Below are 57,671 nucleotides of genomic sequence, written 5' to 3'. Positions count from 1 at the left end.
GACGGCTTCCCGTCGCCGGCCTTCCCCTCGGCCGCCGGCCCGTCGCCCGCCTGCCCGTCCGCCGTCTCCTCGGCCGGCGGCGCGGCCGGCTTCGGCGGCACCGGGCCGGTCGCCACCCGCCCGCCGATGGCCTTGGTGGCGCTGCTGCCGACCACCGGGGTCCGCAGCACGGTCGTGGACTGCCCCTGGGCGGGCGCCTCGGCCCCGGCCGCCGGAGCCGCGGAGGCCAGGGCCTTGCGCAGGTTCGCCACCGGGATCTCCCCGGTGTCCGCCTCCGGGTCCACCGGCGCGGCGTCGTCCACCGGTACGGCGTCGACGACGGCGTCCGCGACCGCGTCCCGCGGGGCCGGGGGCACAGTGGCCACGGCCGCCCCGGCGGAGTCCTGGGAGGCCTGGGCCGCCGCGGCGGCCGCGGCCGCCGCCTCGGGCTCGATCTGGCCGACCGCCGACCCGGTGAGCGAGGCCAGCGTGGCCTTGATGTGGTCCAGGTGCTGCTGCACCGTCTCCAGCCGGGCGTCGAACTCGCGCTGCTCGCGCTCACTCGCCGCGTTGATCTCCTCGGCCTCCCGGCGGGCCCGCTCGATCAGCTGGTCGGCCTTGGCCTGGGCGTCCGTCTCCAGCTGCTTGATCCGGTTCAGCACGGTCTCCCGCTGCTGCTCCGCCTCCTTGACCCGGCGCTCGGCGGTCGCCGACACCTCGGCGTCCTCGGCGTCGGCCTTGGCCTGGGCGGCGGCGAAGGTCTCGTCGGCCTTGCGGCGCCGGGCGGCCAGCTCGGCCTCGGACTGCTCGCCGGCCTCGGCGGCGGCCACCCGCACCTTGGCGGCGTAGGCGGTGGCGGCGTCCCGGACGGCGCGGCTCTCCCGGTCGGCCTCGGACCGGATGCCCTCGGCCTCGGCCCGGGTCCGCTCCTCGGTGCGGCGGGCGGCCGCGTCGGCGTCGGCACGGGTCGTGGCGGCGTACTCCTCGGCGGCACGGGCGGCCGCCTGCCCGGCCTCGTAGACCTCGTCCCGCAGGTCCTCGGCGAAGCGCTCGGCCTTCTCCCGGACGGCGCGCGCCTCGTTCTCGGCCATCGTGGCCAGTCCGGCGGCCTGCTCGCTGAGCACCTGGTAGTCGGGTTCCGGGGCCTCCTCGGCGGTCCGGCGGATGTCGGCCAGCCGGGCCTCCATCTGCCGGATGCCGGCGCCCAGGACGCTCAGCCGCTCCCACGCCTCGTCACGCTGCGAGGTGAGAGCGGCAAGGGCTCGTTCGACCTGCTCGGGCGCGTAGCCACGGCGGGCCTGGGTGAAGCCGTACTGGGGGACGGCGTCGCTCATGGGCTCTTCCCCTCGTTTCGCGGGCTGCGGAGCCCATGATCGGACGGAACGGACGGATCCGGAACCGGTTCGGAGCCCGGGGCCGGATTCCGTCGCCGTACGGACCGGAATGTGTCGAGGACCGGACGAATAGACCCATCCTCTTGACCTATTTTGCGCAGATCCGGGCGAAACCCCAACGAGGCACAGCTGCGGCGGCACGCTGAAGGGGTCGTTCCGGACACCGGAACGACCCCTCCCACCTGCGAGGATCAGCGACGGTCCGCTACAGCAGGCCGTCCCAGAACTGCTCCAGCAGCACGGCCCACCACGTGTCCGCGTTCTGCAGGGCCGCCGGGTCGATCGCGGCGAGCTGGGCCTGGAAGTCGGTCGTCCAGCGACCGGCCTGGTCCGGCGTCAGCCCGTACCGCAGCCGCCACATCCGGCCCAGCAGGGCCAGCGAGCGGACGAACTCCGGTACACCGGTGTTGACGAACCGGGGCGGCTGGCCGGTTCCATCGATGTCCACGGCCACCACGTGCGCGGTGCCGTACTGGACGCACAGCTGGCGGCCGTAGTCGTTGCCCAGCACCAGGTAGCCGCCGAAGTCCGGGCCCGCGCCGAGACCGCGCTCGGCGGCCAGCTCGGCGAGCGTCGGGATCGGACGGCCCTCCTGCGCCTGCGCCCAGAAGAACGGCCCGAAGTCGCGCGGCAGCCCGGCCCACATCAGGGACTGGGACACCGGCTCGGGCACGCCCTGGCGGGAGACGGCGCGCTGCTCGTAGCGGAACAGGTTCTGCCCGAAGGCGGCGCCCGCCTCCTGGGCCAGCTGCTGCGGCGGGAGCGGCGGCAGCGCCTGGACCGTCCCGGGCGCGGGCAGCGGCACCCGGAGCGGGCGGACCCGCTGGGCACCGGAGGCCAGCTGGTGCAGCTCGTCCAGGTGGTCCAGCAGCTCGGCCATCCCGGCCTGCCGGGAGGCGTGGTCACGGCCGTACGGGGCGGTGTGGGTGAGCCGGACGTTCGGCCAGGACGCGGCGATCATGCGGTTGCAGTAGCCGCCCGGCAGGTCGCACGACTCCAGCTCGGTGTAGAGCTCCAGCACCTGCTCCGGCGGCACGTTGAGCCGGCGCAGGTCCTGGAGGATCTTCCACTCCGGGTGCGGGGTGCCGGGCTCGCTGCGGTGCAGCAGCTTCTGCTCCGAGCCGTCCGGGCCCCGGTAGCTGAGCGCGGCGAAGTACCCCGGGCCGACCGCGGGCACGCCCGGGGGCACCTGCGCGGACGGCGACGAGCCGGGCACCGCCGCCGGCGGGACGACCCCGGCGGCGCCGCCCGCGTTCGGGTAGCCGTAGCCGGCCGCGGGCGCGGCCGGGGCCGCCGGGCCGCCGGGCGGCGGCGGGACGGCGGGGCCGCCGGACGGCGGGGTGCCCGGGTCCACCGGGCCGCTCAGCAGCGCCGGGTCGATCGCGCCCGCCAGCTGGGTCGCCTCGTACGCCACCCCGGAAGAAGACGGACCGGAAGCGGACGGACCGGCGGACGGACCGCCCTGCGGGGTCGCCGGGGCCTCGCCGCCGCGCAGGCCGGCCGGGGGCGGAGGCGGCGGGGTGGAGGCGGCGCCACGGCCGCCGGGGGCGGCGGCGGGCGTGCCGGAGCCCGGGGTGTGCTTCAGCCCGGCGGGCGGGGGCGGCGGCGGCACCGAAGCCGCGTTGCGCCCCAGCCCGGCGGGGGCGGCGCCCGCGCCGGGGGCACCGGCGGCACCACCGCGCAGCGCGGCCGGCGGGGGCGGCGGTGGGACCGAGGCCGCGCCTCGGCCGAGCCCGCCCTGCGCGCCGGGGACCTCCGGGCCACCGGGGACAGGGGTGCCGGGAGCCGGAGTGCCGGGGCCCGGAGCACCGGGCAGACCCGCCAGGCCGGGCAGACCACCGGGCGGGGCCAGCATCGTCGGCGCGTGCTCGACCTGCGGGCCGGCGGCGGGCGGGGCGGCCGGGGCACCCGGCAGACCACCGGGGCCGGGCACACCGCCGGGCGGGGCCAGCATCGTCGGCGCCTGCTCCACCGGCGCACCGCCGGCGGGCGAGACGGCCGGGGCGCCCGGCAGGCCCATCAGCCCGGGCATGGCGTCCGGCGAGGCGAGCACGGTGGGCGCCGGCTCGGCGGCCGCGGCGGGCACCGGGGCCGGCGGGGCGGCGGGCGGCTCGGCGGCGGGCGGCGGGACCGGGGGCATGCCGTAGCCGCCGCCCGTCGGCGGCATCAGCATGGTCGCGGCCTCGGCACCGGCCGGCGCGGTGGGCTCGGGCAGGTCCGAGCCGGTGATCCGCAGCCCCTCGGGCATCAGGACGGTCGCGGCCTCGTCCCCGGCCGACGGCCGGCCCGGGCCGGCGGGCGTCCCAGACGCGACGGGCGCGGGTGCGACGGGTGCGACCGGCGCCGCGGGCGGCGCCACCGGCTCGTCGTACAGGGGCGGCGGCGCGAGCATGGTCGGCGCGTCCCCGGCGGGCCGGCCGGAGACCGGCGGCTCGGTCAGCACGGCCGGCGCAGGCGCGGGAGCCGGAGCCGGAGCGGGAGCCGGAGCCGGAGCCGCAACGGGAGCAGGAACGGACGCCGGAGCGGGCGCGGGCGGCTCCTCGACCGGCGCGGCGGCAGCGGCGCCGGCCGGAGCCTCGGCGCCCTCCCCCTGCGGGCCGGCCGGAGCCGTCCCCAGCCGCTCCGCCTCCGCCGCGATCGCCGCGGCCCCCGCCTCCTGGAGCCACTGCGGCGGGCTGAGCAGGAAGGAGGTCGCCTCCACCGGCCCGGGCGCGGGCTTCGCCGCCCCGGCCGGGTTGGCCGCCACCGGCCGCCCGTAGACCTCCTCGTACTGCCGGACCACCTCGTTGACGGGCAGCGCGGGCCAGAGCGTGCTGGCGCCCGAGTCCCGGGCGATCACCAGCCGCGCCTCCCCCGAGCCGCCGCCCGTCCCGCCCGTCCCACTCGCACCGCCCGAGCCGTCGGCCGCGCCCGCGGGCGCCACCGCCCAGCAGACGAAGCCCAGGTCGAACTCCCGGACCCGCACCTCGCGCTGCTGCGAGCGCGGCACCCCGCCGTTGATCCACTCCTCGGCGAGCTCCTGCGCCTGCGCGTACGTCACCACGCCCGGTTCACCCCTGTCCGCATCCTCTTCGTCCCCCGTTCCACCGACACCACCGCGACCACCGAGACCACGCGCCTCAGCCCACCGGGACGGCCCGGGCGAACCCGCCGTCCACCATCAGCTCCGCGACCGTCTCCAGCTCCGGCGGGCTGCCCGCCAACCGCAGCAGGAAGGCGTCGAAGTCGTCGCCGCAGGGCAGCAGCAGCCGGGCGCAGCGGTCCTCCGGGGCCTCCGGGGCGCCGTTGTCGCGGGCGTCGTCGTACAGGTGGAACCAGACCGAACCGGCCCGCTCGCCGCGCACCTTGAGCGCCACCAGGCCGCCCTGCGCGTAGGCGATGCCGAGGTAGTCCTTGGTGAGGTGGTCGCGCAGGCACTTGTTGGCGTACACGAGGTCCTCGGTGCCGTACTCCTCGGTGAGGGTCAGGAACGGCTGGTCCAGCAGCAGTCCGAGCTCGGTGTCCAGCGCCACGCCGACCGGGGCGCGGCCGCCGCCCAGCTTGAGGAAGGTCCGGTAGGCGTCGGGCAGCCGGTAGCCGAGGCGCTGCTCGGCGCGCTGCACCAGGTCCTCGGGGACGCCGATCGGGTCGCCGCCGTCCATGGCCAGCGCGAAGTGCACCGGCCGGCGCTCCTGGAGCGGGCGGGTGCCGCGGCGGGTGTGGTCGGCGGCCGAGGTGGCCAGGCCGGCGTGGTGCCGCAGCAGCGCCTTGACCTCGACCGGGACGAGCTCCATCCGCCGCCAGCCGGGGGCGGCGCGGCCGACCGCGTGGTGCCAGGTCCAGCCGGGCGGGGTGGCGACGGCGGTCGGCAGGTCGGCCCAGAGCGGGTGGCCCTGGGTGTAGAGCGCGGCGTTCGCCGAGACGTAGTCGGTCAGCCGCAGCTCGTCCACGCCGAAGCCCTCCGGCGGGTCGGCGACCTCGGCCGCCGCGGCGGCGTACGGGCCGAAGTCCGGGAAGCCGTTCTCGTCCACCCTGACCCCGGCGGGGTGCCGCTCCGCGCGGACCGGATCCGGGAACTGCACCACCTGACCTGCGTACGCCGCGTTCGGTGCGGCGGCGACGCCGGGCCGACCTGTCGTCATCTGGGAGCCCCCACTGGCTGCTGCAAATACGGTGCTTGCTGGGCACCAGCCTAGGGCCTGCCCTCAACCCCCCGTCTGCCAGGCGGGCCACCGGGCGGTGTCGGTGGATCGGCGGACAAGTCGTGACGGACGCACGCGCGTTCGGTCGGCACCGGGCGACCGCCCGGCCGGTCCGTCACGGCACCGGCCGCCGCCGCACCCCGGTTGTGCGGTTGTCGGTGCCGTTTGACAGGCTTGCCCAGGACCGGCCCGGTCGCTCCGGCCGACGCCGGACTACGAGGAGGAGGACGACGGATGACCACCGGTGAGCCGGCGGGCCCGCCCGTGCTGCGCCACCACCGCGACAGCCTGCTGCCCGCCGTCGCCGCCGCGCTGTCGCTCAAGGGCGGCGAGGTGCACACCCTGGCGGGCGACAAGGACCCGCGCCGCCCGGTGCTGCACCACCTGGTCGCCGACTTCCTGGACACCCTGCCGTCGGAGGCCCGCGAGCGGTTCACCGGCCGCTGCCCGGAGGCCGTCCTGCTCTCCCAGTACCTGACCGGGGTCGACGGCCGGCGCTCCAAGCGGGCCGCCCGCAAGCCGATGACCCTGCACGAGGCCCGCAAGGCGCTCAAGGGCTCCCGGATGACGACCGTTCGCATCCGCGAGGAGGGCGACCCGGCGCACGGCAGCCACGCCCCGCCGTGCCGTTCCTGCGACCCGATGCTGGAGCACTTCACCGTGCGCAGCGTCGCCGTCGGGCCGCCCGCGCACTGACCGGCCGCGCGTCGGCCCGTCCCCCCGTCCCCCAGCCCTGGAGCCCGCCCTGAACCCGCCCGTCCCGCCCGCACCGGCCACCCTCGCCCCCGCCGGCACCCGGACCCGCCCCCGCTTCCCCGCCGACGTCGCCGCCGAGCTCAAGGCGGCCGGCTGGCACCCCGGCCGCTGGGAGATCCGGCAGGCCGAGGAGTGGGCCGACACTCTGGTCGGGTACGGCGCTCCCGGCGGTGCGGAGCACGTGGTGTTCCCGGCGGCGGTGGAGGCCTGGGCCGAGTTCGGCGGCCTCGCCTTCGACCTCTCCGGTCCGGGCCGCCAACTGGCCCGCACGCCGTTCCTGATCGACCCGCTGTGCGGCCTGCACCAGCCGCGCACCCTGCTCGACCTGGGCCGGGCGCTGGGCACCCGGCTGGCTCCGCTCGGCGAGGAGGCGTACGGGCAGGCGCTGCTGGCCGTCGACGAGGAGGGCCGGGTCTACAGCCTGGACCACACCGGCGAGTGGTTCCTCGGCCAGGGCATCGACCAGGCGATCTCCACCCTGGTGCTGGGCACCGTCCCGGAACGGCTGCGCACCGCCGACGAGTGACGCGGGGCCCGGAAGGACGCTGAGGGCGGCTCAGCCCAGCCGCTCGGCCCGCACCGCCAACCGGGACGGCAGCACCGCCTCGATCCGGAAGCCCCCGTCCGCCTCCGGCCCGGAGGAGAAGGTGCCGCCCAGCGCGATCACCCGCTCCCGCATCCCGACCAGCCCGTTGCCCCCGCTGGGTAGCTTCGCCGCGCCCTCCTCCCCGCCCGGGCAGGCGTTCACCACGGCCACCCGCACTCCGTTGGGCGCGTACGAGAGCAGGACGGACACCTGGGCGCCGCCGGCGTGCTTGTGCGCGTTGGTCAGACCCTCCTGGACGACCCGGTAGGCGGTCTGCTCGGCCTCGCCGGTGAACTCCTGCCGGCTGCCGCTGACGGTCAGGGTCACCGCCATCCCGGCCGCCCTGGACTGGTCCACCAGCCGGGGCAGCCCGGCCAGCGAGTCCGGCTCCGGCTGCCGCTCGTCGTCCATCCGCAGCACCCCGAGGATCTCGCGCAGTTCGTTCAGCGCCTGCCGGCCCACCTCGCCCATCAGCTTGGCGCTCTGCGCCGCCCGGTCCGGGTCCTTGCCCGCTATCCGCTCCAGCGCCCCGGCGTGCACCACCATCAGCGACACCCGGTGCGCCACCACGTCGTGCATCTCCCGGGCGATCCGGGTGCGCTCCTCCAGCCGGGCCCGGCGGGCGCGCTCCTGCGCCTGCTCGGCCAGCAGGTCCAGCTCGGTCTCCAGGCCGTGGGCGCGGTCCTTGAGCGAGTCGATCAGCCGTCGCCGCGCGCCGACGTACAGTCCGGTCACCACCGGGGCGACGGTCAGCCCGACCGACACCAGCAGTGACAGCAGGATCTGACCCCACAGCGGCGGCGGGTCCACCGGCGAGTCCTCGGGCGTCATCAGCGACACCGCCATCACGGCGGCCGCCTCGGCGAAGGCCAGCGCGGACAGCGCCACCACCCGGCGGCGGCGCGAGGGCCACTCCCAGGTCGAGGCCAGCGTGTACAGCGCCACCACCAGCAGCACCACGCCCAGCATTCCGGGCATCACCAGCAGCGTCACCAGCACCGGGACGGCCGGCCAGCGCCGGCGCACCATCAGCGAGCCGCCGGCCAGCGTGCCGAGCACGGCTATGCCGACCGCTCCCGCGGTGGTGACGTGGATCCGGGCGGAGAGGAAGGCGATCGTGCTGGTCGCGCACTCCACCGCGGCGAGCAGGGCCAGCCCGATGTCCAGGAAAGCGCTGCGCGGCCGCTTCCACCACCAGAACGACCGGACCGGCACGCGCTCCCCAGGCGACTTGCTCATGCCCCACAGCGTAAGCGGCAACCTGCTCCCCTCCCCACCGGGATTGCCCGGTACACCCCCCGAAGCCGCCAAGTGGTCCAGACCACAGGTGGTTTTCGGCAGCGTTGTCCGCCATCCGGCCACCTCGCGGACACCGCCCGCCCCGACACCTATGCTGGTCGCGTCGGACAGCGCGGTCCGCACGCGTCACACCCGCCACACGCGTGTGGACCTGTGACGATGAGCCGTTGCCGAACCCCACCACCACAGGGAGCCAGCCGTGACCGCTCCGGTCCCCACCCCGGCGGACAACCCCACGCCCGGTGCCACAGCCGGCGCAATCGCCGACAACTCAGCCCTGCGCGCGGACATCCGCCGTCTCGGCGACCTGCTCGGCGAGACGCTGGTCCGCCAGGAGGGCCCCCAGCTGCTGGGCCTGGTCGAACAGGTCCGCCTGCTGAGCCGCACCGACGGCGAGGCCACCGCCGAACTCCTCTCCGACATCGACCTGGACACCGCCGCCAAGCTGGTCCGGGCGTTCTCCACCTACTTCCACCTCGCCAACGTCACCGAGCAGGTGCACCGCGGCCGGGAGTTCGCCACCCGCCGCGCCCGGGAGGGCTCGCTGCTCGCGCAGACCGCCGACCAGCTCGCCGAGGCCGACCCCAAGCACCTCCAGGACACCCTGGCCCACCTCGCGGTCCGTCCGGTCTTCACCGCGCACCCCACCGAGGCCGCCCGCCGCAGCGTCCTCAACAAGCTGCGCCGGATCGGCGAACTCCTCGACCGCATCCACCGCGACGAGGTCACCTCCGGCCTGGCCGCCGCCGACCAGGCCCGTACGAGCAGCGCCAAGCGCTCCGCCGACCGCCGCCTGGCCGAGGTCATCGACCTGCTCTGGCAGACCGACGAGCTGCGCATCGCCCGCCCCGAGCCCACCGACGAGGCCCGCAACGCCGTCTACTACCTGGACGAGCTCTACCGCGAGGCCGTCCCCGAGGTCCTGGAGGAGCTGCACGAGGAGCTCGCCCGGGTCGGCCTGAACCTGCCCGACGGCGTACGGCCGCTCACCTTCGGCACCTGGATCGGCGGCGACCGCGACGGCAACCCCAACGTCACCCCGCAGGTCACCTGGGACGTCCTCAACCTCCAGCACGAGTACGGCATCAAGGACGCGCTCGCCGCGATCGACGACCTGCGCAACACGCTCTCCACCTCCGAGCGGCTGGCCGGCGCCTCGGTCGAGCTGCTCGCCTCGCTCAACACCGACCTGCACCTGCTCCCCGAACTCAGCCCGCGCTACAAGCGGATGAACGCCGAGGAGCCCTACCGCCTCAAGGCCACCTGCATCCGGCTCAAGCTGGAGAACACCCGCGAGCGGCTGGCCGGCGGCACCCCGCACGTCGAGGGCCGCGACTACCTCGGCACCCGCGAGCTGATCGCCGACCTGCGGCTGATCCAGGACTCGCTGCGCGCCCACCGCGGCGAGCTGATCGCCGACGGCCGCCTCGCCCGCGCCATCCGCACCGTCGAGGCCTTCGGGCTGCAACTCGCCACCATGGACGTGCGCGAGCACGCCGAGGCCCACCACCACGCCCTCGGCCAGCTCTTCGACCGGCTCGGCGAGGAGGCCTGGCGCTACGCCGACATGCCCCGCGAGTACCGGCAGAAGCTGCTCGCCAAGGAACTCCGCTCGCGCCGCCCGCTCGCCCCCACCCCGGCCCCGCTGGACGAGGCCGGCACCAAGACCCTCGGCGTGTTCAACACCATCCGCGGGGGCTTCGAGCGGTTCGGCGACGAGATCGTCGAGAGCTACATCATCTCCATGTGCCAGGGCGCCGACGACGTCTTCGCCGCCACCGTGCTGGCCCGCGAGGCCGGCCTGATCGACCTGCACGCCGGCATCGCCAAGATCGGCATCGTGCCGCTGCTGGAGACCACCGACGAGCTCCAGCAGGCCGACCGCATCCTCGACGAGATGCTCTCCGACCCGTCCTACCGCCTGCTCGTCTCGCTGCGCGGCGACGTCCAGGAGGTCATGCTCGGCTACTCCGACTCCTCCAAGTTCGGCGGCATCACCACCTCCCAGTGGGAGATCCACCGCGCCCAGCGCCGGCTGCGCGACGTCGCCCACCGCTACGGCATCCGGCTGCGCCTGTTCCACGGCCGCGGCGGCACCGTCGGCCGCGGCGGCGGCCCCTCGCACGAGGCCATCCTGGCCCAGCCCTGGGGCACCCTGGAGGGCGAGATCAAGGTCACCGAGCAGGGCGAGGTCATCTCCGACAAGTACCTGCTCCCCTCGCTGGCCCGGGAGAACCTGGAGCTGACCCTCTCCGCCACGCTCTCCGCCTCCGCGCTGCACACCGCCCCGCGCCAGGCCCCCGAGTCGCTGGCCCGCTGGGACGCCGCGATGGACCAGGTGTCCGAGGCCGCCCACACCGCCTACCGCTCCCTGGTCGAGCAGGAGGACCTGCCGAAGTACTTCTTCGCCTCCACGCCGGTCGACCAGCTCGCCTCGCTGCACCTGGGCTCCCGTCCGTCCCGTCGTCCCGACTCCGGCGCCGGCCTGGACGGCCTGCGGGCCATCCCGTGGGTGTTCGGCTGGACCCAGTCCCGGCAGATCGTCCCCGGCTGGTACGGCGTCGGCTCCGGCCTCGCCGCCGCCCGCGCGGCGGGCCTGGGCGACGTGCTGGACGAGATGTACGGCGAGTGGCACTTCTTCCGCAACTTCCTGTCCAACGTCGCCATGACGCTGGCCAAGACCGACCTGCGGATCGCCGCCCACTACGTCGAGCAGCTGGTGCCCGGCGAGCTGCACCACGTCTTCGACCAGATCAAGGCCGAGCACGCGCTCACCCTGCGCGAGGTGCTCCGGCTCACCGGCGAGAGCGAACTGCTGGAGCACAACCCGGTGTTGAAGCAGACCTTCGCCGTCCGCGACGCCTACCTCGACCCGATCTCCTACCTCCAGGTCGCGCTGCTGCGCCGCCAGCGCGAGGAGCTCGCGGCCGGCCGCCAGGACGACCCGCTGCGCGCCCGCGCGCTGCTGCTGACCGTCAACGGCATCGCCGCCGGCCTGCGCAACACCGGCTGACGGCCGCCCCGGCCGGACCTCCGGCCGGGGCCCGAGAACGGCCGAGGGGCCGGTGTCCCGGGACACCGGCCCCTCGCCATGGCGGTTCCTACTCCGCGCCCTCGCCCGCGCGCCTGCGCTTCAGCCACAGCGCCGCACCGCCGGCCGCCACCACCAGGCCGCCGCCGACCGCCAGCAGCCCCGCGTCGGGGCCCATCGAATCGCCGAGCACCGGCCCGAACTGCGCCGCCGCCGGCTCCGGCGCGACCGCCGGGTCCGACTCGGCGACCGGCTCCGCGTGCGCCACCGCGCCGCTCGACAGCAGCACCCCGGCCGCCCCCAGCGCACCGGCCGTACCGACCCGCCGTCCGAGCCGCTTCAGCTCCACCACCCGGCTCCGCCGCACTCGGCGGACCGGACGCAATCCCCGCATCGAGAACTCCCCAGGACTCGTTCGCGTACCAGGCCGACGCTATCCGATCCGGCACGGGGCTCTCACGCCGATTCAGGTGTGGACGGGCAAGCGTTGTACGACCGTTGCGTACCCGCGCCCGCCCTGACGGGCGGTCAGCGGATCAGGAGTTGTACGTCCCCTGGGCCCGCTCCAGCCCCTCGGACAGCAGCGCCTCCACCGCGTCCGCCGAGCGGTCCACGAACCACTCCAGCTCCTTGCGCTCGGTGGAGGAGAAGTCCTTCAGCACGAAGTCCGCGACCTCCATCCGGCCCGGCGGACGGCCGATCCCGCAGCGCACCCGGTAGTAGTCCGGGCCCAGCGACTTGGTGATCGACTTCAGCCCGTTGTGGCCGTTGTCCCCGCCGCCCAGCTTCAGCCGCAGCGTCGCGTAGTCGATGTCCAGCTCGTCGTGGACCGCGACCAGCGCCGAGGTCGGCGCCTTGTAGAAGTCCCGCAGCGCCGTCACCGGCCCGCCGGAGAGGTTCATGAAGGACGTCGGCTTGGCCAGCACCACCCGCCTGCCCGCCAGCCGTCCCTCGGCCACCTGCGCCCGGCTCTTGTGCGCCTTGAACCTGGCGCCCATCCGCTGCGCCAGCAGGTCCACCACCATGAACCCGATGTTGTGCCGGTTCCGGGCGTACTGCTCGCCCGGGTTGCCCAGCCCCACCACCAGCCAGGGGCCCTCGTACTCGTCCGCCATGCCGCTTCCACTCCTCGTCTGTGCGCTCGTCGCCATCATCCCGGACACACCGCTGCCCCGGGCGCTCCAGTGGGAGCGACCGGGGCAGCGGTCTCAACTAGCGGTGCGAGGCTCAGGCCTCGGCGGCGGCCTCGGCGGCCTCGGCGTCGGCGTCGGCCTGCGAGGCCTGGGCGCCGATGACCTGCAGCACGACGGTGTCGGCCGTGACGGCCAGCGAGGTGCCCTTGGGCAGCTCGATGTCGCCGGCGGTGATCGAGGCACCGGCCTCCAGGCCCTCGACCGAGACGGTGACGGCCTCGGGCAGGTGGGTGGCCTCGGCCTCGACCGGCAGGGCCTGCAGGACGTGCTCCAGCAGGTTGCCGCCCGGGGCCAGCTCGCCCTCGGTGTGGACCGGGATCTCGACGGTGACGGTCTCGCCGCGCTTGACCAGCAGCAGGTCGACGTGCTCGATGGTGCGCTTGATGGCCTCGCGCTGGACGGCCTTCGGCAGGACGTACTCGTCCTTGCCCTCGATCGGGACGACCAGCAGGGCGTTCGGGGTCTTCAGGGCCATCATCAGGTCGTGGCCGGGCAGGTTCAGGTGAACCGGGGCGTGGCCGTGGCCGTAGACGACACCCGGGACGAAGCCGGCGCGGCGGGCGCGGCGGGCGGCACCCTTGCCGAACTCGGTACGGGTCTCAGCGGCGATACGGATCTCGGACACGACTGCACTCCTCGTGGAAATGGCGCGGGGGTGCAGGCAACGCGAAAAACCGCCGGGACCACACCCTCAGTACGTTCGGGGGTCACTCGGCGGCAACGGCCTGCCGGGCGGACGTTGATCCGGCACCGGCAGCGCGTCGATCACGGAGCGGGCACCCGGCGAGCGGGCACACGGCATCCCTCGCCGAGCAGTTTCACGAGTCTAACCGCACGGACGGCCTCCCGCGAAATCGGCGGCGGCCCCGGTCCGTCCGGACCGGGGCCGCCTGCACGGGCTTCGTCAGTGCACGCCCTCGAAGAGGCTGGTCACCGAGCCCTCCTCGAAGACCTCGCGGATCGCGGCGGCGATCGACGGGGCGATGGACAGCGTGGTGATCTTGTCCAGCTGGAGCGAGGCCGGGGTGGGCAGCGTGTTGGTGAACACGAACTCGCTCACCCGCGAGTTCTTCAGCCGGTCCGCGGCCGGGCCGGAGAGCACACCGTGGGTGGCCGCCACCAGGACGTCCGCGGCGCCGTTGTCGAACAGCGCGTCGGCTGCGGCGCAGATCGTGCCGGCGGTGTCGATCATGTCGTCGACCAGCACGCAGACCCGGTCCTTGACGTCACCGACCACGTCGGCCGACAGGATGGTGTTGGCCTGGGTGATGTCGCGGCGCTTGTGGATGATCGCCAGCGGGGCGTCCAGCCGGTCGCACCACTGGTCGGCGACCTTCACCCGGCCGGCGTCCGGCGAGACGACGGTCAGCTTGGAGCGGTCGACCTTCCCGCCGATGTAGTCGGCCAGCAGCGGCAGCGCGAACAGGTGGTCCACCGGGCCGTCGAAGAAGCCCTGGATCTGCGCGGTGTGCAGGTCCACGGCCATCAGGCGGTCGGCGCCGGCCTGGCGCAGCAGGTCGGCGATCAGGCGGGCCGAGATGGGCTCGCGGCCGAGGTGCTTCTTGTCCTGGCGGGCGTAGCCGTAGAACGGCAGGATCGCGGTGATGCTCTTGGCGGAGGCCCGCTTCAGAGCATCGATCATGATCAGCTGCTCCATGATCCACTGGTTGATGGGAGCCGTGTGGCTCTGCATCACGAAGCAGTCCGCACCGCGCGCGGACTCCAGGAAGCGGACGTAGATCTCGCCGTTGGCGAAGTCCAGGGCCTTGGTGGGGACCAGCTCGGTCCCGAGCGCCTCGGCCACCTCCTTCGCCAGCTCCGGGTGGGCACGGCCGGAGAAGAGCTTCAGCTTCTTCTCACCCGACGTCGTGATCCCGCTCACTGCACCGTCTCCTCGCGTTGCGGACGCTGAACCCTCGACCCGGTGCGGGCAGGCGAGGCCCACGCGCGGTACGGGGTCGGGGGAATGTCGGTACGCCTGGACACGGGCGGTAAGCCCAGTGGCGCACGTATGTCCCCCAGGTTACGCGCCCGCGCAGAAACCGTCCGCCTCGGGACCTGCCCTAGGGCTCCGGCCCGCCCGCTCAGGCCTGCTCGGCCCCGTCCACCGCCGCCTTCGCGGCCTGCGCGGACACCGTCCCGGGGCGCTTGCGCTCGACCCAGCCCTCGATGTTGCGCTGGGTGGCCCGGCTCACACCGAGGGCCCCGGCCGGGACGTCGCTGGTGACCACCGAGCCGGCGGCGGTGTAGGCGCCGTCACCGATGGTGACCGGGGCGATGAACATGTTGTCGGAGCCGGTACGGCAGTGCGCGCCGATGACCGTGCGGTGCTTGTTCACGCCGTCGTAGTTCACGGTGACCGAGGCCGCGCCGACGTTGGTGCCCTCGCCGATCGTGGCGTCGCCGATGTAGGACAGGTGCGGCACCTTGGCGCCCTCGCCCAGCTCGGAGTTCTTCACCTCGACGTAGGTGCCGACCTTCGCCTTGCGGGCCAGCTTGGCCCCCGGCCGCAGGTAGGCGTACGGCCCGGCGGTGGCCAGCTCGCCCACCTCGGCGCGGTCGGCGGTGGTGTTGCTCACCCGGGCGCCGGCGCCGACCAGGGTGTCCCTGAGGGTCGAGTTCGGGCCCACCTCGCAGCCCTCGCCCAGGTGCGTGGCGCCCTGGAGCTGGGTGTTCGGCAGCACCACGGCGTCCGGCTCGTAACTGACCTGCACGTCGAACCAGGTGGTCGCCGGGTCCACCACGGTGACGCCCTCGCGCATCGCCCGCTCCAGCAGGCGGTCGTTCAGCAGCCGGCGGGCCTGCGCCAGCTGGACCCGGTCGTTGATGCCCAGGATGTCCCGGTGGTCCTCGGCCACCACGGCGCCGACCCGGTGACCCGCCTTGCGCAGGATCTCCAGGGTGTCGGTCAGGTACTCCTCGCCCTGCGAGTTGTCCGTGGTGAGCTCGCCCAGCGCCGCGGTGAGCAGCTCGGCGTCGAAGGCGAAGACACCGGAGTTGATCTCGGTGATCGCGCGCTGGGCGGCGCTGGCGTCCCGCTCCTCGACGATCGCGGCGACGGTGCCGTCCTCGTCGCGCAGGATGCGGCCGTAGCCGAAGGGCTCGGGGACGACGGCGGTCAGCACGGTGACGCCGTTGCGCTGGGCGGTGTGCGCGTCGGCCAGCCGGCGCAGGGTCTCCCCGGTCAGCAGCGGCGAGTCGCCGGCGGTGACGATGACGGTGCCGTCCAGCACCACGCCGTCGGCGGTCAGCGACTCCAGCGCGGTGCGCACCGCGTGCCCGGTGCCGTTCTGCTGCTCCTGCACCGCGGTGCGGGTGGCCGGGTAGTGCTCCGCCAGGTGCCCCACGACCTGCTCGCGCTGGTGGCCGACCACCACGACCAGCTGGTCCGGGGTCAGTTCCCGGGCCGCCGAGACCGCGTGACCCACCAGCGAGCGCCCGCACACCTCGTGCAGCACCTTGGGCAGCTTGTTCGACTTCATCCGGGTCCCGCCACCGGCGGCGAGCACGACAACGGCGGCAAGCGAATTGGCACCCATGCGGGGAGGCTCCTCGGTAAGTTCACAGAGAGGGCAGAGCAGGCCCGGCCCGGACCCAGGCCGGTCGCCATTCGCACAGTCCGCCGAGCAGCACCGACAATACCGGCGCGGTGGAAAACGCCCGAACCCGAGGCGTGCAGAGGCTCCGCCGCTAGGATTCGAACCCAGACAAAGGCCTCCAAAGGGCCCTGTGCTGCCATTACACCACGGCGGACAGTCGTGTCAGACCCTACCCGAGTGGGCCCTGCCGTGGGTATCGACTTGCACCGATCCACGAACCCGATTCCGTTCCCGGCGACCGGACCCGGCGGCCCTCCGGTTCGTCCATCCAGCCGGGTGAATTCACTCGAGCGCCGCGTTGCGGAGTGTTCCCCTGGACACGGAGCGCAACCTACGATGCCGTAGGTTACGCCAACGTAGGTCCGCATCACTCCCGTTCCGGGACGCCGCATTAGGGACGCCCATGACCATCCAGGCAGGCGAGGCGCGCGCGGGGAACGCCGCGTCCCGCACTCCGTCTCCCCACTCCGACTCCGACTCCGCCGATTCCGACGTGACCGCCGGCCCCGCCGATCCCGACGTGACCCCTGAGACCGACGGGACCGTCGAGACCGACGCCGCGGCCGCGCAGCTGTCCGCCACCCGTGGCGGGGAGAAGCAGGGCCTGGCCGAACGGCTCGCGCTCTCGCTGTTCATCCTGGTGCCGTTCGCCGCCCTGGTGGCCGCCGTCCCGGTGGCCTGGGGGTGGGGGCTGGGCTGGACGGACCTCGCGATCACCGTCGCCATGTACTTCCTCACCTGCCACGGCATCACCGTCGGCTACCACCGCTACTTCACCCACGGCGCGTTCAAGGCGAACCGCCCGATGCGCCTGGCCCTGGCGATCGTCGGAAGCCTCGCGGTCGAGGGCCCGCTGGTGCGCTGGGTGGCCGACCACCGCAAGCACCACCGGTTCAGCGACAAGGACGGCGACCCCCACTCGCCGTGGCGCTACGGGGAGAGCGTCCCGGCGCTGATGAAGGGCCTGTGGTGGGCCCACATGGGCTGGATGTTCGACGAGGAGCAGACCTCGCAGGCCAAGTACGCCCCCGACCTGGTGCGTGACCCGGCCCTGAGGCGGATCTCCCGGCTGTTCTGGCTCTGGACCACCGTCTCGCTGCTGCTGCCCGCGCTGGTCGGCGGCCTGGTGAGCCTGTCCTGGGAGGGCGCGCTGTCCGCCTTCTTCTGGGGTTCGCTGGTCCGGGTGGCGCTGCTGCACCACGTCACCTGGTCGATCAACTCGATCTGCCACGCCGTCGGCCGGCGCCCGTTCCGCTCCCGGGACCGCTCCGGCAACGTCTGGTGGCTCGCCGTGCTCTCCTGCGGGGAGTCCTGGCACAACCTGCACCACGCCGACCCGACCGCGGCCCGGCACGGGGTGCTGCGCGGGCAGATCGACTCCTCGGCCCGGCTGATCCGCTGGTTCGAGCTGGCCGGCTGGGTGCGGGACGTCCGCTGGCCGGACGCGCAGCGGATCGCCGCCCGCCGCGCCGCATGAGGCGGCGCTTCCAGCATGATGTAGGGGTGAACGGGAGCAGCGCAGACAGCACAGGCGGTCACCACAGCACGCGGACGGACGCGGCGCCCGCCACGGCGCCCGCCCGTCCGCGGGCCGCTGCACCGGCGGCCGGCGCCGGCGACGGAGGTCCGGACCGGGGCACCGGCGGCGGCTCGCCCCCGACCCCGCGCCGCCGGGCCGCCCGGGTCCGGATGACCGGCAAGCAGCGGCGCGAGCAACTGCTGGAGATCGGCCGGACGGTCTTCGCGGAGCGCGGCTACGACGGCACCTCGGTGGAGGAGATCGCCGAGCGCGCCGGGGTGTCGAAGCCCGTGGTGTACGAGCACTTCGGCGGCAAGGAGGGGCTGTACGCGGTGGTCGTCGACCGCGAGATGCAGCTGCTGCTGGACATGGTGACCGGAGCACTGACCGGCGGGCACTCGCGCGAGCTGCTGGAGCAGGCCGCCTTCGCGCTGATGGACTACATCGACACCTCGACGGACGGCTTCCGGATCCTGGTCCGGGACTCGCCGGTGGCCCAGTCGACCGGCACCTTCGCGTCGCTGATCAGCGACATCGCCACGCAGGTCGAGGACATCCTGGGCCTGGAGTTCAAGTCCCGCGGTTTCGACGCCCGGCTGGCCCCGATGTACTCGCAGATGCTGGTCGGGATGGTCGCGCTGACCGGGCAGTGGTGGCTGGAGGTCCGCAAGCCGGACAAGGCGACGGTGGCGGCGCACCTGGTGAACCTCGCCTGGCACGGGCTGGAGGGCCTGGAGCGCCACCCGAAGCTGGTCGGCGACCGCCAGGGCTGACCGTCCCGACTCGGCCCGCTCCGCCCGCTCGGCCCGTCCGACTCAGCCCGACCGCCCGGCCCCGACCGACCGCCTGGTCCCCACCGCGAAGATCCGCCGGAACGGGAACACCGTCCCGTGCGGCCCGGCCGGGTAGGCCTCGCGCAGCAGCCGCCCGTACTCGGCGAGGAAGGCGGCCCGGTCGGCCGGGTCGGTGAGCCGGGTGAGGACCGGGCGCAGCGCGGTGCCCTTGACCCACTCCAGGACCGGGTCCGGCCCCGGCAGCAGGGTCAGGTAGGTGGTCTCCCAGACGTCCGGGACGCAGCCGGCGGCGGCCAGGGCGTCGAGGTAGCGCTCGGGCTGGTGGACGCCGGCCCGGACGCCCTCGCCGCCGAGCGCGTCCCGCCAGCGGGCGCTGCCGCGCAGGTCGGCGAGCAGGGTGTGGCTGGGGGCGTCGAAGTTGCCCGGCACCTGGAAGGCGATCACCCCGCCGGGTTCGAGGGCGTCCGCCCAGCGCGGCAGCAGCGCCAGGTGCCCGTCCACCCACTGGAGGGTGGCGTTGGAGACGATCAGGTCGGGCCGGGCCGGCGCCGGGTCGTAGTCGCGGGCGTCGGCGAGCAGGTACTCGGCGTCGGGCTCGCCCCGGGTACGGGCGGTGGCCAGCATCGGGGCGGAGTTGTCGACGCCGGTGAGGCGGGCCCGCGGCCAGCGCTCGCGCAGCACGGCGGTGGAGTTGCCGGGGCCGCAGCCGATGTCCAGGACCACCTCGGCACCGGGGTGCGGGAGGGCGGGGACGCGGGCGAGCAGGTCGCGCAGCGGGCGGGTGCGTTCGTCGGCGAAGCGCAGATACTGCGCCGGGTCCCAGACGGGGGTGGTCACGGTTCACCTCGCAGGTATCTCGACATCAAGATATCCCCCGGTAGCCTCGCTGGCACATTTCTCGATGTCAAGAGACTTCACATCGACACATCCACCGATACACTGATCGTCATGGAGGACGAGGTCGACAGGCTGGTCGCAGCGTGGCGCCGGGAGCGCCCCGACCTCGACGTGGAGCCGCTGGAGGTGCTCAGCCGGGTCAGCCGGCTCGCCCGGCACCTCGACCGCGCCCGCCGCACCGCCTTCGCCGAGCACGGCCTGGAGCCCTGGGAGTTCGACGTCCTGACCGCCCTTCGGCGGGCCGGCTCCCCGTACCAGCTCTCCCCCGGCCAGCTGCTCACCCAGACCCTGGTCACCTCCGGCACCATGACCAACCGGATCGACCGGCTCACCGGCAAGGGCCTGGTCAAGCGCCTGCCCGACCCGGACGACCGGCGCGGCGTGCTGGTCCGGCTCACCGACGACGGCCGCGACCGCGCCGACCAGGCGCTCGCCGGGCTGCTCGCGCACGAGCGCGAACTGCTCGCCCAGCTCACCTCCGGCCAGCAGACCGAACTCGCCGCGCTGCTGCGGCTGCTGGTCGCCCCGTTCGACAACATCCCGGGCTGACGACGGCCTCCAGACCCGGCGGCCCCGTCCTCAGGGCCGGTCGACGGTGCCGACCACCGAGGGCGGCGGGGGCACGGCCGGCTCGGCGGGGCTGACCCCGGCCCGGCGGGCGACCGCGACGGCCGCCAGCGTGGAGTGCACCCCGAGCTTGCCCAGCACGTTCTGCATGTGCGTCCGGACGGTGTGCGGCGACAGGTAGAGCCGCTCCGCGACGGCCTGCCGGCCGAGGCCCGCGACCATGCAGCGCAGGATCTGCTTCTCCCGCGGGGTCAGGGTGTCCACCAGCCGCTCGCTCTCGGTGCGGTCCCGCCGGGCGGTGGTGAGCTCCCGGATCACTCCGGTGAGCAGCGCGGGCGGCAGGTGCGTCTCGTCCCGCAGCACGCCCCGGACCACCGCGAGCAGCCGGGCCAGCGAACTCTCCTTGGCCACCCAGCCGGTGGCGCCCGCGTGCAGGGCGCGGGCGGCGCGGTGCGGATCGTCGGCGGTGGCCAGGACGACGGCCCGCAGCCCCGGGTGGGCGCGGCGGAGCCGGGCCAGCAGGGTGATGCCGTCGGGCGGCGGGGCGGCGGGTCTGAGCTGGTCGCCGCGCAGCGGGTCCACCGCGGACCGGCCGACGGGCGGCAGCCCGCCCGACGGCGGGACCGGCGCCCCCGCCGGTACGGCCGGCCGGCGCGGCTGCGGCACCGGCGGGGCGGAGCGGCCGCGCCGGGCCTCCTCGGGGTACTCCGCACCGGGCCGGCGGCGGGCGTGCGGCGCGGCCGCTCCGGACCCGCCGGGCGACCCGGCCATACCGGAGGTCCCGGTCGCTCCGATCGTTCCGGCCGTGCCGGGCACTCCGCCCGCGCCGGACGCCTCACCGCCGAGGTCGGCGTCGATCAGTGCCACGTCGTAGGACCGGCCCTCGCCGGCCGCCCGCTCCAGGGCCCGCTCGGCGGCGGCGGCACTCCCGGCCGCCCCCACGTCCACGTCCGGCTCGGCGGCCAGCGCCGCGGCCAGTGCCTCGGCGAAGATCCGGTGGTCGTCGACCACCAGGACGCGAATCCGCCCCATCGTCCCTCCCCCTGCTCACACCGCCCGAGCCCGGGGACGGGGACCGGCCCGGCATCCGCGTTCCGGACCCGCCGTTCCGCCCGCCCACCGGTGGCCGGTGAGGCCGAACGGGCGCCGGCCCCCACCGGTACCGCACTCAGCCTACGGGGCGGCAAACGCGCTCGTGGCGATTCGGTGAAGTTTCGCCAGGAGGCGTGCGGCTGACCGGACTTGAGCCGTCGAGCGGCCGCCGCGGGGCACCGCTTCCGGGCGTTCCCGGTGCGGTGCCCCCGCGGCGGCGGGAGCCGGCCCGCCCCCAACCGGCGTCCGCTCGGCGGCGGTTGCCCAGCGGGCCGTTACCCGCCGGCCGCTACTCAGCGGCCGTCGCTCAGCGGGCCGTCGCTCAGCGGTCGTTCTTCGCCAGCGTGAACTTCCAGGCGTCGGCGACGATCTCGTCCAGGTCGGGGCGGCGCGGGGTCCAGCCGAGCGCCTCGTGGGCGCGGGCGGCCGAGGCCACCAGCACCGCCGGGTCGCCGGCCCGGCGGCCCTCGACCCGCACCGGGATCTCCCGACCGGTGACGCGCTTGACCGCCTCGATCACCTCGCGCACCGAGAAGCCGCTGCCGTTGCCCAGGTTGCAGATCAGGTGCTCGCCCGGCTCGGCCGCGTCCAGCGCCAGCAGGTGCGCCTCGGCCAGGTCGGCGACGTGGATGTAGTCGCGGATGCAGGTGCCGTCCGGCGTCGGGTAGTCGTCGCCGTACACCGCGATGTGCGGGCGCTGCCCCAGCGCGGCCTGGAAGACCAGCGGGATCAGGTGCGACTCGGGGTCGTGCCGCTCGCCGTACGCACCGTACGCGCCCGCCACGTTGAAGTAGCGCAGCGAGACGGCGGCCAGGCCGTGCGCGACCGCCTCACCGGTGATCAGGTGGTCCACCGCGAGCTTGGTGGCGCCGTAGGTGTTGGTCGGCGCGGTGCGCGCGGTCTCGGCGATCGGCACGGCCTCCGGCTCGCCGTAGGTGGCGGCGGTGGAGGAGAACACCAGCCTGCGCACGCCCGCCGCGCGCATCGCGCTGATCAGCTCCAGCGAGCCGGCCACGTTGTTGCGCCAGTACTTCTCCGGGTCCGCGACCGACTCGCCGACCTGCGAGCAGGCGGCGAAGTGCAGCACCCCGTCGAAGGAGCCGTCCAGCACCTTGTCGGCCTCCTGGATCCGGCCCTCGACGAACTCGGCACCGGCCGGAACGCCCTCGCGGAAACCGGTGGAGAGATCGTCCAGGACGGTCACCTGGTGCCCCGCCTCCAGCAGGTGGGCGGCGACCACGCTGCCGACGTAGCCGGCGCCACCCGTGACCAGGTACTTACTCATGTTGCGACCTCCAGCGAACGACGGTCCGCCCGGGCGGGCGGAAGCCGTCGACGGAAATGCGTACGACCGGGGTCATTCTCCCAATCGCACCGGGGTGCTCCGCACCACCCGGACGACTGCTTCCGGGCTCCCCGGCGGCTCCTCAGCCGCCGGCCATCCGTTCCAGCAGACCGGTGCGGGCCGCCACCGCGGCCGCCTCAAGCCGGGTCCGCGCGCCGAGCTTCATCAGCACCCGCTGGACGTGCGTCCGGGCGGTGCTGGCGGCGATCCGCATCCCGGCCGCGATCGCCGCGGTGTCCTCGCCGTCCGCGATCCGGGCCAGCACCTGCACCTCACGGCGGGTCAGCAGCCGCAGCAGCCGGACGGCCTCGTCGTCCGGTTCGGCCGCCGGGCACAGCAGTTGGTCGAAGGCGCCGCGCAGGATGTCCACCGCGACCGCGGCCTCGCCCGCGCGCGCCCGTCCGATGGCCCGCTCGACCACCTCGATCCGCTCGTCGCTGGGCACGTACCCGGCCGCACCGGCCGCGAACGCCCCCGCCACCCCCCGCAGTTCCCCCACCGGGCCGAGCACGATCACCGCCACCTCGGGGCGTTCCCGACGGATCCGGCGCAGCCCCTCGAAGGCACCCGACTCCCCCGGCGCGGCCACCCCCAGCAGACACACCTCGGGCCGCCGTCCGACCACCAGGTCGGCGGCGACCCCGGCCGGGGAACCGACCGCGAGCACCCGGTGGCCGCGCAGTTGCAGTGCGGTGGCCAGCGCCTCCGCCAACAGCCGGTGGTCGTCCACCACCACGAGTCGAACACCCATGACGCCCTCCCGGTCGGGGTTCGGCTCGTGCCCACGCCCCTCGGGCGGGCGGCCGATGACGCACCATCACAGCGCATTCCGTACCCGACCCGCTAGGCCGTGGCGTGTCGGCGGTACGGAACCGGCCGGAGAACGCGAAAGACCCCCGCCGGGAGGCGAGGGTCTTTCAGTGGAGCCCCCATGCGGAATCGAACCGCAGACCTTCTCCTTACCATGGAGACGCTCTACCGACTGAGCTATAGGGGCTTGCTCGCTTGCCCGGTGTCTCTCCGGGCCGCTCGAACAAGGAAGACATTACACGGCCCCGGGCCAGGAAGGGAAATCGGCCTCCGCTCCGCCCGCCCCGGCGCTCCCGGCCCCGGCCGGCCCGCTCGGCCGCCTCCGTACATCGCGCCGCTACGCCGCCGGGTCCGCCCCCCACCTGGGCATCCGCCGGCACCCGCCGTCCCGCGAACCGTCCACCGCCGCGAGCTCCGCGCCGGTGTTCTCCGGCAGCAGCCGCAGGCACCCCAGGGCCAGCACCCCCAGCACCGCCAGGTACCAGCCCACCGGCTGCGCCGTCCCGTACGCCCCGGTCAGCCGGGTCGCCACCAGCGGCGTCGTCGCCCCGCCGACCACCCCGCCCAGGTTGTACGTCAGCGCCGCGCCCGTGTAGCGCACCCGGGTCGGGAACAGCTCCGGCAGGAACGCCGCGAGCGGCCCGAACATGCCGCCCAGCACCACCATCGCCCCCGCCAGCCCGACGAACATCAGCGGCCGGCTCACCGTCTCCAGCAGCGGGAACAGCACCAGCGACCAGGCCGCCGCCAGCCCCGTCGCCCACCCCAGGGTCCGCCGCCGCCCCCAGCGGTCACTGCGCGAGGCGCTCAGCCACACCGTCGCCGCCATCCCCACCGCGCCGACCAGCAGCATCGACAGCACCAGCGTGCTCGCCACCCCGAGCCCGGTCGTCGCGTACGCCAGCGCGTACGTCGTGGTCAGGTAGAACAGCGCGTACCCCACGGTGATCGCCCCGCCGCCCGCCAGCACCGGGCGCCAGTGCTCGCGCAGCACCTCCAGCACCGGCAGCCGCTGCCGCCGCTCCCGCCGCTCCTCCGCCCGGAACAGCGGCGACTCCTCGAGCCGCAGTCGCACGAACAGCCCCACCGCGACCATGACCGACGAGGCCAGGAACGGCACCCGCCAACCCCACGCACGGAACACCCCTTCGTCCAGGCCGAGTTGCAGCGCCAGGAACACCCCGTTCGCCAGCACGAACCCGATCGTCGGGCCCAGCTGCAGAAACCCCCCGTACCGCCCCCGCCGACCGGCCGGGGCGTTCTCCGCGATCAGCAGCGCCGCCCCGCCCCACTCCCCGCCCAACCCGACGCCCTGACACACCCGCAGCACCACCAGCACCCCCGGCGCCCACCACCCCCACACCGCGAACCCCGGCAGCAGCCCCACCGCCGCCGTCGCCAGCCCCATCAGCAGCAGCGACACCACCAGCGTCGTCCTGCGCCCCACCCGGTCCCCGAAGTGCCCGAACACCACCGCCCCCACCGGCCGGGCCAGGAACGCCACCGCGTACACCGAGAACGCCGCCAACAGCGCCCCCACGGTGCCCAACCCGGGAAAGAACACCGGCCCGAACACCAACGCGGCCGCCGTCCCGTAAATGAAGAAGTCGTAGAACTCGATCGCCGTCCCGATCAGCGCCGCGGCCGCCGCCCGCCGCACCTGCCCGACCCGCCAAGCATCCTCCGCATCCATACCGCCAACCCTCGCCACCCCCACCCACCCCCACCAGCCCCCACCCGAGTGACCTCGGCGCACACCCCCCGCCCCACGCCCCCGACACGCGCGAGGGCGCCAGGTCCCCCTGGCGCCCTCGCATGTGTCGGCCTGCGTCGCGGCCCACGTCGTGTCCGCGACTACCTCGCGTACGGGTTGTCCTCCGGCGGCACCGGCGGCTGGTACGACGGCGGAGGCGGGGGCACCGCCCCCGTCGGCTGCTGCGACGGCACCGGCGGCACCTGGGCCGCGTCAGGCTGCGGCTGTGCGACCGGCTTCCGCCGGCGCCGCATCACGACGACCACCACACCGGCCACCAGCACCAGCCCGGCCACCACACCCGCCACGATCGGCAACGTGCTGCTGCCCGACCCCGACGACTTCCCCGCCTGAGGCTGCGCCGTCGGCGCTCCCACCGCCACATCAGTCGGGCTTTCAGCCGGACTCGGCACCGACGACACCGGGGCTGACGCGCTCGCCGAAGGCGACGGAACCGCCGGCGGCGCGGCCATGTCAACCGAGAGTGGCGACACGTTCGCAGGGCCTGGATCCCCCGGGTCCGTCAAGGCAATACGCGGTCGCACCGCTCCGTAACCGATGAGGTCGTTGCGGCTGGACCCGTCATTCGGTTTCCCCGCGGTGTTGATGAGAACCCTCAGGACCTGGTTCGCCGTCCAGTCCGGATGCAGCGACCACACCAAGGCCGCCGAGGCGGAAACCAGGGCGGTCGCGTCCGAGGTGCCGTGGCCCTTGCAGTACCCGGTCGCGCTTGTGCAGGCGCCGATCATGTCCATACCGGGGGCGACAAAGACGACCTGCGGCCCCCGCTCGGACTCAGCGGTGACCGTGCCATTGCGGTCCGACGCGCCTACCCCGACCACGTTGGGCAGGGCTCCCGGATATTCGACGACGTTCCCCTTATCGCCGGAGTTTCCAACACTGGAGACCACCAGCGAACCCTTGGTTCGAGCCCACGCCAAGATCTTGTTCAACTTCTCCACATCAGCCGAAGAAGTCGTAACGGCGGCGGTCCCCTGCGAAATGTTGATGACCTTGGCGCCCTGCTCAACCGCATATGTCACCGCCTGCCCGATCTGGTCCAGGAAATCAGCCGAAACGACGGCGTGTTCGGATCCGTTGGCGATCTTCAAGGGAAGAATCTTCGCGCGGGGCGCAAGGCCGTATGCCCCCTTACCGCCATCCGATTTCCCGGTCCCCGCGATGAGGCTGGCCATCTGCGTGCCGTGGCCGTCCGCATAGGAACCGACGCCACCCGGGCTTCCACTGAAATCCTTACCCGGAAGGAACTGACCGGCCAAGTCCGGGTGGTCCAGTTTGAAGCCATCGTCGATCACAGCAACCGTGATGTTCTCCCCTTTGGAGATATTCCACATCTCGGGGGCATGCATGGCATCAAGATGCCACTGATCGGCACGAATCGAGCCATCGGCCATGGCCGGCGTCGCCGCTGCCCCCACCACGCACAGGCCCGCGCCGCCAAGCGCCACAAGCCGACGAACCCACCTCAACGGTCCCCCAAGACCTTGAACTACCTCGCGTACGGGTTGTCCTCCGGCGGCACCGGCGGCTGGTACGACGGCGGAAGCGGGGGCACCGCCCCCGTCGGCTGCTGCGACGGCACCGGCGGCACCTGGGCCGCGTCAGGCTGCGGCTGTGCGCCCGGCTTCCGCCGGCGCCGCATCACGACGACCACCACACCGGCCACCAGCACCAGCCCGGCCACCACACCCGCCACGATCGGCAACGTGCTGCTGCCCGACCCCGACGACTTCCCCGCCTGAGGCTGCGCCGTCGGCGCTCCCACCGCCACTTCAGTCGGGCTTTCAGCCGGACTCGGCACCGACGACACCGGGGCTGACGCGCTCGCCGAAGGCAACGGGGCCGCCGACGGCGCAGCCGAGCCGACCGGAAGCGGCGACACATTCGCAGGGCCTGGATCCCCCGGGTCCGTCAAGGCAATACGCGGTCGCACCGCACCGTAACCGATGAGGTCGTTGCGACCAGCCCCATCATTCGCCTTCCCGGCGGTATTGATGAGCACTCGCAGGACCTGGTTCCCCGTCCAGTCCGGATGTGCCGCCCACACCAGCGCCGCAGAGGCCGACGCCACGGCGGTCGAGTCCGACGTGCCGTGACTCTTGCAGTACCCCGTGGACGAAGTGCAAGCCGCAACCATATCCATGCCTGGCGCGATAAACGCCACCTGCGGGCCCCGCTCCGACTCCGCCGTAACGGTTCCGTTTCGATCCGAGGCTCCGACGCCAATCACTCCGGGGAGCGCTCCGGGATACTCGACCGGATTTCCCTTCTCGGCTTCATTGCCGACGCTGGCGAACACCAGAACGCCCTTGCCCCTGGCCGCCGCGATGATCCCGTTCAACTTCGCCACATCCGCCGGGAAAGCAGTTACCGCGTCAATCCCCTGTGAAATGTTGACGACCTTCGCGCCCTGGTCAACTGCATAGGCGATGGACTGCCCGATCTGATCAAGGAAGTCGGTCGAAACGAGCGTCCCGACCTTTCCGGAATTGATTTTCAATGGAAGGATCTTGACGCCAGGAGCCACTCCCAGTGCGCCGGTCCCCGCGTTCCCCTTCCCGGTCCCGGCGATGAGGCTGGAGATGCCCGTGCCGTGGCCGTCCGCGAAGGACCCCACACCGCCGGGACTTCCGCTGAAGTCCTTACCCGGCAGAAACTGCCCGTCCAGATCGGGATGGTCCAGCTTGAAGCCGCTGTCGACCACCGCAACCGTGATGCCCTGACCCTTGGTGACCTTCCACATCTCCGGGGCGTGCATCGCCTCCAGATGCCACTGCTGCTGCCGAATCGTGTCCTCGGCAACCGCGGGTGCTGCGATCGGGCCGACCACGATTCCTGCCGCCAGAAGCGCCGCAGCAGCAGCCCGCCAACGCGATCGCGCGCTCGTCCGCCCCATCACAACTCCTCGTCAATCTCTCCGTCGACCGGGAAGCGTGCCCCGAACAGGACTGCCCGGCCACTGGGGATGCCCAGTGGCCGGGCAGTCGTTGCCGTCCTACTCAATCACGTCCGGGTTGCTGTGCGGCGTACCGCTGGTCCAGGTCTCCTCGTCCTCGTGCAGGTAGTCGGCCCGCTTGCGGCGGTCGCGCTCGTTGCGGCCGCCGTGGCCCGCCGCTCCGGGAGCCATCATGCCGTTCTGCCTGGACTGGGCGCCGCCCTCACCGGCTCCCGCCGCGCGGTTGCGCAGACCGGTGCCGCCGGGCGTGAACTCCCCGCCCGCGGTCGGTCCCTTGCGACCGCCGACCGTCCCGCCGGTGGTCGAGGACAGGCCCCGGCCGCGCGAGCCGCCGCCGGCGCCGACCGCACCACCGTGGGCACCGCCCATGCCGGCGTGCATGCCGCCCATGCCGGGCCCACCGGTCCGGCCGCCGCCCGGCCCCGCCTCGCGGTTGCCGAAGACCGTCCCGCTGGGCAGCCCCGGGGTACCGCTCTTGCCCTGCCCCGGCGTTCCGACGAACGGGGACGTCCGCGGCTGGACCTGGCCGCCGCCCTTGCTCGGGAGGGTTCCGCCGCCCGGTCCGACCGGGAAGCTCGGAACCGGGCCGCCATTCGGGATACCAGGTCCGTTGCTCGGACCGCTTGGGCCGCTCGGGTAGCCAGGAAGGCCGGTCGGCCCGTCCGTCGGCAGCTGGCCGCCGCCGGGGCCGTACGGGCCGGTCTGGGTCGGCAGGGTGGGCAGGCTGTTGATGTCGGTGCCGGGACGATTCACCGGGTCCGACGGGTAGGACGGCGGGATCGAGCCCCCGGGGCCCTGCGGCGCGGGCGGGAGCTGGCCGCCACTGTGCGACGGGGGCGTGGTGCTGCCCGTACCGGACGGCCCGGGGCCGCCCGAGCCCGGGTCACGGGGCAGGACCTTTCCGCCGCCGTAGCTTCCGCCGCCGGACGGGCTGGAACCGTCGCTGCTTCCACCACTCAAACGGGGACTGCGAACTGATCCGCCGGAGCCCACCGACCCGCCGGTACCGCCCGAAATTGTCGACGAATCGTGCTTATCTGCGCCGGCACCAGGCGTCCCGGGCAGCACCACGTCCGCAGGAATCCCGTTCAGCGTGGTCGTCGCCGCGTTGTACGCCTGTGCCAGCTTCTCCATCTGGAGAACGGCTTCCTGGTGCTCCTTCTCGACCTTCGCCTTGGCCTGGTTGAACTCCGCCGCAGTCACCCAGTTGGGGTTGACCGACTTCATGTACTGGTCGGCGGTCTGGCCGACGGCGAGCTGGGGGATGCTGAGCAGGTTCGACTGGCTGTTGTGCTTGTTGACCGTCTGGATCTCGGTCTGCGGAGGCTCCGGCACGGCGACCTTGGCGGTGCTGAGCGCCTCGCCGGCCTGGTGCATCGCGTTGCCCGCGGTCGTGGCGTGTTCGCCGATGATCTGCGCCGACTGCTGCAGGTTGTTCACCCAGGTCTTGAAGCTCTCGGCAGCCGGACCTTCCCAGGTCACGTTGCCGACATGCGACTTGAGCGCCGTGCTCAGTTCCTTCAGCACCCGGCCGGCCGACTGCAGCTGGGTGCCGCGGCTCAGGACCGTCGCCGGATCCGTGCTGGACACCATCTTGCGCAGGTGGGCGTGTTCCAAGCTTTCGAAATTCGTGCTGGCTGACACTACTTGCTCCCCGTCTCCCCGTAGAACTCTCCCCAGGCGGCCATCAGTACCTGCCGTCGCCCGACCCCGACGCCGGCGTGGTGACACCCGCGTTCTTCGCGACGGAGTTCTGCGCGGCCGTCGTGTGGTCCTCGTTGGTCACGTAGTTGCTCGCGGTCTGCGAGACCGCCGTCTGCATCGCCTGGATCTGCGCCGCGAAGTCCTTGTGCAGCTGGACGAGCTGGCCGTGGACCTTCTCGTAGGCGGTGGTCAGGGCCGTCGCCTCGGCGAACTCCGCGCTCGCGAAGCTCTTGCTCGTCAGCTTCTGCTGCTGGAGCTTGTACGGCGCGGCCGCCGAGCCCTCCATCGCGGCGAGCAGCGCTTCGACCTTCCCGGCGAACGTCCGGAGCGTATCGAGCTCGATCTGGACGTTCTGCTTGCCGAAGGCCGACACCAGGTCACTGGCGCTGCCGTTCGTCTGGATGGTGCTGACGATGGGGGCGAGGTTGATCCCGCCCAGCGGCCACGGAAGCTTCTGATCCAGCATGAACGGAGCCGTGTCGCCGGCGCCCGGGTCGGTACCCGACGGGCTCGGCGCCGGGCTGGACGCCGGGGTGGACGTCGGGCTGGGCGCGGGACTCGCCGAAGGGCTGGGCGAGGGGTTCGCCGACGGACTCGGCGAAGGGCTCGGCGAAGGAGTCGCCGTCGGCGACGGACTGGGCGACGGACTCGCCGAAGGGGTCGGCGTCCCCGAACTAGTTGCATTGCCTGCCACAGCAGTTCACCTCTCCCCCGTACGGCCGGTCGCGCCCGGGGCGCCCGGGGCGGCTCCGGCCGCAACACACCGTCAACTTCTGGTTCGTACCGTCCTGGTCGGTGCACCGTCCGCCCTGTGGACGGTTTCCGCCTCCGTCATCGTAGCCACCACCTCTGTCGGACCGGCAGGGACCTTGGCCCGCCCGTACGCGATCGGTACGAACTTGACACGTACGAGCCGCCCGGCCGGCCCTGGGTAGACTGACCCGGTACGCCCCATCTGCCGCGCAATGTCGCACAGCAGCGACCCGAGGCCGCAGAACGGACGTGACCGCGTGAGCTCCCTCGACGCCTCCCATTCCCCCTGGTGGGCCCGTGCCGTACGGCCGGCGCGGCCGCCGGTGCCGGTGGCGCTGATGGTGCGGGCGGCGGTGGGCATGGCGGTGCCGCTGGCGGTGGGGCTGCTGGTGCACCGGCTGGATCTGGGGGTGTTCGCCGGGCTCGGGGCGATGCACGCGACGATGAACGACCGGGCGGAGCCGGGCGGGCTGCGGGCCGCCCGGATCGGGACGGCCGTGCTCGCCTCCGCGGTCGGCATGCTGATCGGTACCGCTCTCCAGCACGCCGACGCGGACGGCCTCGTCCTGGGTGCCGCGCTGACGTCGACCGCCTTCGCCTCGGGCGCGCTGAGTGCGACGGGTCCGCGCGGTTCGGCGGCCGGGATGCTGCTGCTGGTGTCGGCGGCGCTGGGCAGTGGGATGCCGCTGCCGCAGCCGTGGTGGGCGGCGGCGCCGATGCTGCTGGCCGGGGCCCTGTTCGTGGTGCTGCTGGGGCTGCCGGCGGGTGCGCCGAGCCGACTGGCCGCGGATCCGCGCAACCGGGCGCTGGCGGCCGCGTACGACGCGCTCGGCCGTACGCTCGCCGATCTGGGCGGTCCGCGGGCCGCCGCCTCGCGCCAGGTGCTGACGGCCCGGCTGAACCAGCTCCAGGACCTCCTCGGTACGACGCGTCCGACCCGCCGCAGCCGCCGAACCCACCAGGACCGCCAGAACCGCCACGACCGCCGCGCCCGGATGTACGAGGCCGCCCTCGCCGCCACCGAGGCGGCGACCGGCCTGCTGTGGGCCCGCCGCCCCGTCCCGCCGGAGGTGGCCGAGGTGCCGAACCGGCTGGCGGCCGCCGTACGGCAGGGCGGCGGCGAGGTCGCCGTCCCCGACTGGCGGCCCGACACCCCCTCCCGGCAGGCCCTGGACGTGGCCCTGCGCGCCGCCGCCGACACCGTGGCCGGCCGCGACACCCGGCTCGGCACCGCCCCCGCGCCGCCGCCGGACCCGTGGCGGCTGCGGGCGCGGCTGCTGTCCCGGGGGTCGGTCCGGTACGGGCTGCGGGTCGCGCTGTGCATCGCGGTCGGCTCGGCGGTCACCGCCAACTTCCCGCTCAGCAAGAGCTACTGGGTGCCGATGACGATCGCCTTCGTGCTCAAGCCGGACCTCGGCTCGGTGTTCCTGCGCGCGGTGAGCCGCTCGGTCGGCACGGTGCTCGGGGTGGCCGTGACGGCGGCGCTGCTCATGGCCACCACCGACGAGTGGGCACTGACCGCGATGGCCGCCGGCTGCGTGGCCCTGCTCCCGTACGCCACGGCGGCGCACTACGGGCTGAACACCGTGGTGATGACGCCGATGGCGCTGGTCCTGTTGCAGCTCGGCGGGCAGAGCAGCGCCGCCGAGTTCTGGCCGCGGGTCCTGGACACCGTGCTGGCCAGCGCGATCGTCCTGCTCTTCGGCTACCTGCTGTGGCCGGAGCGTCCGCGCCACCGGATCGAACCCGAGCTGGTCGAGGCGGCCTCGGCGCTACGGGCCTACCTCGACGCCGTCGTCGAGAACGCCACCACCGGGAACGCGGCATCCGACGACGACACCGACGCCGCCGCCCGGCACGGCAACGCCCAGGTGTGGCTGCGCCGTACGGCCTACCGGTCGCTGGCGGACGCCCGCCAGGAGGTGCGGCAGGGACTGTCCGAGCCGCCGCCCACCGGCCGGCTGGCCGAGCGGTGGCTGCCGGCGACGGCGGCGCTGGAACGGCTGGGCGGCGCGGTGGCGGCCTTCGCCGCGCAGATCCGCTACGGCGGCCGGGTGCCGGACCCGGCCGAGGTCGACCGAGTGCGGCGCGCACTGGACGAACTGACCGCCGCCGCCCGGGCGCACCGTCCGCCGTCCGCCCCGGCGAACGACGGGACGGACCGGGCGCCCCGTCCGACCACCCCGCACGACCCGACGCGCAGCGCACTGGGCCGGGCCGCGGAGGAGCTCGAAACGCTCCTCCGCACCCGGCCCGACGGGTGACCGGGCTCAGACCTGCTCGGCCAGCTCCAGCCAGCTCATCTCCAGCTCCTCCTTCTCGTCCCGGACCGCTCGCAGCTGCGTGTCCAGTTCGGCGACCTTGGAGAAGTCGGCGGCGTGCTCGGCGAGTTGCGCGTGCAGCTTGGACTCCTTCTCGTCCAGCTTGGCGATCTGCCGCTCCAGCTTCTGCATCTCCTTCTTCGCCGTCCGCAGGTCCCCGCCGGACAGCGCCGGAGCAGCACCGTCGGCGGCCGGGGCACCCGACCCGCCCGCGGCGCCCGCCCCACCCGGAGCAGCAGCGCGCGCCGCGGCGGCCGCGGCGGCCATCCGGGCCCGGCGCTCCAGGTACTCGTCGACGCCGTTCGGCAGCATCCGCATCCGCTTGTCGCCGAGCAGCGCCTGGACGGTGTCCGTGGTGCGCTCGATGAAGAAGCGGTCGTGGCTGATGACGATCATCGAGCCGGGCCAGCCGTCCAGCAGGTCCTCCAGCTGGTTGAGCGTCTCGATGTCCAGGTCGTTGGTGGGCTCGTCCAGGAACAGCACGTTGGGCTCGTCCATCAGCAGCCGCAGCAGCTGGAGCCGGCGCCGCTCGCCGCCGGACAGGTCGCCGACCGGCGTCCACTGCTTGTCCTTGCCGAAGCCGAACTGCTCGCACAGCTGGCCGGCGCTCATCTCCCGGCCCTTGCCGAGGTCGACCCGCGAGCGGACCTGCTCGACGGCCTGGAGCACCCGGGTCGTCGGGTCCAGTTCGGCGACCTCCTGCGACAGGTAGGCCAGCCGCACGGTCTTGCCGACCTTGATGACGCCGGACGCGGGCTGGACGTCGCCCTCGCTCGCGTACGCGTCGCGCAGCGCGCGCAGCAGCGAGGTCTTGCCGGCGCCGTTGACGCCGAGCAGGCCGATCCGGTCGCCGGGGCCGAGCTGCCAGGTGACGTTCTCCAGCAGCAGCTTCGGGCCGGCCTTGACGGTCACGTCCTCCAGCTCGAAGACCGTCTTCCCGAGCCGCGCGTTGGCGAACTTCATCAGCTCGGACTTGTCGCGCGGGTCCGGCACGTCCGCGATCAGGGCGTTGGCGGCCTCGATCCGGTAGCGCGGCTTGGAGGTGCGGGCGGGGGCGCCGCGGCGCAGCCAGGCGAGCTCCTTGCGGGCCAGGTTCTGGCGCTTCTGCTCCTCGACGGCCTCGATCCGGGAGCGTTCGGCGCGGGCGAAGACGTAGTCGGAGTAGCCGCCCTCGTACTCGTGCACCTCGCCGTTCTGGACGTCCCACATCCGGGTGCAGACCTGGTCGAGGAACCAGCGGTCGTGGGTGACGCAGACCAGCGCGGAGCGGCGCTTCTGGAGGTGTTCGGCGAGCCAGTTGATGCCCTCGACGTCGAGGTGGTTGGTGGGCTCGTCGAGGACGATCAGGTCGGGCGAGCCGAGCAGCAGCTTGGCGAGGGCGATCCGGCGGCGCTCACCGCCGGAGAGCGGGCCGATGACGGTGTCCAGGCCGTCGGCGAAGCCGGGGAGGTCGAGGCCGCCGAAGAGGCCCTCGATGATGTCGCGGATGCGGGCGTCGCCGAGCCACTCGTGGTCGGCCCGGTCGGCGATCACCTCGTGCCGGATGGTGGCCGTCGGGTCGAGCGAGTCGTGCTGGGTGAGGACGGCCATCTGGAGCCCGCCGGAGTGGGTGATCCGGCCGCCGTCGGGTTCCTCCAGCTTGGCGAGCATCCGGATGAGGGTGGTCTTGCCGTCGCCGTTGCGGCCGACGACGCCGATCCGGTCGCCCTCGCTGACGCCCAGGCTGACCCCGTCCAGCAGGGCACGGGTGCCGTAGACCTTCGTGACGGACTCGATGGTGGCGAGGTTGACGGCCACGTGTGCTGCGCTCCTGGGTTCGGCGGTCGCGGGGCGGCCCGCCGCTCGGCGGTCGGGCACCCCTGTCGGGACACCCCGATCTCTCCAGCCTAATGGGCCCGCCGGAGCGGCTTCACCGCGTCAGCCGACGACGGACGCCCCCGGCACCGGCCCGTGGGTGGCGTGCGCGGTCCGGCAGGTGCCGGAGGCCCGCAGCGCGTCGGCCACCGCGGCGGCGGCCTCGGCGTCCTTGGCCAGGAAGGCGCAGGTCGGCCCGGAGCCGGAGACCAGAGCCCCGAGCGCGCCCGCCTCGGTGCCGGCCCGCAGGGTGGCGGCGAGCGCGGGGCGCAGCGAGAGCGCGGCGGGCTGGAGGTCGTTGGCGAGCGCGGCGGCCAGGGCGACGGCGTCGCCCTCGGCGAGGGCGGCGAGCAGGGCCGGGTCGGCGTCGGGGGTGGGGACGTCGGCGGCGCCGGAGCCGGTGCCGGCCTCCTCGCGCAGCCGGTCGCACTCGCGGAACACGGCGGGGGTGGACAGGCCGCCCTCGGCGACCGCGAAGACCCAGTGGAAGGTGCCCTCGACGGCCAGCGGTTCCAGGATCTCCCCCCGGCCGCGGCCCAGTGCGACGCCGCCGAGCAGGGCGAACGGCACGTCGGAGCCGAGTTCGGCGGCCAGCTCCAGCAGCACCGGCAGCGGGGTGCCCAGCTGCCAGAGCGCGTCGCAGGCGACCAGGGCCGCCGCGCCGTCGGCGCTGCCGCCGGCCATCCCGCCGGCCACCGGGATGGCCTTGGCGATGTGCAGGTGCACGCCCGGGTCGGCGATGCCGTGGTGGGCGGCGAGCAGCCGGGCGGCGCGGGCGGCGAGGTTGCTGTCGTCCAGCGGGACGACGGCGGCGTCCGGGCCGGTGCAGCCGAGCGTCACGCCCTCCCCCGCGGTGGCGGTGACCTCGTCCCCGAGGGCGACGGCGAAGAAGACGTTGGCCAGGTCGTGGAAGCCGTCGGCGCGCAGCCCGCCGACCCCCAGCTGGACGTTGACCTTGGCCGGTACCCGTACGGTGATCACTCGCTGTCCTCCGCGGGTTCCTTCCCGCTGTCCTTCGCGGCGTCCTTCGCGGGCTTGTGCTCGGCGATCGCAGCGAACTGCTCCACCGTCAGCATCTCGCCGCGCAGCTTGTGGTCGATGCCGGCCGCGGCGAGCGCCTGCTCGGCCCCGGCGGCGGAGCCGGCCCAGCCGGCCAGCGCGGCGCGCAGGGTCTTGCGCCGCTGGGCGAACGCGGCGTCGACGACCGCGAACACCTCCGCGCGGCTGGCGCTGGTCCTCGGCGGCTCGCGGCGGATCAGCGAGACCAGCCCGGAGTCGACGTTGGGGGCGGGCCAGAACACGTTCCGCCCGATGGCGCCGGCCCGCTTCACGTCGGCGTACCAGTTGGCCTTGACCGACGGTACGCCGTACACCTTGTTGCCCGGCTTGGCGGCGAGCCGGTCGGCGACCTCGCTCTGCACCATCACCAGGGTCCGCTCGATGCTGGGGAAGGTCGCCAGCATGTGCAGCAGGACGGGCACCGCGACGTTGTACGGGAGGTTGGCGACCAGCGCGGTGGGCGCCGGCCCGGGCAGCTCGGTGACCTCCATGGCGTCGCTGAACACCAGGTCGAAGGCGTCCGCCTTGCCGGGCATCCGGGCCGCGACGGTGTCCGGCAGGTGCCGGGCCAGCACCGGGTCGATCTCGACCGCGGTCACGTGCCGCGCCACTTCCAGCAGCGCCAGCGTGAGCGAGCCGAGCCCGGGCCCGACCTCCACCACGGCGTCCTGCTCCGTCACGTCGGCGGCCCGGACGATCCGCCGCACGGTGTTGCCGTCGATGACGAAGTTCTGCCCGCGCTGCTTGGTCGGCTTCACGCCGAACGCGGCGGCCAGCTCACGGATGTCGGCGGCGCCCAGCAGGTGGCTGTCAGGGGTGGGGTCGGTGGTGCTCACGCGCCAAGGATACGGGCGCGGGGGGCGCCGTCCGGACGCGCCGATCCGGACGGGGCCCCGGCCTCGTGCTCAGTACCCGAAGGCGCGCGCGGTGTTCTCCGCGATGGCCGCCGACAGCTCGTCCTCGTGCAGCCCCAGCGACGCGGCCATCGAGCGCACCGTGACCGGGATCAGGTACGGGGCGTTCGGGCGGCCCCGGTAGGGGTGCGGGGTGAGGAACGGGGCGTCGGTCTCGACCAGGATCCGGTCCAGCGGGGTGGCGAGCAGGGCGTCGCGCAGCGGCTGGTTGGCCTTGAAGGTGACCGGGCCGGCGAAGGAGAGGTACCAGCCGTGCTCGGCGCAGGTCTTGGCCATGTCCGCGTCGCCGGAGTAGCAGTGGAAGACCGTCCGCTCCGGGGCGCCCTCCGCCAGCAGGACGGCGATGACGTCCTCGTGGGCGTCCCGGTCGTGGATGACCAGGGCCTTGCCGTGCCGCTTGGCCATCTCGATGTGGCGGCGGAACGACTCCTTCTGGATCTCCACGCCCTCCGGGCCGGTGCGGAAGTAGTCCAGGCCGGTCTCGCCGACCGCCAGCACCTGCGGCAGTGCGGCGAGCCGGTCGATCTCGGCGAGCGCCTCGTCCAGCGCGGCGGCGCCGCCGGCCTTCCGCTGCTGCCCGGACCAGCCGTCCGCGTCGCCGAGGAAGATCCGCGGCGCCTCGTTCGGGTGCAGGGCGACGGCCGCGTGCACCTGCTCGTACTGCGCCGCCAGTTCGGCGGCCCAGCGCGAGCCGGGCACGTCGCAGCCCACCTGGACCACCGTGGTGACCCCGACCGAGGCGGCCTTGGCCAGGCCCTCGGCCGGGGTGCCGGACTGCATGTCGAGGTGGGTGTGCGAGTCGGCCACCGCCACCGCCAGCGGTTCCGGCAGCGGCGGCGGGGTCGACCGGGCGTCGTCCTTGGCGGCCATGTCAGGCGGTCGGCTTCTCTTCGAGGCGCGGGAAGAGGATCTCGCCCTTGGTGACGGTGGCACCGGCGGGCAGCCGGCCCCAGTCGGCGACGGTGGCGACGGTCTGCGCGGAGAGCGTGCCCAGCCCGGCGGCCTCGGCGCCCAGCGAGGTCCACAGCTTCTCGGCGGTGGACGGCATCACCGGGTTGAGCAGGACCGCGGTGGCGCGCAGCGCCTCGGCGGCGGTGTAGAGGATGGTCGCGAGGCGGGCCCGGCCCTCCTCGGAGCCGTCCTTGGCGACCTTCCACGGCTCCTGCTCGGTGAGGTAGCCGTTGACCTGCTTGACGAACTCGAAGATCGCCGCGAGGCCGCCGGCGAAGTCCAGCTCCTCGCCGATCTTCCGGTCGGCCGTCTCGACGGCCCTGGCGAGCCCGTCGGCGATCGCCTGCTCGGCTTCGCCGTGCGCGGCCGAGGCCGGCAGCGCCCCGTCGAAGTACTTGCCGACCATCGCGGCGACCCGGGAGGCCAGGTTGCCGAAGTCGTTGGCCAGCTCGGAGGTGTACCGGGCGGTGAAGTCCTCCCAGGAGAACGAGCCGTCGGTGCCGAACGGGATCGCCCGCAGGAAGTAGTAGCGGTACGCGTCCACGCCGAAGTGCGAGGTGAGGTCGGTGGGCGCGATGCCGGTCAGGTTGGACTTGGACATCTTCTCGCCGCCGACCATCAGCCAGCCGTTGGCGACGACCCGCTTGGGCAGCGGCAGCCCGGCGGCCATCAGCATGGCGGGCCAGATGACGGCGTGGAACCGCAGGATGTCCTTGCCGACCAGGTGGACCGAGGCGGGCCACAGCTCGGCGAAGCGCTCCGGGTCGCTGCCGTAGCCGGCCGCGGTGATGTAGTTCTGCAGGGCGTCGACCCACACGTAGAGGACGTGCTTCTCGTCCCAGGGCAGCGGCACGCCCCAGTCGAAGGTGGAGCGGGAGATCGAGAGGTCCTTGAGGTCCTGCTCGACGAAGCGCAGCACCTCGTTGCGGGCCGAGGCCGGCTGGATGAAGTCCGGGTTCGCCGCGTAGAACTCCAGCAGCCGCGGGCCGTAGGCGGAGAGGCGGAAGAAGTAGTTCTCCTCCTCCAGCCACTCGACCGGCCGCTTGTGGACGGAGCAGAGCTTCTCGTCCTCGGTCGCGCCGTCGAGCAGCTCGGACGGGAGCTTGAACTCCTCGCAGCCGACGCAGTACGGGCCGGAGTAGCCGCCCTTGTAGATCTCGCCCTTGTCGAACAGGTCCTGGACGAACTCCTGCACCCGGGCGGTGTGCCGCTCCTCGGTGGTGCGGATGAAGTCGTCGTTGGCGATCTCCAGGTGCTCCCAGAGCGGCTTCCAGGCCTCTTCGACCAGCTTGTCGCACCACTCCTGCGGGCTGACGCCGTTCGCCTCGGCGGTCCGCATGATCTTCTGACCGTGCTCGTCGGTGCCGGTCAGGTACCACACCTTCTCGCCGCGCTGGCGGTGCCAGCGGGTGAGGACGTCGCCCGCCACGGTGGTGTACGCGTGGCCCAGGTGGGGGCGATCGTTGACGTAGTAGATCGGGGTGGAAACGTAGTACGCCGGGGCGCTCGCCCCGGTGGTGCTGTGGTCTGCAGTGGCCGCCATGGTCGGAAAGCTTAGTCGGGCGGGCGGACCGCCCTCGACCGAGTTCTCTCCCGGCCGGGGGCGGTCCCTTCTCCGTCGCCCGGTGTCAGCCCAGCAGCCGCGACCAGAACCGGGCCCAGCGTCCGCGCGGCCGGACGGGCTCGGCCACCGGGGGCGTCCCGGCCGGCTCGGCGTGCGCCGGGTAGCCGGGGGCGTGGTGCCGCGGCTGGTCCGCGGAGGCCACCCGGCCCTCGCGCATGATCCGTACGGTGTGGCCGCCGCATCCCGGGCAGGTCGGCTTGAGCAGCGGGGACGGCACCCGGACGCCGTTGGCGTGGTACTCGAACACGACGTGCCCGTCCTTGGCGACGTGGTGCTCGATGTCGTACGCCTGCTCCCAGCCGTACCCGCAGCGCAGGCACGCGAAGGAGTAGGCCTCCCGTACGGTCTCGACGGGAGTGTGCGGCCGGCCGGCCAGACCGGCGGTGCTCAGTGCGCTGCCACTGCGGGGGCTACCGACAACATCACTCATGGCCGTCTCCCAGCGCCCGCCGGACGCTCGTCCGGCTGGGTCTTTCCGTTCCAGGAAATGCCCGGACCGCCCCGGCCGACGCCCCACTTGTGAAGACTTGGACGCGGGTTGGGGAGCCCTATACGCAGGGCCTCCCAGGACCGGAAACCGCGACCGAAACTTCAGCTCGGCGGGTGTTTACCGAGGCCTTCTCTCCACGGTACGACTCCCCGGGGGCAACGCAACCCCCGGGAGTTCACCGCTTCCCCGGGCCGCCCTCGAGGCCCTCCCGCTTCGCCGCCACGACCGCGTCGAAGACCTCGCGCTTGGGCAGCGCGAGCTCCACCGCGACGGCCGCGATGGCCTCCTTGCGCCGCTCCCCGGCCTCCTCGCGGAGGGCCACCAGCCGGGCCAGCTCGGCCGGGGTCAGCTCCTGGGGCGCGGCCGGCGGGGCGCCGGCGACCACGACGGTGATCTCGCCCTTGACGCCCTCGGCCGCCCAGGCCGCCAGCTCGCCGAGCGGCCCGCGCCTGACCTCCTCGTAGGTCTTGGTGAGCTCGCGGCAGACGGCGGCCGGCCGCTCCGGCCCGAACGCCTCGGCCATCGCCGTCAGCGCCTCGGCGATCCGGTGCGGCGCCTCGAAGAAGACCATGGTGCGCGGCTCGGCGGCGATCGAGGCGAGCTGCCGGGCCCGGTCGCCGCTCTTGCGCGGCAGGAAGCCCTCGAAGGTGAAGCGGTCGACCGGCAGGCCGGACAGCGCGAGCGCGGTGAGCACGGCCGAGGGCCCGGGCACCGCGGTGACCTTGACGTCGGCGGCCACGGCGGCGGCGACCAGCCGGTAGCCGGGGTCGGAGACCGAGGGCATGCCGGCGTCGGTGACCAGCAGCACCCGGGCGCCGCCGAGCAGCGCCTCGACCAGTTCGGGCGTGCGGCCGACCTCGTTGCCCTCGAAGTAGGAGACCACCCGCCCGGCCGGGGTCACCCCGAGCGCCTGGGTGAGCCGGCGCAGCCGCCGGGTGTCCTCGGCGGCGATCACGTCCGCCGTCGCCAGTTCGTCGACCAGCCGGGGCGGGGCGTCCGAGACGTCGCCGATGGGGGTGCCTGCGAGAACGAGTACTCCTGTCACGGTCCCCATCCTCGCAGCTGTGGAGCGCCCGGGGTTTTTGGTGACGATTCGGTCAGCTTCCGAGGGAGCGGACACGCGTACGAAGAGCGCCCCTACGATGTGGCGGATGAACGGCGACACGGCGGCGCAGACGCCCACTGGTACGGACCACTCCGCGTACGGCGGCGTCGGCCTGCCGTCCCCCCGCTCACCGCAGGCCGGACCCGCCGGCTGGCGCGACCGCCTCGCCCGCTACGGCTACGCCGCCCGCCCCACGGCGACGCTCACCGAGCGCCTGGCGCCGCCGATGCCGGACGGCCCCCGGGTGACGCCCCGGGACGTGCCGCAGTCGCCGCTGCTGCTGCGGCTGGGCGTCTCGCTGCCGCAGGGCCTGTGGTTCTTCCTCTGCCGCTGGGCCGGCTGGCTCGGCCCGGTCGCGGTGGCGGTCTTCGCCGGGCTGCTGCGGTTCACCGGCCTCGGACAGCCGCACGCGATCATCTTCGACGAGACGTACTACGCCAAGGACGCCTACGCGCTCTGGCACGGCGGCTACGAGATCAGCTGGCCGGAGGACGCCAACGCCACGATCATGACGCCGGGCGCGGCCGTCCCGTACCGGCCGACGCCCTCGTACGTGGTGCACCCGCCGGTGGGCAAGTGGATCATCGGCGCGGGCGAGCAGCTGTTCGGCATGAACCCCTTCGGCTGGCGGTTCGCGGTGGCCCTGCTCGGCACCCTGTCGGTGCTGATGCTCGCCCGGATCGCCCGCCGGATGTTCCGCTCCACCCTGCTGGGCTGCGTGGCGGGCCTGCTGCTGTCGGTGGACGGCCTGCACCTGGTGCTCAGCCGGGCCGCCCTGCTCGACCTGGTGGTGATGTTCTGGACCCTCGCCGCCTTCGGCTTCCTGCTGCTGGACCGCGACCGCACCCGGGCCCTGCTGGCCCGGCGGCTGGGCGGGGTCGAGGACCCGCGGCTCGCCCAGCGGCTGAACCTGGGCTGGCGCCCGTACCGGATCGCGGCCGGCGTCTGCGTCGGCCTGACCTGCGCCACCAAGTGGAGCGGCCTGTACGTCGCGGCGGCCTTCGGCCTGATGACCGTGCTCTGGGACGTCGGCGCCCGCCGCCTGGCCGGCGCCCCGCACCCGTTCCGGGCGGTGCTCGCCCGGGACGTGGTGCCGGCCTTCGTCTCGGTCGTGGTGGTCCCGGTCGCGGTCTACGTCGCGTCCTGGTGGGGCTGGTTCGCCAGCAGCACCGCCCCCGGCCAGGGCGGCTGGGGCCGGGACTGGGCGGTCGGCCGGTCCACCGACTTCCCGTGGATACCCGAGGCCCTGCGCTCCCTGTGGCACTACCACTCGACGGTCTACGACTTCCACGTCGGCCTGAGCGACCCGCACACCTACCAGTCCAACCCGTGGTCCTGGCTGGTGCTGGGCCGGCCGGTGTCCTTCTACTACGAGTCCCCCAAGTACGGCCAGGCCGGCTGCACCGCCGCCGACTGCGCCCGCGAGGTGCTGGGCATCGGCACCCCGCTGCTGTGGTGGACGGCCGTCGCGGCGCTGGCCTACTGCCTGTGGCGCTGGGCGGCCCGGCGGGACTGGCGGGCCGGCGCCCTGCTCTGCGGCCTGGCCGCCGGCTACCTGCCCTGGTTCGCCTACCAGCAGCGGACGATCTTCCTCTTCTACGCGGTGGTCTTCGTCCCGTTCCTGGTGCTCGCGGTGACGATGCTGATCGGCGCCCTGATCGGGCCGGCCGGCGCCTCCCGGGACCGCCGGCTCATCGGCTCCGCGGCGGCCGGCCTGCTGGTCCTGCTGATCGTCTGGAACTTCCTCTTCTTCTACCCGCTCTTCACCGGGCAGACCATCCCGCTGGAGGACTGGCGCCGCCGGATGTGGTTCAACACCTGGGTCTGATCCGCCTCCGGGCCCGCACCGCGTTCCCGCGAATCGTCCGTACGCGGTGCACAACACGTACCAGATCCGTCACAAGTCCCGGGCGATTCGCCGACGCACCGATCCCGGCTGCCTAGGGTGGGGGGGTACTGCGTTTCCGGCCCCGGCCGGTTGCGCCCGGCCGCGAGACCCCTGGGGGAACTGCACCATGCGCAGTGGCGCGAAGATCGGCATCATCACCGGCGTGTCCATCGCCGTCCTCGCGGGCGGCGGCTACGGCGCGTACAGCCTGATGAACGACTCCGGCGGATCCGAGGGCAAGAAGCCCCGTACGGTCGTCGCCGAACCGCCGTCGGCCGAGCAGGCGGCAGCCGGCCTGAAGGACTTCCTGGCGGCCTGGGCGGCCGGCGACATCGCCAAGGCCGCCTCGCTGACCGACGATCCGGCCGCGGCCACCACCGCCCTGACCGCCTTCCGGGACCAGGTCAAGCCGAGCGCGCTGACCCTCACCCCGTTCGGTCCGACCACCCAGCAGGTCTTCTCCGCCGCCACCGGCACCCCCGCCCCGGCCGCCAAGCCGTCCGCCGCGGCCTCCGGGACGCCCGGCACGCCGGGCGCCGGCGACTCGCCGTCCCCCACCGCCGCCCCCGGGCCCACCGGCACGCTGATGTCCTACAAGGCGCGCGCCGAGTTCGCGGGCACCAACCGGGCCTGGGACTACCAGGGCTTCCTGGGCGTCGTGAAGATGAGCGACAACACCCCGGCCGTGCACTGGGCCCCGTCGGTGATCCACCCCCACCTGTCCGGCAACGAGACCATCGCCGTCCAGCCGGTCTTCTCCCCGCCGTCCACCGTGGTCGACCGCAACGGCAAGCCGGTGCAGGGCGCCTCGCTCACCCCGGCGCTGATGACCACCCTCCAGGAGAACGCCAACAAGCTGCTGCCGCCGGACCCGAACAAGGACCAGGACGCGGGCAGCGCGGTGGTGATCTCCGACCCGTCCGGCAAGGGCTCCCAGGACAAGCTGTTCACGATCGTCGAGCCGAAGCCCGGCAAGCCGTTCAAGGTGACCATCGACAACACCCTCCAGGCGGCCGCCGAGAAGGCGATGACCGACCTGGGCGGCAAGCCCGGCTCCATCGTCGCGATCGAGCCGAGCACCGGCCAGGTGCTGGCCTTCGCCAACTCGCCGGCCAACGGCCAGAACCGGGCCTTCACCGGGCTGCTCGCGCCGGGCTCGACGATGAAGATCGTCACCTCGGCGTCGCTGCTGGAGGCCGGGGTCAACCCGGACACCGTGGTGGCCTGCCCGGAGAAGAGCGGCAACGCGCACCCGATCCCGAACTCGTTCCCGGGCGCCTTCCCCAACAACACGCTCCAGCAGGACTTCATGATGTCCTGCAACACGGCCTTCATCAACCAGGGCCTGGCCAGCCTCAAGCCCGAGACGCTGTCCGGCACGGCCAAGGACGTCTTCGGCATCGGCCTGGAGTGGAAGACCGGCCTGCCGAACGCCGACGGCAAGGTGCCGGCGACGCCGGGCAGCAAGGACGAGCAGGCCATGAACTACATCGGCCAGGGCAAGGTCCAGATGAACCCGCTGGCCATCGCCTCGATCACCGCCACCGTGCAGAACGGCGAGTTCAAGCAGCCGGTCCTGGTCGCCGAACTGCCGCAGCAGAAGGCCGCCCGCCCGCTCTCCCCGGACGTGGACGCCAAGCTGAAGGCGATGATGGCGGCCACCGCCACCGGCGGCACCGCCAAGGACGTGATGGCCGGGATCAGCGACAACGCGGGCGCCAAGACCGGCTCCGCCGAGGTCGCCGGCGTCGACGTCACCAACAGCTGGTTCACCGCCTACCGCGGCAACATCGCGGTGGCCGCCGAGGTGCAGGGCGGCGGCCACGGCGTGGACGCGGCCGGCCCGGCCGTCGCCTCCATCCTGAAGGCCGCCGGCGGCCGCTGAGCCTCCGCGGCAGCACCCGGCCCGAGTCACATCCCGCCCCGAGCCGAAGGGCGCGCCGGCGTCGAAAGGGAGAAGCGACCAGCGACGAAGGAGCGCCGGAGCGCCGACCGTCGACGCCGGGTCAAGAGCGCCCGGAGGCGAGCGGGCGAGTCACATCCCGCCCCGAGCCGAAGGGCGCGCCGGCGTCGAAAGGGAGAAGCGACCAGCGACGAAGGAGCGCCGGAGCGCCGACCGTCGACGCCGGGTCAAGAGCGCCCGGAGGCGAGCGGGCGAGTCACAGCCCGCTCAGCCCCGCGGCAGGGCGGGCTGCGGCCTTCCCCGCACCCGGCGGGGCGGGACCGGGCGCCGGCTGCTCCAGCGCCGCGCCGCCAGCCGCGGCCAGATCAGCAGCACCGCGGGCAGCGCCAGGTACCCGAACCGCCCGGCCGGGGCCAGCATGAAGGCGATCGCGAGCCCGGCGGCCAGCAGGTCGGCCGCGGCGATCGCGGAGACCGGCGGCCGGGCCAGCAGCCAGATCGCCACCGCGACCAGGGCCATGGTCATCAGCGCCAGCGAGATCGCGTGCCCGGTCGGCCCGAAGCCGGCCAGCACCTTGCCGGGCAGCGGGCTGCCCGCCGGGGTGCGGATCGCCGTCATCCCGAGCGGGAACCGCACCACCTGCTCGCGCAGCGCGTCCGCCTGGGCCAGCACGGAGGGCAGGATCACCAGCGCGCTCACCCCGACCCCGATCAGCGCGGTCCGGGCCGCGGGCCGCCGGCCGTACAGCCGCCACAGCAGCAGGACGGCGACCGGCAGCGCGGGCCAGGCCGTCCACTTCAGGGTGCAGGCGAGGGCGAGCACCAGCCCGGCGCCGACCGTGCGGTCCCGCTCGGCGAGCGCCATGGCCAGGCAGCAGACCCCGATCAGCGGCAGGTCCACCCCGCCGACCACCAGGGCCAGCGCGATCAGCGGCGAGGCGGTGAGGACGGCCAGCGGCAGCAGCGGCGCCCGCGGGCCGCTCGGGCCGGGGCCGGAGGGCCGCAGCAGCCGCCAGGCGGCCAGCAGGCAGGCGAAGAAGGTCAGCGCGAACCAGATCCGGGCGTCCCCGGCGACCCGCGCGAAGGCGGTGGAGTCCCCGAGCAGCTGGCGCGGCATCCCGAACAGGGACATCGCCGGCAGGTACGGGTTGTAGTCGGTGACCACCACCGGGTGCGGCAGGTACGCGGTGCCGGTGGTGAGCAGCAGGTGGGCCGAGCGTTCGACCACCATGACCTCGGACTGGTGGCGGCCGTGCAGGGCGAGCAGTCCGAGCGGGACGAGGACGGCCCCGACGAGGGCGACGGTCGCCGCCGCGTGGGCCGCGAAGCGGCGCGGCAGGGTCAGGCAGAGCAGCCCGGCCAGGGCGTAGGCGGGGGCCGCGATCAGGCCCCAGAGCCGCTGGTTGGGCAGGTCGGAGACGAGCGGGAAGGCGGCGGCCCAGCCGGCCGCGACCAGGCAGCCGAGCAGTTGGACGGTCCGCGTCGAGGAGAGCCTCGCGAGCCTGGCGGGGTTCAGCCGATCGGGCGTGGGCGGAAACGTGCTCTCACCACGCTGACGGGGGAACGGCCGCGTGGAGAAGCCGCGCGGCGGCCGTCCGGATCTGGACGACGCCTCGGTCGTGGAGGTCTGGGCCGGCGTTCTGCTGCGGCCGGTGAAGCGGCCGCGCGGGCGGGAGAAGCCGGGCGTGCGGGTGCTCACCATGGTGGAAGGTTAGGGGTGCGGGCCGGGCCCTGTCGCCATGGCGTAGGACACCGGACGGGCGATGGCGTGAAAAGGGCCGCCGGGTGCCTCGGCGGTCGGCGGCCCTTCACGCGGGGTTTGCCTTCGGGTCAGCCGACGGCGCTGTCCGAGGACACGGACTGCCGCTCGGCCTGCTCCAGCCGGGAGTGCTTGATGCTGTAGCCGAAGTAGACGACCACGGCGACGACGAGGGCGATCGCGCCGGCCCGGAAGGTGTCGGCGTGCAGGCCGGTGATCAGGTAGGCGCAGAAGCCGACGCTGATCAGCGGGACGACCGGGTAGCCGGGCACCCTGAAGCCGCGCGGCAGGTCGGGCTGGGTGCGGCGCAGCACGATCACGCCGATCGAGACCACCGAGAAGGCGATGAGCGTCCCGAGGCTGGTGATGTCGGCCAGGATGTTCAGCGGGACGAACGCGGCCAGCGCGCCCACGCCGAGGCCCACCACGAGGGTGTTCCACACCGGGGTGCCGCTGCGCGGGGAGAGCTCGGCGAAGCGCTTGGGCAGCATGCCGTCGCGGCCCATCGAGTACAGGATGCGGGTCTGGCCGTAGATCACCACGAGGGTGATGCTGAAGATCGAGATGATCGCGCCGACCGCGAAGAGCATCGCGGGCCAGCTCTGGCCGGTGATGTCCTGGAGGATCTGGGCGAGGCCGGCCTCCTGGCCGTCGAACTTCTGCCAGGGCTGGGCGCCGATGCCGGCCAGGGCGACCAGGATGTAGAGCAGGGTCACCACGACCAGCGAGATGATGATCGCCAGCGGCAGGGTGCGGCGCGGGTTCTTGACCTCCTCACCGGCGGTGGACACGGCGTCCAGGCCGATGAAGGAGAAGAAGATGCTGGACGCGGCGACCTGCACGCCGCCGATGCCGAGCGGCATGAACGGGGTCAGGTTGCCGGAGTGGAAGCCGGTGAACGCCACGCCGACGAACAGGATCAGGATCAGGATCTTGATCGCGACCATCGCCGCGTTGACCTTCACCGACTCGCTGACGCCGCGGATCAGCAGGACGCAGACCATGGCGACCAGCAGCAGCGCCGGCAGGTTGAACCAGTGGCCCCCGCCCGGCGCGCCGGACAGCTGCTCGGGGATGGTGACCCCGAAGGCCAGGTCGAGGAACTTGTTCAGGTACTCGGCCCAGCTGACCGCGATCGCCGAGGCGGAGACGCCGTACTCCATCAGCAGGCAGATGCCGACGCCGAAGGCGACGCCCTCGCCGAGGGTGGCGTAGGCGTAGGAGTACGAGGAGCCGGAGACCGGGATCGCGGAGGCCATCTCGGCGTAGCAGAGCGCGGTGAGTCCGGCGGTGATCGCGGCGATCACGAAGGACAGGATGACGGCCGGGCCGGCCGAGGGCACGGCGGTGTTCAGCACGAAGAAGATGCCGGTGCCGATGGTGGCGCCGATGCCGATCGAGGACAGCTGCCACAGGCCGATCGAGCGGCGCAGGTGGATGCCGGAACGCCCGCCCTCCTCGGGCGCGCCGGCCGGGAGGGCGTCCTTGCCTTCGGACTCGGCGATCAGTGTCGAGACGGGCTTGCGTCGCAGCAGACGCGCACCAATGGTGTTGCTGGCCAAAACTGCGGTCCTTCTAGGCGGGGGAGGGTGTCCTGGCAGCTGGTCACCCGGAACCCTTCCGGGTGTCATCGGGGGATCAACCGAACAAACATGGGACAGTACCCGGCGAAAGCACCAGTGTCGCAAACGAACAGTCCCAACCGGCGCATTGTCCGAATTGGCGCATAGTGCTGTACAAACCGGACACTTCGTAGACGGCGCTTCTACCACTCGGTGGCTGAAGCGGCAGGTCAGCGCCCTGCGGCGGCTCCGCCCGCCGCTGCGCCCGTCACTCCGGTCGGCGCCCGGCCAGCGCCGCCGCCCCCGCGCCGACCGCCGCCAGCAGGACGGCGGCGGCCAGCAGGCTCGCCCACGGCACCGCGATCCGACCGGTCCGGGCCGCCGACACCAGCCGGCGCACCGCCGCGTTGGCCGGCGAGACCGGCACCACCAGCAGCAGGACGGCCAGCGCCAGTGCCGTCGGGATGCCGTACTGCGGGCGGCCCAGCACCGGACGGTTCGCCAGCGCCCCGGCCAGCACCCCCAGCAGCGCGCAGACCACCGAGGCCGCCAGCCCGGCCAGCACCGCCGCCCCGGCCGCCGGCTGCCGCTGCGCCCCCGGGCCGGCCACCGCGCCGCTGGTCCACCACACCACCGCCACCTGGCCGGCCGCCAGCACCAGCGACACCGTCAGCGCCGCCAGCAGCGCGCCCAGGTGGACCCGGACCGGGCCCGCCGCCGCCACCAGGCAGGCCCGCGAGGCCGGCGGCTCCGCGTTCAGCGCGCTGCGCACGTACCAGGCGCTCACCGGCAGGAGTGCCCCCGCGCCGAAGCCCAGGCCGCCCAGCAGCGGGTCGCCCACCGGCACCCCGACCACCAGCAGCAGCGCGTACGCCAGGAACGGCGGCAGCCAGGCGTGCGAGCGCAGCAGCAGCTCCAGGTGGTACCTGGTCAGCGCACCGGTCCGCGCCGTCACCGCTTCCCCTCCCCGCGCCGCCGCACCGCCAGCACCCGGACGGCCGGGCGGCCCAGCAGCAGCCTGCGCAGCAGCGCGTCCGAGTGCGCGGCCGGCACCGCCAGCCGCACCGCCGTCCCGGCCAGCGCGGTGACCTCCGGCGCCCCCGGCAGCAGCGGCGGCAGCGGGGCACCGTCCTCGACGTCCACCTCGACCTCCATCACCGGGCCGTCCGGCACCGGCTCCCGCGCCCCGTCCTCGACGGCCCGCAGCCCGCCGTCCGCGCCGACCCGGTACGCGGCGGTGGTCAGCCCGGCCAGCCGGGCCGGGTCGTGGTCGACGAACAGCACCGTGCCGCCCGCCGCCGCCCGCTCGGCGGCTGCCTCGTCCAGCACCGCCCGGGCCTGCGGGTCCAGCCCGGTCCACGCCTCGTCCAGCAGCAGCACCCGCGCCTCGGGGAGCAGCGCCTGGGCGACCGCGATCTTCTGGCAGGTGCCCTTCGACAGCCGGCTCAGCGGCGTGCCCGCCCGGTCCGCGACCCCGAACCGGTCCAGCCACTCCCCCGCCCGCCGCCGCGCCCGCTCCGCCGACAGCCCGTGCACCCGGCCCACCCGGAGCAGGTAGGAGGTGGCGTCGAAGGGCAGCGCCGGCGGGAAGCGTTCGGGCACGTACGCCGTCGGGCCGGGCCGCAGCACCCGCCCGGTGCTCGGCCGCTCGATCCCGGCGACCAGCCGCAGCAGGGTCGACTTGCCGCTGCCGTTCCGCCCGGCGATCCGCACCAACTCGCCCGGCCCGGCCGCCAGATCGACCCCGCGCAGGATCCACCGCTCCCGCCGCCCGTACCGTTTGCCGACCGCCGTCAGTTCCATCGCACCCCCGTCGCCGCCGCCTGCGTACGGAAGGCTATCCAGCCGGGGTAAGCGCGGCGTCAGCGAATTCCTCGTCCGCGCGCCGGAGTTCACGCCTCGGCTGGTCGAGGCACGATCCGGACTCGTTTCGCCATGGCGAACTGATGCTCCCTAGGATCGGCGGGTGACTACCGGACGACGACCACAGACCAGGCTCGGCAGCCTGATGGCGGCCCTGGCGATAGCCGGCGCCTCGCTGCTGCTCGGCCTGCCCGCCCATGCCGACGAACCATCAGCCGGCGCCGCTCCCGCCACCAGGGAGGCCCCCCGGGTCGACCTCGTCCTGGATGTCAGCGGCTCCATGCGAGAGGCGGACATCCAGGGCAAGAGCCGCATATCGGTGGCCCAGCAGTCGCTGAACGACGTGATCGACGCGCTGCCCGCGGAGACCGAGTTCGGCATCCGCACCCTGGGCGCGACCTACCCCGGCAACGACAAGGCCCAGGGCTGCCTGGACACCAAGCAGCTCTTCCCGGTCGGCAGAACGGACAAGGTCGAGGCCAAGACCGCCGTGGCCACCCTCCGGCCCACCGGCTTCACCCCGATCGGCCTGGCCCTGCGCGGCGCCGCCCAGGACCTCGGCAAGGGCGAGACCACCCGCCGGGTGGTGCTGATCACCGACGGCGAGGACACCTGCACCCCGCCCGACCCCTGTGACGTCGCCCGCGAACTCGCCTCCCAGGGCATCCACCTGGTGGTCGACACCCTGGGCCTGGCCCACGACGACAAGACCCGCCAGCAGCTGCTCTGCATCGCCAACGCGACCGGCGGCACCTACACCGACGTCCGCACCCAGGAGCAGCTCACCGACAAGGTGAAGCAGCTGGTCGACCGCTCCAACGACACCTACACGGTGGCCCCGGTCAAGACCGCCGGCACCGACAGGTGCGAGAGCGCCCCGGTGCTCGCCCCGGGCGTCTACACCGACCGCGAGAAGTTCTCCGAGCACCGCGTCTACAAGGTCCCGGTCAAGTCCGGCCAGGAGCTGCGCGCCTCGGTCAGCGTCGCCCTCGACCGCCCGGTGGCCCGGGACTACGGGGTGCTGCTCCAGGCGACCAGCGCGACCGGCCAGGAACTGGTCCGCGGCACCGACGCCGGCAGCGGCCGCACCGACGTGGTCTCCACCGGCCTGCGCTGGTCCACCGACGACTCCAAGGGCTACGTCACCGCCGGTCCCACCCCCTCGAAGGGCTCCAAGGAGAAGCCGGAGACCACCGTCTGCCTGGTCGTCAGCAACTCGCTGGCCCCGCAGGCCGGCGTCCTCGCCGACCCGGGCCTGCCGCTGGAGCTGACCGTCGACCTGACCTCCGCCTCGCCCGCCCCGGAGGGCGCCGCGATGGGCCTCGGCCGCGGCTGGATCCTGCTGCTCACCCTCACCCTGGCCGGCCTGGCCTTCGGTCTGGTCCTCGGCTGGATCGCGCGTTGGCGGATCGCCGTCTGGCGGGAGAACTGACCATGCGTACGACGCTTCGCGGCACCCTCGCCGCCCTCGCCCTGCTGCCCGCCCTGGCCCTGAGCGCCCTGGGCGCCCCGGCCGCCTCGGCCGCCTCGCCGTCCCCCACGGCCGGCGCGAAGGGCACCCCCGCCCCGGCCACCAAGGCCGGCACCTCCTTCCTGACCGCGGTCAACCTCTCCCCCGGCCAGGACGCCAAGGTCTCCGTCTCCACCGGTGACTACCTGTACTGGGCGTTCGGCGCCTCCGAGGGCCAGACCCCGACGGTCGACCTGACCGTCGACCTGGCCCCCGCGGCCGACCGGCACGGCCCGCAGACCTGGTCCGTCGAGGTCTTCGACGGGCTGCGCCGCCGCCAGTCGTGCACCGCCGGCACCCAGAACGCCACCGCCGAGCAGAGCGCCGCCACCCTGGCGCTGAACTGCACCCTGCGCGAGGTCCGCACCTGGGCCGAGCCGTGGTCCGGCGACCCGCTGCCCGGCACGTACTACGTGCGGCTGTCGGTCAGCGACGCCCCGCAGCCGGACCTCGGCCTGGCCTCCTCGGTCCGGCTGCACGTCGCCGCCAAGGGCGACGCCGACAACGCCCAGCCGGAGGGCGGCGAGCTCAAGGCCCCGCTGGTCCCGCCGGTCGGCGGCGGCGCGAGCACCGCCAAGGCGGCCGCCCCGGTGGCCGAGGAGGAGCACTGGTACACCGGCTGGTTCTCCGGCTGGAACAGCCGCTGGTACTGGACGATCGGCGGCGGCTTCCTGGCCGCGCTGGCCGGCGTCCTCGGCTACAAGCTGACCCGGCACCCGCGCGGCCGGCGGCCCGGCCACTACGGCGCCGTCCCGCCCCAGGGCTCCCCGCAGAGCGGCAGCTACGCCGGCTCGGACCGCCCCTGAGTCACCCCGGAGGGCCGGCCGGACGTCGTTCCGGCCGGCCCTCCGGCACGTCCGGGGCCGGGCTCAGCCGCGGAACAGGTTGTGCCCCACGTCGGACGGGACCTCGTCCTGGACCGGCTTGTCGCCCGGCCCCGGCACGTGCTCGCCGGGGACCGGCCGGTCGCCCTCCCGGTGCAGCAGCACGACCCCGTCCTCGGCCCACAGCTGCCGGTAGCCGTGCGCCAGCAGCAGCTGGATCCGCTCGGCCTGCTCCTTGTCCGTCTTGAACGGGAAGGACCGCTTGTCGCCCCGGGTGAGCACGTACTCGCGCCCGCGCGGCGTGCCGTCGACCAGCACCACGTCCGCCCGGGCGGTCAGCCGCGGCGCGATCTGGTTGTCCGCCTCGACGGACGCCCCGTCCGGGATCAGCGCGGCCGCCCGCACCAGCGCCGCCTCGCTGGTCTTCGGCGCCCAGGAGGACGGCAGGGCCAGCGGCGCCAGCCCGATCGGCACCGCGGCCGCCAGCGCGATCCCGGCCGCGCCGAGGCCCAGCCGGCGGGCCCGCCGCACGGTCCGCTCCGGCCGCCCGGTGGCGCTCAGCCGGCCCAGCACCTCGAGCGAGGCGGTGAGCAGGACCGGCCACAGCAGCGAGTCGTAGTGCCGGGCGATCGACCAGTGGTTGGGGTTGCTGGACAGGATCCGCTCGGCCAGCAGCGGCAGCGCGCACAGCACGGTGGCCGAGCGCAGCGGCAGCAGCAGCGCGGTGCCGAACAGCCACAGCAGCAGCAGCGGCTTGAGCGGCTGGTCGAACGCGGCCTGCACCAGCAGGAACGGGTCGTGCAGCAGGTTGCGCAGCGCGTCGCCGCCGTCCGTGCCGAGCGAGCCGTAGTTCCAGTAGTAGCCCGGCTCCCCGCCCATCGCCGGGATCAGCCAGGTGATGGCGGCCACCGAGGCGACCGGCCCGCCCAGCAGCAGTCCCAGGCCGGTGGAGCGGCCCGCCCGGTCGCCGGTGCGGCGGGTGCGCAGCAGCAGCACCAGGCCGTACGCCGCGACCATCAGGCCGAGGTCCTCCTTGGTGCAGCACAGCAGCCCGGCGGCGAGCAGCACCGTGCCGTACCGGCGGGCCAGCCCGCGCTCCAGCATCAGCAGGGTCAGCGGCACCGCGAAGGCGACCTCGTGGAAGCCGACCCGGGCGGCGACCAGCAGCGGCCAGCCGAGCGCGTGGACCAGGCCGGCCAGGTCGGCGGCCCGGCGGGCGGTGCGCGGCTCGGCGCCGGCGAAGGCGTACCCGGCGATCCGCCGGATCAGCGGCACCCCGGCGGCGAACAGCAGCGACTGGCCGATGATCAGCGAGCGCGGGTCGTCCCAGACCCAGTACAGCGGCGCGAGCAGCGCCAGCACCGGCGAGAAGTGGTCGCCCAGCAGCGAGAAGCCGGGCGGGAACTCGTGGTGGAAGCTCTTCAGCGTCGAGACGGGCAGCCCGAAGTGGGCGTAGCCGCGCACGCCCTGGTCGAAGATGCCGAGGTCGAAGCCGCCGAGCGACACGGACGTCCAGCCCTGGAGGCCGATCGCACAGGTCACCGCGAAGCAGAGCGCGGTGAGCAGCGCGGTGCGCCGGGCCGGGCCGAGCAGCACGGCCGCGGCCAGTCGGCGGGTGGCGGGCCCGGCGGCGGCCGGCGGCGGGGGTGCGGTCTGGGTGGTCACGTCAGGTCTGATCCGTCCGGGTCTGGGTCCGTGGGTCCGGGCCGTCAGGTCCGGTTCGTCAGCTCGGGGTCGCGGTCCGCCCTGTCGGCCGACAGGGCCCGGGCCCCGCCACCGGTGGCCTCCACGGCCTGCCGCCGGGCGCGGTGGAGCCGTACGCCCAGGACGACCAGGACGGCGATCGCGATCGGCGGGTAGATCGCGCCGGGCAGCTGCCAGTACCAGGCGACCCCGCGGCCCCAGCGGTGCGGCACCGTCCACATGACGTGGGAGAGGAACACCAGCAGGGCCAGGCCGAACAGCACCTTCCGGGCCCTGGTCCTGGCCTCCACCGCCAGCAGGGCGAGGAGCGGGACGCACCAGACCCAGTGATGGGTCCAGCTGATCGGCGAGACCAGCAGCGCGGTGAGGGCGGCGCAGACCGCGCCCCAGGCGTCGGCCCGCCGCAGCACCCGGGCCGAGCGCCCGACCAGCACCGCCACCCCGAGCCCGAACGCCCCGACCAGTGCCGAGGCGACGAGTCCGACCGGGCCCGGGTCGTTGACGTCGAGCAGCCGGCAGACGGCGCCGCGCAGCGACTGGTTGTCCACCAGGACGGTCACCCCGACCCGGCTCGGGTCCCAGAGGTAGTTGGTCCAGAACCCGTACGAGGCGTCCGGCAGTACGGCCCAGCCGATCAGGCCCGCCGCCAGGAAGGTGCCGGCCGAGACCAGGGCGGCCCGGACCCGGCCGGTCAGGAACAGGTAGACGGCGAACAGGCCGGGGGTGATCTTGATGGCGGTGGCCAGGCCGATGCCCACGCCCTTGAAGCGGTGGCGGTCCGGGCGGGTGAGGTCCCACAGGACCAGGCAGAGGATGCCGAGGTTGACCTGGCCGTACTGGAAGGTGGTGAAGACCGGCTCCAGCCAGATGCCGAGGCCGGTCGCCAGGATCACCACGGCCGCGCGGTGCTGCCGGGGCCAGCCGGCCAGCTTGAGCGACAGGTGCACGGCCGCGGCGAGCAGCGCGTAGTTGAGGAGCATCACCAGGACGCGCAGGGTGCTCACGTCGAACCAGGTGCTCGGCACGAAGAGCATCGCCGCGAACGGCGGGTAGGTGGCCGGCAGGTCCCAGCCGGGCAGCCGCATCGCGTACAGGTCCTCGCCGCGGACGACGGCCTGGCCCTCGGCCCGGTAGACCAGCATGTCGACCATGGTGGCGCCGTGGGTGTGCCGGAACCAGGCGAACACCGCCAGTGAAAGCGCCGCCACGCAGGCCGCCGGGAGGGTCCAGGAACTCGGTCTTCCGGTTTCCGCCGCGCCGCCGGATTCCTCCGGGCCCGTCCGCCGCCCCCACCGTTTCAGACCGAGCTCGCGCACCGCGATGGCACCCCGTTGAGATAGACCAGATCGTTCCCTCGTCAGCGTCTGGGCCCACCCACCATAACCGACCCCTCCGAGCCCCCGGCCGCGTCGGAAACGGGTCCGGGAGGGCGATGTGACCTCCCCCACAGCGGGCCCGGCGCGGCTCCGGATCGGGCCCGGATCCGGGCCCGATCCGGGCTGACCGGGGTCTGATCAGGGCTTGATCAGGGCCGGAAGCCCAGGACGCGGACTCCCGGCCTGCCCCGGCCACGGCACCTCACGGCGCCGTCAGCCCCCGTTGGCGCAGGGCCCGGCGGCGCAGGGGCGCGAACACCGCCGACTCGACGAGGACGCCGACGGCGAGGATCACGGCCGTCGCGGCCAGCACCTGGCTGAGGTGGCCGGCCTTGCGGCCCTCGTCCAGGAGGCGGCCGACGCCGGGCAGCGGGGTCGCGGTGATCAGTTCGGCCGTCATCAGCGCGCGCCAGCCGAAGGTCCAGCCCTGTTCGAGGGCGCTGAGCAGGCCCGGGAGGGCGGCCGGGAGCAGCACGTGCCGCACGTAGGCGGGACCGGCGGCGCCCATCGAACGGCCGGCCCGGCGCAGCAGCGGCGGGACCTGGTCGAGGGAGGCGAGCGTCCCAGCGGCGATGGCCGGGACGGCGCCCAGCAGGACGACGGTGTACACGGCGCGCTCGGAGTTGCCCAGGCCCACCACGGCCACCGGGACCAAAGCGGCGGCGGGCAGGGCCTGGATCGCGCTCAGGACGGGGGCGATCGGGGTGCGGACCACGGGCACGGCGGAGAGCAGCAGGCCCAGCGGCACCCCGATCGCCGCCGAGGCCAGGAAGCCGGCCAGGCACCGCCGGAGACTGCCGAGCAGGGCGGGGGCGAGCGCCCCGCTCGACCAGGCGGCGGCCAGGTCGTGGCCGACGGCGGCGGGCGGGGGCAGGGTGGCCGACAGGTTCAGGACGCAGACGAGCTGCCAGAGGCAGAGCACCAGCGCCACGGCCGACAGCGGCCCCGCGGCGGCGGCCGTGCGGCGGCGGCCGCGGTCGCGGGCCGTACCGCCGGGGGCGGTGCGACGCGGTGGCGCCACGGGGCGCGGGCGCAGGACGGTGAGCGTGTTCTCAGTCGCGGGCATGGCGGCGGACCTCCTCCCCCAGTCGCTCGGTGATCTCGTGGACGAGGGAGGCGACGCCCGGGCTCTCGGCCCGGCGCGGGTACGGGAGGTCCACGGTCCATTCGTGGGCGATCCGGCCGGGGTCGGCGGACAGCAGGACGATGCGGCTGCCCAGGCGGGCGGCCTCCTCGACGCTGTGCGTCACGAAGACGACGGTGAGCCGGTGTTCGGCCCGGACCCGGATCAGCTCCTGGTGGAGCAGGTCCCGGGTGACGGCGTCGAGGGCGGCGAACGGCTCGTCCATGAGGAGGCAGTCGGCACCCTGCGCGAGCGCCCGGGCCAGCGCGGCGCGCTGCCGCATGCCGCCGGACAGCTCGTGGACCCGCCGCTCGTACGCGTCTGCGAGCCGGACGGCCGCGAGCAGCCGGGCGGCCTCGGCCCGGCGCTCGGCCTTCGGCACCTTGGCCAGGCGCAGGGCCAGCTCGACGTTGCGGCCGACCGTCAGCCAGGGGAAGAGGGCGTGGTCCTGGAACATCACGGCGGGCCGCCGTCCGGGCACGGTGACCCGGCCCGCCGTCGGGCGGTCGAGTCCGGCCATGAGGTTCAGCAGGCTGGACTTGCCGCAGCCGGAGGCGCCGAGGAGGCAGACGAACTCCCCGGCCTCGATGCGCAGGTCGATCCCCTCGACGGCGGGCGGCGCGGCGGCGCCGAAGGACTTGGTCACGCCTTGGAGGTCGATGACGGCGCTGGTGGCGGCCACGGTCAGAAGTCCCATCCGTCGTCGTCCCGCTCCGGCGCGGCCGTGGCGGCGGTGAACGAGTCGCCCGCCATGCCGGCCGCCAGCGTGGTGCCGTCGGCCGGGTCGATCAGCAGGAAGGAGCCGGTGCCGCGGGAGCGGGCGTAGGCGTCCAGGGCGAGCGGCTCGGCGGTACGGATCACGACCCTGCCGATGTCGTTGGCGACCAGTCGGTCCGGCGCCGGGTGCTGGGCGAGGTCGTCCAGCACGAGCCGGGACGGGATCTCCTGGACGATCGCCTTGACCGTGCGGGTGGTGTGCTTGAGCAGGACGCGCTGTCCGGCCGTGAGCGGCCGGTCGGCGAGGTGGCAGACGGTGGCCGTCACCTCGCGGGTGGTCGTGGGCGCGGCGGCGCTCGGGGCGATCAGGTCGCCCCGGGAGACGTCGAGGTCGTCGGCGAGCAGGACGGTCGCGGACTGCCCGGCCCGGGCCTCCTGGACCGGCCGGCCCAGTAGGTCGATGCCCGCGACGGTGGTGGTGTGGCCGGAGGGCAGGACGGTCACGGTGTCGCCGACGTGTAGGACGCCGGAGGCGAGTTGGCCGGCGTAGCCGCGGTAGTCGGGGTGTTGTTCGGTCTGGGGGCGGATGACGTACTGGACGGGGAAGCGTGTGGGTTCGGTGGCGGGGTCGGTGCCGACGGGGACGGTTTCGAGGTGTTCGAGGAGGGTGGGGCCGGCGTACCAGTCCATGTGCGCGGAGGGTTCGACCACGTTGTCCCCGGCCAGGGCGGAGATGGGGACGGCGAGGACGTCGGTGATGCCGAGGGAGGCGGCGTAGGCGGTGAATTCGGCGGCGATGGCGGCGAAGACGGGTTCGGCGTAGTCGACGAGGTCCATCTTGTTGACGGCCAGGACGACGTGGGGCACGCGTAGGAGGGCGGCGACGGCGGCGTGGC

The 57,671-nt window shown here is 73.9% G+C and carries 45 protein-coding genes and 2 tRNA genes (1 of these 47 running past the window's edge); 11 read left to right on the top strand and 36 right to left on the bottom strand.

Annotation, left to right across the window (positions count from 1 at the left end):
- The 3 genes from ACZ7RU_RS03845 to ACZ7RU_RS03835 form a co-directional block, all read right to left on the bottom strand.
- Positions 1–1,313 carry the 5' portion of a hypothetical protein gene (locus tag ACZ7RU_RS03845; RefSeq protein WP_470339358.1) on the bottom strand. It extends 94 nt beyond the left edge of the window, so the window shows 1,313 of its 1,407 coding nt (coding positions 1–1,313); its start codon is at positions 1,311–1,313; its stop codon lies beyond the left edge, outside the window.
- Positions 1,314–1,578: 265 nt separating this feature from the next.
- On the bottom strand, positions 1,579–4,416 hold the full coding sequence (locus ACZ7RU_RS03840) for an SUKH-4 family immunity protein (protein ID WP_470339357.1): 2,838 nt from the start codon (positions 4,414–4,416) through the stop codon (positions 1,579–1,581).
- 76 nt (positions 4,417–4,492) lie between these two features.
- Complete coding sequence (locus ACZ7RU_RS03835; protein WP_470339356.1) at positions 4,493–5,494, bottom strand: SMI1/KNR4 family protein; 1,002 nt, start codon at positions 5,492–5,494, stop codon at positions 4,493–4,495.
- A gap of 294 nt (positions 5,495–5,788) precedes the next feature.
- Here ACZ7RU_RS03835 and ACZ7RU_RS03830 point away from each other — a divergent pair, with 294 nt between their 5' ends.
- Positions 5,789–6,250 (top strand): YwqJ-related putative deaminase, encoded by a 462-nt coding sequence (locus ACZ7RU_RS03830; protein WP_470339355.1) that lies wholly within the window; start codon positions 5,789–5,791, stop codon positions 6,248–6,250.
- Positions 6,251–6,299: 49 nt separating this feature from the next.
- Positions 6,300–6,836, top strand: a complete 537-nt coding sequence (locus ACZ7RU_RS03825) for an SUKH-3 domain-containing protein (RefSeq protein WP_470339748.1) — start codon at positions 6,300–6,302, stop codon at positions 6,834–6,836.
- Positions 6,837–6,866: 30 nt separating this feature from the next.
- Here the strand turns inward: ACZ7RU_RS03825 and ACZ7RU_RS03820 are convergent, their stop codons facing one another.
- Positions 6,867–8,135, bottom strand: coding sequence for a sensor histidine kinase (locus ACZ7RU_RS03820; RefSeq protein ID WP_470339354.1), 1,269 nt, complete (start codon positions 8,133–8,135; stop codon positions 6,867–6,869).
- Between the two features lie 319 nt (positions 8,136–8,454).
- Between ACZ7RU_RS03820 and ppc the strand changes: the two genes are divergently transcribed.
- Positions 8,455–11,208 carry a phosphoenolpyruvate carboxylase gene (ppc, locus tag ACZ7RU_RS03815; protein ID WP_470339747.1) on the top strand — a complete coding sequence of 918 codons (2,754 nt, stop codon included), beginning with the start codon at positions 8,455–8,457 and terminating at the stop codon, positions 11,206–11,208.
- Between the two features lie 88 nt (positions 11,209–11,296).
- Here the strand turns inward: ppc and ACZ7RU_RS03810 are convergent, their stop codons facing one another.
- The 6 genes from ACZ7RU_RS03810 to ACZ7RU_RS03785 form a co-directional block, all read right to left on the bottom strand.
- Complete coding sequence (locus tag ACZ7RU_RS03810) at positions 11,297–11,578, bottom strand: hypothetical protein (RefSeq protein WP_470339353.1); 282 nt, start codon at positions 11,576–11,578, stop codon at positions 11,297–11,299.
- Between the two features lie 184 nt (positions 11,579–11,762).
- Positions 11,763–12,341, bottom strand: coding sequence for an aminoacyl-tRNA hydrolase (gene pth, locus ACZ7RU_RS03805; RefSeq protein ID WP_470339352.1), 579 nt, complete (start codon positions 12,339–12,341; stop codon positions 11,763–11,765).
- Positions 12,342–12,453: 112 nt separating this feature from the next.
- Positions 12,454–13,044, bottom strand: coding sequence for a 50S ribosomal protein L25/general stress protein Ctc (locus ACZ7RU_RS03800; protein ID WP_470339351.1), 591 nt, complete (start codon positions 13,042–13,044; stop codon positions 12,454–12,456).
- Between the two features lie 279 nt (positions 13,045–13,323).
- Entirely contained in the window at positions 13,324–14,301 is a 978-nt protein-coding gene (locus tag ACZ7RU_RS03795) for a ribose-phosphate diphosphokinase (RefSeq protein ID WP_470339350.1), read from the bottom strand.
- Between the two features lie 202 nt (positions 14,302–14,503).
- Positions 14,504–15,958 carry a bifunctional UDP-N-acetylglucosamine diphosphorylase/glucosamine-1-phosphate N-acetyltransferase GlmU gene (gene glmU, locus ACZ7RU_RS03790; RefSeq protein ID WP_470339349.1) on the bottom strand — a complete coding sequence of 485 codons (1,455 nt, stop codon included), beginning with the start codon at positions 15,956–15,958 and terminating at the stop codon, positions 14,504–14,506.
- A 143-nt stretch (positions 15,959–16,101) separates the two neighbouring features.
- A tRNA-Gln gene (locus ACZ7RU_RS03785) sits at positions 16,102–16,172 on the bottom strand.
- A gap of 366 nt (positions 16,173–16,538) precedes the next feature.
- Between ACZ7RU_RS03785 and ACZ7RU_RS03780 the strand changes: the two genes are divergently transcribed.
- Both ACZ7RU_RS03780 and ACZ7RU_RS03775 read left to right on the top strand, forming a co-directional pair.
- The gene (locus ACZ7RU_RS03780) at positions 16,539–17,495 is read left to right on the top strand and encodes an acyl-CoA desaturase (protein ID WP_470339348.1); all 957 of its coding nucleotides are present in this window, start codon (positions 16,539–16,541) and stop codon (positions 17,493–17,495) included.
- A 212-nt stretch (positions 17,496–17,707) separates the two neighbouring features.
- Positions 17,708–18,310, top strand: a complete 603-nt coding sequence (locus tag ACZ7RU_RS03775) for a TetR/AcrR family transcriptional regulator (protein WP_363576138.1) — start codon at positions 17,708–17,710, stop codon at positions 18,308–18,310.
- A gap of 42 nt (positions 18,311–18,352) precedes the next feature.
- On the opposite strand, the gene ACZ7RU_RS03770 is transcribed toward ACZ7RU_RS03775, so the two are convergent.
- Positions 18,353–19,168 (bottom strand): methyltransferase domain-containing protein, encoded by an 816-nt coding sequence (locus ACZ7RU_RS03770; RefSeq protein ID WP_470339347.1) that lies wholly within the window; start codon positions 19,166–19,168, stop codon positions 18,353–18,355.
- A gap of 111 nt (positions 19,169–19,279) precedes the next feature.
- Here ACZ7RU_RS03770 and ACZ7RU_RS03765 point away from each other — a divergent pair, with 111 nt between their 5' ends.
- Positions 19,280–19,777, top strand: a complete 498-nt coding sequence (locus tag ACZ7RU_RS03765; RefSeq protein ID WP_360351434.1) for a MarR family winged helix-turn-helix transcriptional regulator — start codon at positions 19,280–19,282, stop codon at positions 19,775–19,777.
- A gap of 30 nt (positions 19,778–19,807) precedes the next feature.
- Here the strand turns inward: ACZ7RU_RS03765 and ACZ7RU_RS03760 are convergent, their stop codons facing one another.
- The 9 genes from ACZ7RU_RS03760 to ACZ7RU_RS03720 form a co-directional block, all read right to left on the bottom strand.
- Positions 19,808–20,827 carry a LuxR C-terminal-related transcriptional regulator gene (locus ACZ7RU_RS03760; RefSeq protein WP_470339346.1) on the bottom strand — a complete coding sequence of 340 codons (1,020 nt, stop codon included), beginning with the start codon at positions 20,825–20,827 and terminating at the stop codon, positions 19,808–19,810.
- Positions 20,828–21,209: 382 nt separating this feature from the next.
- Positions 21,210–22,172 carry a UDP-glucose 4-epimerase GalE gene (galE, locus tag ACZ7RU_RS03755; RefSeq protein ID WP_470339345.1) on the bottom strand — a complete coding sequence of 321 codons (963 nt, stop codon included), beginning with the start codon at positions 22,170–22,172 and terminating at the stop codon, positions 21,210–21,212.
- Between the two features lie 142 nt (positions 22,173–22,314).
- Positions 22,315–22,983, bottom strand: a complete 669-nt coding sequence (locus ACZ7RU_RS03750) for a helix-turn-helix domain-containing protein (RefSeq protein WP_470339344.1) — start codon at positions 22,981–22,983, stop codon at positions 22,315–22,317.
- A 170-nt stretch (positions 22,984–23,153) separates the two neighbouring features.
- Positions 23,154–23,229 (bottom strand) — tRNA-Thr (locus ACZ7RU_RS03745).
- Positions 23,230–23,379: 150 nt separating this feature from the next.
- On the bottom strand, positions 23,380–24,735 hold the full coding sequence (locus ACZ7RU_RS03740; protein WP_470339343.1) for an MFS transporter: 1,356 nt from the start codon (positions 24,733–24,735) through the stop codon (positions 23,380–23,382).
- Between the two features lie 161 nt (positions 24,736–24,896).
- Positions 24,897–26,264: a type VII secretion-associated serine protease mycosin gene (mycP, locus tag ACZ7RU_RS03735; protein WP_470339342.1), complete on the bottom strand. Its 1,368-nt coding sequence runs from the start codon at positions 26,262–26,264 to the stop codon at positions 24,897–24,899.
- Between the two features lie 41 nt (positions 26,265–26,305).
- Entirely contained in the window at positions 26,306–27,712 is a 1,407-nt protein-coding gene (locus ACZ7RU_RS03730) for a S8 family serine peptidase (protein ID WP_470339341.1), read from the bottom strand.
- Between the two features lie 99 nt (positions 27,713–27,811).
- Positions 27,812–29,389, bottom strand: coding sequence for a hypothetical protein (locus tag ACZ7RU_RS03725; RefSeq protein ID WP_470339340.1), 1,578 nt, complete (start codon positions 29,387–29,389; stop codon positions 27,812–27,814).
- 70 nt (positions 29,390–29,459) lie between these two features.
- Complete coding sequence (locus tag ACZ7RU_RS03720) at positions 29,460–29,942, bottom strand: hypothetical protein (protein WP_470339339.1); 483 nt, start codon at positions 29,940–29,942, stop codon at positions 29,460–29,462.
- Positions 29,943–30,486: 544 nt separating this feature from the next.
- Here ACZ7RU_RS03720 and ACZ7RU_RS03715 point away from each other — a divergent pair.
- On the top strand, positions 30,487–32,493 hold the full coding sequence (locus ACZ7RU_RS03715) for an FUSC family protein (protein WP_470339338.1): 2,007 nt from the start codon (positions 30,487–30,489) through the stop codon (positions 32,491–32,493).
- 6 nt (positions 32,494–32,499) lie between these two features.
- On the opposite strand, the gene ACZ7RU_RS03710 is transcribed toward ACZ7RU_RS03715, so the two are convergent.
- The 7 genes from ACZ7RU_RS03710 to rsmI all read right to left on the bottom strand — a co-directional run bounded on the left by ACZ7RU_RS03710 (position 32,500) and on the right by rsmI (position 40,487).
- Positions 32,500–34,347, bottom strand: coding sequence for an ABC-F family ATP-binding cassette domain-containing protein (locus ACZ7RU_RS03710; protein ID WP_470339337.1), 1,848 nt, complete (start codon positions 34,345–34,347; stop codon positions 32,500–32,502).
- A 120-nt stretch (positions 34,348–34,467) separates the two neighbouring features.
- Positions 34,468–35,385, bottom strand: a complete 918-nt coding sequence (locus tag ACZ7RU_RS03705; protein ID WP_470339336.1) for a 4-(cytidine 5'-diphospho)-2-C-methyl-D-erythritol kinase — start codon at positions 35,383–35,385, stop codon at positions 34,468–34,470.
- Positions 35,382–36,299 carry a 16S rRNA (adenine(1518)-N(6)/adenine(1519)-N(6))-dimethyltransferase RsmA gene (rsmA, locus tag ACZ7RU_RS03700; protein ID WP_470339335.1) on the bottom strand — a complete coding sequence of 306 codons (918 nt, stop codon included), beginning with the start codon at positions 36,297–36,299 and terminating at the stop codon, positions 35,382–35,384. The genes ACZ7RU_RS03705 and rsmA overlap by 4 nt, the downstream gene beginning before the upstream one ends.
- Positions 36,300–36,368: 69 nt before the next feature.
- Positions 36,369–37,247, bottom strand: coding sequence for a TatD family hydrolase (locus tag ACZ7RU_RS03695; RefSeq protein WP_470339334.1), 879 nt, complete (start codon positions 37,245–37,247; stop codon positions 36,369–36,371).
- A 1-nt stretch (position 37,248) separates the two neighbouring features.
- Positions 37,249–38,871, bottom strand: a complete 1,623-nt coding sequence (metG, locus tag ACZ7RU_RS03690) for a methionine--tRNA ligase (protein WP_470339333.1) — start codon at positions 38,869–38,871, stop codon at positions 37,249–37,251.
- A gap of 85 nt (positions 38,872–38,956) precedes the next feature.
- Positions 38,957–39,382: a hypothetical protein gene (locus ACZ7RU_RS03685; protein WP_470339332.1), complete on the bottom strand. Its 426-nt coding sequence runs from the start codon at positions 39,380–39,382 to the stop codon at positions 38,957–38,959.
- A 235-nt stretch (positions 39,383–39,617) separates the two neighbouring features.
- Positions 39,618–40,487 (bottom strand): 16S rRNA (cytidine(1402)-2'-O)-methyltransferase, encoded by an 870-nt coding sequence (rsmI, locus tag ACZ7RU_RS03680; protein ID WP_470339331.1) that lies wholly within the window; start codon positions 40,485–40,487, stop codon positions 39,618–39,620.
- A gap of 106 nt (positions 40,488–40,593) precedes the next feature.
- Between rsmI and ACZ7RU_RS03675 the strand changes: the two genes are divergently transcribed.
- Both ACZ7RU_RS03675 and ACZ7RU_RS03670 read left to right on the top strand, forming a co-directional pair.
- Positions 40,594–42,375, top strand: coding sequence for a dolichyl-phosphate-mannose--protein mannosyltransferase (locus tag ACZ7RU_RS03675; RefSeq protein WP_470339330.1), 1,782 nt, complete (start codon positions 40,594–40,596; stop codon positions 42,373–42,375).
- 187 nt (positions 42,376–42,562) lie between these two features.
- Entirely contained in the window at positions 42,563–44,320 is a 1,758-nt protein-coding gene (locus ACZ7RU_RS03670) for a penicillin-binding transpeptidase domain-containing protein (protein ID WP_470339329.1), read from the top strand.
- Positions 44,321–44,605: 285 nt separating this feature from the next.
- Here ACZ7RU_RS03670 and ACZ7RU_RS03665 read toward each other — a convergent pair whose 3' ends face one another.
- The 4 genes from ACZ7RU_RS03665 to ACZ7RU_RS03650 all read right to left on the bottom strand — a co-directional run bounded on the left by ACZ7RU_RS03665 (position 44,606) and on the right by ACZ7RU_RS03650 (position 49,461).
- Positions 44,606–46,039, bottom strand: a complete 1,434-nt coding sequence (locus ACZ7RU_RS03665; RefSeq protein ID WP_470339328.1) for a glycosyltransferase 87 family protein — start codon at positions 46,037–46,039, stop codon at positions 44,606–44,608.
- A 128-nt stretch (positions 46,040–46,167) separates the two neighbouring features.
- Complete coding sequence (locus ACZ7RU_RS03660) at positions 46,168–47,727, bottom strand: amino acid permease (protein ID WP_470339327.1); 1,560 nt, start codon at positions 47,725–47,727, stop codon at positions 46,168–46,170.
- Between the two features lie 199 nt (positions 47,728–47,926).
- Complete coding sequence (locus ACZ7RU_RS03655; RefSeq protein ID WP_470339326.1) at positions 47,927–48,613, bottom strand: ABC transporter; 687 nt, start codon at positions 48,611–48,613, stop codon at positions 47,927–47,929.
- Positions 48,610–49,461, bottom strand: a complete 852-nt coding sequence (locus ACZ7RU_RS03650) for an ATP-binding cassette domain-containing protein (RefSeq protein ID WP_470339325.1) — start codon at positions 49,459–49,461, stop codon at positions 48,610–48,612. Before ACZ7RU_RS03650 ends, ACZ7RU_RS03655 begins: the two co-directional genes overlap by 4 nt.
- Positions 49,462–49,624: 163 nt before the next feature.
- Between ACZ7RU_RS03650 and ACZ7RU_RS03645 the strand changes: the two genes are divergently transcribed.
- Together ACZ7RU_RS03645 and ACZ7RU_RS03640 are read left to right on the top strand one after the other, a co-directional pair.
- Entirely contained in the window at positions 49,625–50,953 is a 1,329-nt protein-coding gene (locus ACZ7RU_RS03645) for a VWA domain-containing protein (protein ID WP_470339324.1), read from the top strand.
- 2 nt (positions 50,954–50,955) lie between these two features.
- A complete protein-coding gene (locus ACZ7RU_RS03640) occupies positions 50,956–51,837 on the top strand; it encodes a peptidase (protein WP_470339323.1) in 882 nt (293 codons plus the stop codon).
- 63 nt (positions 51,838–51,900) lie between these two features.
- Here the strand turns inward: ACZ7RU_RS03640 and ACZ7RU_RS03635 are convergent, their stop codons facing one another.
- From ACZ7RU_RS03635 to ACZ7RU_RS03615, 5 genes are all read right to left on the bottom strand, one after another.
- Positions 51,901–53,520, bottom strand: coding sequence for a DUF2079 domain-containing protein (locus tag ACZ7RU_RS03635; RefSeq protein ID WP_470339322.1), 1,620 nt, complete (start codon positions 53,518–53,520; stop codon positions 51,901–51,903).
- A 44-nt stretch (positions 53,521–53,564) separates the two neighbouring features.
- Entirely contained in the window at positions 53,565–54,767 is a 1,203-nt protein-coding gene (locus ACZ7RU_RS03630; protein WP_470339321.1) for a glycosyltransferase 87 family protein, read from the bottom strand.
- A 370-nt stretch (positions 54,768–55,137) separates the two neighbouring features.
- Entirely contained in the window at positions 55,138–56,001 is an 864-nt protein-coding gene (locus ACZ7RU_RS03625) for an ABC transporter permease (RefSeq protein ID WP_470339320.1), read from the bottom strand.
- Positions 55,988–56,755 (bottom strand): ABC transporter ATP-binding protein, encoded by a 768-nt coding sequence (locus tag ACZ7RU_RS03620; protein ID WP_470339319.1) that lies wholly within the window; start codon positions 56,753–56,755, stop codon positions 55,988–55,990. Before ACZ7RU_RS03620 ends, ACZ7RU_RS03625 begins: the two co-directional genes overlap by 14 nt.
- Positions 56,743–57,671: elongation factor 1-alpha C-terminal domain-related protein (locus ACZ7RU_RS03615; protein ID WP_470339318.1), on the bottom strand; the 929-nt coding region annotated here is incomplete at its 5' end. The genes ACZ7RU_RS03615 and ACZ7RU_RS03620, both read right to left, overlap by 13 nt.

It is taken from the genome of Kitasatospora sp. NPDC114501 (assembly GCF_055633695.1).
Note: the sequence above shows the minus strand (reverse complement) of the source record. Positions and strands in the feature narration are given on the sequence as shown.

Coding starts and splice junctions, on each gene's coding strand:
- ACZ7RU_RS03835 (WP_470339356.1), bottom strand. CDS start 5,494: ATGACGACAGGTCGGCCCGGCGTCGCCGCCGCACCGAACGCGGCGTAC.
- ACZ7RU_RS03730 (WP_470339341.1), bottom strand. CDS start 27,712: ATGGGGCGGACGAGCGCGCGATCGCGTTGGCGGGCTGCTGCTGCGGCG.
- ACZ7RU_RS03650 (WP_470339325.1), bottom strand. CDS start 49,461: ATGGAACTGACGGCGGTCGGCAAACGGTACGGGCGGCGGGAGCGGTGG.
- galE (WP_470339345.1), bottom strand. CDS start 22,172: ATGAGTAAGTACCTGGTCACGGGTGGCGCCGGCTACGTCGGCAGCGTG.
- ACZ7RU_RS03620 (WP_470339319.1), bottom strand. CDS start 56,755: ATGGGACTTCTGACCGTGGCCGCCACCAGCGCCGTCATCGACCTCCAA.
- ACZ7RU_RS03695 (WP_470339334.1), bottom strand. CDS start 37,247: ATGGCCGCCAAGGACGACGCCCGGTCGACCCCGCCGCCGCTGCCGGAA.
- ACZ7RU_RS03830 (WP_470339355.1), top strand. CDS start 5,789: ATGACCACCGGTGAGCCGGCGGGCCCGCCCGTGCTGCGCCACCACCGC.
- ACZ7RU_RS03640 (WP_470339323.1), top strand. CDS start 50,956: ATGCGTACGACGCTTCGCGGCACCCTCGCCGCCCTCGCCCTGCTGCCC.
- ACZ7RU_RS03775 (WP_363576138.1), top strand. CDS start 17,708: ATGACCGGCAAGCAGCGGCGCGAGCAACTGCTGGAGATCGGCCGGACG.
- glmU (WP_470339349.1), bottom strand. CDS start 15,958: ATGGGTGCCAATTCGCTTGCCGCCGTTGTCGTGCTCGCCGCCGGTGGC.
- ACZ7RU_RS03765 (WP_360351434.1), top strand. CDS start 19,280: ATGGAGGACGAGGTCGACAGGCTGGTCGCAGCGTGGCGCCGGGAGCGC.
- ACZ7RU_RS03740 (WP_470339343.1), bottom strand. CDS start 24,735: ATGGATGCGGAGGATGCTTGGCGGGTCGGGCAGGTGCGGCGGGCGGCG.
- ACZ7RU_RS03720 (WP_470339339.1), bottom strand. CDS start 29,942: ATGCTGGATCAGAAGCTTCCGTGGCCGCTGGGCGGGATCAACCTCGCC.
- ACZ7RU_RS03660 (WP_470339327.1), bottom strand. CDS start 47,727: ATGACACCCGGAAGGGTTCCGGGTGACCAGCTGCCAGGACACCCTCCC.
- ACZ7RU_RS03675 (WP_470339330.1), top strand. CDS start 40,594: ATGAACGGCGACACGGCGGCGCAGACGCCCACTGGTACGGACCACTCC.
- pth (WP_470339352.1), bottom strand. CDS start 12,341: ATGGCGGACGAGTACGAGGGCCCCTGGCTGGTGGTGGGGCTGGGCAAC.
- ACZ7RU_RS03665 (WP_470339328.1), bottom strand. CDS start 46,039: ATGGTGAGCACCCGCACGCCCGGCTTCTCCCGCCCGCGCGGCCGCTTC.
- ACZ7RU_RS03670 (WP_470339329.1), top strand. CDS start 42,563: ATGCGCAGTGGCGCGAAGATCGGCATCATCACCGGCGTGTCCATCGCC.
- ACZ7RU_RS03760 (WP_470339346.1), bottom strand. CDS start 20,827: ATGGGGCGGATTCGCGTCCTGGTGGTCGACGACCACCGGATCTTCGCC.
- ACZ7RU_RS03750 (WP_470339344.1), bottom strand. CDS start 22,983: ATGGGTGTTCGACTCGTGGTGGTGGACGACCACCGGCTGTTGGCGGAG.
- ACZ7RU_RS03685 (WP_470339332.1), bottom strand. CDS start 39,382: ATGAGTGATGTTGTCGGTAGCCCCCGCAGTGGCAGCGCACTGAGCACC.
- ACZ7RU_RS03820 (WP_470339354.1), bottom strand. CDS start 8,135: ATGAGCAAGTCGCCTGGGGAGCGCGTGCCGGTCCGGTCGTTCTGGTGG.
- metG (WP_470339333.1), bottom strand. CDS start 38,871: ATGGCGGCCACTGCAGACCACAGCACCACCGGGGCGAGCGCCCCGGCG.
- ACZ7RU_RS03625 (WP_470339320.1), bottom strand. CDS start 56,001: ATGCCCGCGACTGAGAACACGCTCACCGTCCTGCGCCCGCGCCCCGTG.